This window comes from Blastomonas sp. 34TW (assembly GCF_059803595.1).
Genome location: NZ_JAPFGW010000008.1, coordinates 55,731 through 113,401 on the forward strand (window position 1 = coordinate 55,731; position 57,671 = coordinate 113,401).

Consider the following 57,671-nt stretch of genomic DNA (forward strand, 5'->3'; position numbering starts at 1 on the left):
GATACATGTAATTGGCGGAAATCGTCCAATTCTCGGTGATGTTGCCCGACGCACCGAACGAGATGCCCTGCACCCGCTGCCGCCCGTCGAGCCGCTGTTCGGGGAAGATCGGATCGTTCGAGTTGAGCCGGATGCTGTTGCGGTCGTTGCGGAACAGCGCGACGCTGACCAGCAGCTTCTTGTCGAACAGATCGGCCTTGGCCCCGATCTCGTAGTTCTTCGTGGTTTCGGGCGCGAGGTTGCAATTGTTGGCGGTACAAGCCCCGTCGACAGCCGCCTGCGAGGGATTTTTCGAATTGCCCGTCGCGATGTACAGGCTGGTATTCTCGCTCGGCTTGAACACCGCACCGATGCGATAGCTGAACAGATTGTCCTCGTTGACGAACGGACCCGTTGCCGCGCTGATCTGGCCCAGCGTCGCTCCCGAAGTGACATAGGAAAGTGTGGTGTTCGATCCGCGCGCATTCTCGTAGCGAAGGCCGCCATTGATCTCGAACATCTCGCCGAACTTGATTGTGTCGAACAGATAGCCCGCGATGACGCGGCGATCGCCGCGGTTGCGTGCCGTCAGGATGTAGTTGACGGGGCCGGTATAGATGTTGCTGCCATAGGTGAAGCCCGCAGGCCCCTGCACCACCTCGCCCGGATTGGCGATGTTGACCAGCGCGAAGGCCGGCGTGCTGCCATCCGGATTGCGCGGCAGGACGCCATTGGTCTGGCGATAGTCCTCCTGCAGATAGGATGCGCCGACGACCAGCGAATGTTCGATGCCGCCGGTGCTGAACGCGGCGCTGAAATCGAGCTGGTTGTAGAAGGTATCGTTGATGATGTGGCGCTGCACGCCGCGCCCGCCGGTGGGCAGATAATAGCCGCGCGGGACGTTGGCAGGGCACGCCGCCTGGATCGAGGGGACCGCAAAGCTGCCGGGCTGCAGCCCGGTCGAAGCGAGGCAGAAGGTGCCCGTCGGCTGGCTGGTGACGGTATCCTGATTGACCCGCTCGTAGCGCGTCAGGTTGCGGACGGAGACGCTATCCGAAAACTGGTGGCTGAAGATCGCCTGCAGCGCGTCGGTCTTGGCATTCTGCCGATCGAGATTGGCAAAGCCGTAATAGCCCGAGCGGTCGAAATCGTCGAGAAAGCCGCCAAGATTGGCGTAATAGCGCAGGCCATATTGCGGCATGCCCTTGTCGTCGAGATGCTCGGCCTGCAGCGTCAGGCTGGTCGGGCTGTCGATGCCGATGGTGATCGCGGGCGCGATCCCCCAGCGCTTGTAGAATTCGACATCGCGGCCCGGCACGTCATTCTCGTGATAGACCGCGTTGAGGCGCACCGCGATCAGGTCCGACAGCCGATGGTTCATGTCGACCGTCGCGCGATAGTAATTGTCGGTACCGATCCCGGCTTGGATCACGGTCTGGTCGGTGCCCAGCGGCTTCTTGGTGACGAGGTTGATGTTGCCCGCGACCGATCCGCCGCCGCTAAACACGCTGTTGGCGCCGTTGGTGACCTCGATCTGCTCGATATTATAGGTCTCGTTGCGGTTCTGGAAGGCGCTGCTGCGCACGCCATCGATGGTGACATCGTTCTTGGCATCCTGGCCGCGCAGGATGATGCGGTCGCCATAGCCGAAGCCGCCCTCGCCCGCGCCGAAGGTCACGCCGGGCACGTTCTGCAGCACCTCGCGCAGCGTCAGCAGATTCTGCTGCTGAATGCTCTTGGACGAGATCACGGTGATGGTCTGCGGCGTATCGAGCAGCGGCGCGGTGTATTTGGGAGAATCCGCCTTCTCGACCTTTACCTCGCTCTCCTCGATCGCACTGTCGGTCACCGTTATGCCGCCGAGTCGCTGGCCCTGCTGAGCATCCTGCGCCCAGGCAGGCCCGGCAAAGGCAATCGCGCCGACGCAGCTCAGCGCCAACAGGGGTGGAGTGGTTTTCGCAGAAGTCATCGGTTTCTCCCCCGAGAGAATGGAATGGAGCGTCGCCGCTATTGCGACTCGTTCGCAGAGTCAATCGACTTGTGGCGATTTGCGTCAAATTGTATCAATTGATTCTCATTCGCATTAAATGATTTGACACTGCAGGCCTGATTGCGCAGTTGCTGGAGTCGAAAGCCCGATCGGGGGGCTATCAACTTCGGGAAAGTTCAATGTCGTTGGGGACATCCGGTTCAGCGCCGCATGAGACAGCTGTCGAGCCGCAGGTTGGCGATGCTGCGACTGGACGATCAAAGCCGACTTCCGTGTCTGCTCCGCGTAATGGGCCCCTCCGCCCTGCCCCGCCTCGATCGAAGAGTGCGGCCAAGCCCAAAAAGGCAAAGCAGTTTTGGTTAAAGCAGCTGCACAGCTGGCACTGGATCAGTGCGGCCATATCGCTCTCTGGCATGTTCGTGTTCGCGATCACCGGTATCACGCTCAACCATGCATCGAGCATTGCAGCCGAGCCGATCGTCGTCACGCAATCCGCCCAGCTTCCAGGCTCGCTGATCGAGTATCTGCGCCGGGGTCCAGAAGCCGGCAGCGCGCCCCTGCCCGCAGCCGTGCGCGCCGAGCTGGAAGATGCCGTCGGCATCGATGCAGGAACCGCCGCCGCGGAATGGAGCGAGACCGAAGTCTATGTCGCGGTGCCCGGGCCAGGCAGCGACGCCTGGATCAGCATCGACAGGGCGAGCGGCAAAATAGAGGCCGAACGCACCGACCGCGGCTGGGTGTCGTTCTTCAACGATCTGCACAAGGGCCGCAACACCGGCACCGCCTGGTTCTGGCTGATCGACATCCTCGCGGTCGCCTGCGTGGTCTTCACCTTTACCGGACTTCTGCTGCTGCAGCTGCACGCGCGCCACCGCCCATCCACCTGGCCGCTGGTCGGGCTCGGCACCGCGATCCCGCTCATCATCATCCTGTTCTTCATGCACCTGTGACGCCCATCAAGAGAGACCCCAAGACATGAAACCCAGCATCGCCATCGCAGTCAGCATGGTCGCCGCCCCCGCCACCGCAGGAACGGTCACCGTGACCATCCCGCGCATCAATGTCGCCGAATATCACGTTCCCTATGTCGCGGTGTGGATCGAGCCCAAGACGGGCGGTCCGGCGCGGACACTGGCACTATGGTACGATGTCGACAAGCGCGGCGCCGAACCCGGCACCAAATGGCTTGCCGATCTGCGCACCTGGTGGCGCAAGGGCGGACGCAGCCTCAACCTGCCCGCAGATGGCATCAGCGGCGCCACCCGCGCCCCCGGTGCGCACCGCATCGCCATTCCCGCCAGCGTCAAACCCGGATCGTACACCCTGTTCGTCGAGGCGGCGCGCGAGGATGGCGGACGCGAACTGATATCGCTGCCGCTCGACATCCCCACACGCGCCGCCGCCAAGGCCTCGGGCAAGACCGAGCTCGGTGCCGTGGCCCTCTCTCCCCGCTGACCCTGTCTGGCAGAAAGGACCTTTGTCATGATCCGTAGATCCCTGTTGTTCACTGTCGCTTGCTGCGGGCTCAGCCTGCCCGCGTTCGCGCACAACGCTTGGCTTCTCCCCTCGACGACCGTGCTGTCGGACACGCAGCAGAGCGTGACGGTCGATGCCGGCACCTCGACCGCCCCGTTCGAACCGAATCACAATGCGATGAACATCGATGGCGTGAAGATCTGGGCACCCGATGGCAGCATGGGCACGCCAGAAAACCCGGCGAAAGGACGCTATCGCTCCACCTTCGACGTCAAGATCGACAAGCCGGGGACTTGGCGCATCGGCATGGAGAATGTCGGCATTTCAGGCAGCTTCAAGGTCGATGGCGAGCCCTGGATGGTGGGTCGTCGTCGCGGCCCGCCGCCGGGTGCGGGTGGTCCGGGTGCTGCAGCGCCGGGCGCGGGCGGGCCGCCGATGGGCGCTACGGGCGGACCGGGTGCAGGCGCTCCCGGTGGACGGCCACGGATCGATCCCAGCCATATCGTCGCCAGCGTGGACGAGATCCCGGCCAATGCGACCGATATCGACCTCACCGAAACCATGGGCCGCAACGAGTTTTTCGTGACTGCGGGCGAGCCGAGCGAAACGCTGTTCAAGCCGAGCGGCAAGGGCCTGGAATTCGTTCCCGTCACCCTGCCGACCGATCTCGTGTCGAATGAACCGGCGCAGTTCCGCTTTCTGGTCGATGGGCAGCCCGCCGCCGGGCTCGAAGTCGAGGTGATCCCGGGTGGTCGTCGGTACCGCGAAAGCGATGGCACGCAGAAGCTGGTCACCGATAGCGACGGCGTGCTGACCGTCACCTGGCCGATGGCCGGGATGTACTGGCTCAACACCAGCCTTACCGATGCGAAGCCGAGCAATCCGAAGGCAAGCAAGCGACGGATGAGCTATACTGCAACGCTCGAGGTGCTCGCCCCATGACACACATGCAACCGGCGCCGCGCATCGCGGTGCCGGCTGCCATCGATCCGGCGGCCCTGATCGGGTTCGATCCGCAAGCACCGGTGGTGCAGTTTGGCGGCACGACCATGGGCACGACGTGGCAGGTCCGCGCAGCGCTCCCGGTTGCGCTAGGGCTCGATACGGCCAGGCTGAGAATGCTCGTCCAGGCACGGCTCGATGGCATCATTCAGGACATGAGCCATTGGGAGCCGCAGTCCAACCTTTCGCGCTTCAATCAAGCTTATGCCGGGAGCGTCTGCGCCTTGTCTCGCGACATGGTGCGGGTGATGGAGACCGGATTGGCTGCCGCACGGGCGACGAACGGCGCTTTCGATCCCGCGATCGGCAGATTGACCGATCTGTGGGGCCTCGGACCAAAGCCGGTATCTGGCCCTCCGCCACCAGCAGCAATTGACCATGCATTGAAGGGAAGCGGCTGGACAAGACTGCACTTCGACCCCGTGCGCTGCACGCTTCGTCAACCCGGCGGGCTCTGGCTCGACCTGTCGGGCATCGCCAAGGGGTTCGCCGTCGATGCGGTTGTCGATCTCTTGCAGGGGAAAGGCGTGCAGCATTGTCTGGTGGAGATCGGCGGGGAATGTGCCGGGCGGGGGATGCGCCCCGACGGTGATCCCTGGTGGGTGGATGTCGAGAATCCGCCCGAACTCTCCCTGCCCGTGCTGCGCGTCGCCCTACACGGCCTCGCCATCGCGACCTCCGGCGATTATCTTCGCGGCGCGCACACGATCGATCCGCGCACCGGCTGTCCCGCCGTTCAGTCGACCACGGCGGTTACCGTCGTGCATCCGGACTGCATGTCGGCGGATGCCTGGGCCACTGCGTTGAGTGTGATGGACGCATCGGCAGCGCAGCGATGCGCAGAGCGCGAGGACATTGCCGTTCGCATCGTCTCTCGCGACGGCGGCGAGTGGATAAGCCCTGCACTCGCTGCCATGATGGACCTCGAGCCCGCCTGAGGCTTTCACGCCTCAAGCGGACTCGCAATCGATCATGCGCGCGGGTATTTGCCTGCGTGCTTCTTGTCCTGGTGACGCTTCACCAGATAACCGCCCGCGCCGAGCAGCAGCATCGATGGCAGGCTCATCCGCGAGAGGATGAACGGGATTGCGGAAGCGGCAATCGCGCCGGTGGTGGCACCGGCAGCGCTGTCCGCCTTGGGCGACTTGCCTGCAATCTTCGCGCCCAGATAGGCGCCGACAATATTCTTGATCATGATGTTGCTCCTTGTGTCCCCGATTACCGGGCACGGTCGATAAGGTTCCCTGCACATGGTCCGGGCCCACGAAAATCCGGAGCGGAACTCCCCTGATGTCGCGGCGTAAGCCCTGCCAGACGGGAGCAGGACGCCATGATCGACAGAATGACAAAGCTACAGACCTTCGCGCGGGCAGGTTGGTTCGCGCGCGGCGTGGTCTATTGCCTGCTTGGCGTGCTCGCCTTGAGCGGCACCGGCGCTTCGGATGCCAGCCCCCAGGGCGTTTTCCGGTCGGTGCAGGACATGCCCGGCGGGCCATGGCTGCTGGGCTTGCTCGCGCTGGGTCTGGCGCTTTACGGCGCCTACCGACTCTACAGCGCCGCGTTGGACAGCGAAGGCAAGGGGGACGACACCAAGGGCGCCGCGATCCGGGTCGGCTATGCCGCCAGCGGCCTGGCGCATTTCTTCCTGGCCTATGCCGCCGCGCGCCTTGCTCTCGGAAAGCCCTCAAGTGGCGACGGCGAGACCGAGCAGCGCGCAGCCGACATGGTGCTCGACATTCCCATGGGCGAAGCCCTGATCGGCGCACTCGGGCTGGCGTTCCTCGCTGCGGCTGCGCACCAGGCGATCAAGGCCTGGACCACCGAATTCATGGCAGACACCGGCCCCGGCGCACCACGCTGGGTCGTGCCGATCGGCCGTGCGGGACTGGCTGCGCGCGCGGTCGTGTTCGCAGTCATCGGCCTGTCACTGGTCAGCGCAGGCTGGTTCGGCTCTGCCGGCCAGGTCAAGGGGCTCGGCGATGCGCTGTCATCGCTCGCCGACCACCCGGAGCTCTATGCGCTGGTGGGCATCGGGCTGTTCCTGTTCGGCGTGCACAGCTTTGTCGACGCCCGCTGGCGCCGCGTTAGGAACGACGATGTCGTGAATGTGCTCAAGTCCAGAGCTCGGGCGCGCTGACGATATCGGTCAGTCGGCACCAGGCCCGTCATAGGTGATCGCCTGCGCTGCAGCGCCGGACATCACGAAGCCGATCGGGCGGTCGATTTCCTCCTGCAGATGGCCGATCAGGCTGGCGGTGCGCGCAAGCAGTGAAATGCCCTTGAGCGCGCCGACCGGGAAGCCGACATCCAGCATCACCGCCGGGATCGCACCGTTGACGTTGATCGGCAGTGCACGGCCCAGCGTTTCCGGCAGACAATCGCGCAGCGCGTAGAGCATGCCGATATGTTCGCCGACAATCCCGTGCTGTTCCGCCATGTCGAGCAGCAACAGCGCGCGAGGGTCTCCGGCGGAATGCTGCGGATGGCCAAAACCGGGAATCGCCTGTTTGCTGGCGCGCAGCGTGCGGACGCCCTCCGCGGCGATCGCGGCCTGCGCCCCTGCCCCGTCGCGGGCCCTGCCGACCAGATCGGCATAGAAGCGGCCAGCGACCTCGGCGCTGCCCAGCACCACCGATCCGCAGCCCAGCAGCCCCGCCGCAATGGCCCCGTGAAACGCTTCAGGGGCCGCAGCGTAGGTCATGCGGGCGGCGACGACGCTCGGCACCAGTCCATGCTCGGCAATCGCCGCGAGCACCGCGTTGGCGAAGAATTTCTGGACGTCGGTCGGCTCCTCACCGGTGACCAGCAGCCAGAAATAGCTGGTAAAGTCCATCTTGCCGATGATGTCGCCGCACAGGTCGCGCCCGCGCACGGTGATGCTGGTCGCATCCGAGGTGCAGATCGAAGTGAACGGGGCGTCCTGCTTGCCGATGCGCATATGGGCTCCTGTGCTGGCCAGGCGGGAGCGTAGACACCCGCCAGAATGTTTCGATTTACGAAGTTGATTTCGTATATCGAATTTTCTATGAGTGGCGATCAGGGAGATGTCAATATGGCCAAGCCGCTCGCCAATGTCACCGTGCTCGAAATGGGCACTTTCATCACCGGTCCTTGCGCCGGAATGATGCTCGCCGATCTGGGCGCTGACGTGATCAAGGTGGAAAGGCCCGATGGCGGCGATCCGTTCCGCGCCTTTCGCGGTGGTTTCTACAGCCCGCATTTCCAGACCTATAACCGCAACAAGCGCTCGATCACGCTCGACACGCGCGGCGGCCCCGATCTCGAGGCGTTCGATCGCATGATCGCTTCTGCCGATGTGTTCATCCAGAATTTCCGCCCCGGCGTCGCCGACAAGCTCAAGGTCGATCCCGAGCGGCTGCGCGCGATCAATCCGCGGCTCATCTACCTTTCGATCTCGGGCTTCGGCGCGACCGGGCCGGACCGCGATCGCCCCGCCTTCGACACCGTCGCCCAGGCGGCGAGCGGCTTTTTGCGGCTGCTGGTCAACCCGGCCAACCCGCGCGTCGTCGGCCCCGCGCTGGCGGATGCGATTACCGGCTTCTACGGCGCGCAGGGCGTGCTGGCCGCGCTGCACGAACGCGCAACGACCGGCAAGGGGCGGCTGGTCGAAGTCTCGATGTTCGAGGCGATGGCGCATTTCAATCTCGACGATTTCACCCATTATTTCTCCGACGATCAAGTGATGGGGCCGTATAGCCGGCCCAATGTCTCGCAATCCTATGTCTTCCAATGTCAGGGCGGCGAATGGATCGCGCTGCACATGTCCTCGCCGCCCAAATTCTGGGAGAATCTGGCGATCGCCGTGGGCCAGCCAGACATGCTGGAGCGTCCCGAATTCGCCAGTCGCGACGCCCGCATCGCCAATTACGAGAAGGTCGCCGCATTCCTGGCCCCGCTGTTCGCGGCGAAGCCCCGCGCCGAATGGTGCGCGACGCTCGAGCAGCTCGAGGTCCCGCATTCGCCGGTCTACAGCGCGCCCGAAGTGATCGAGACACCCCAGGCGCAGCATCTGGGGCTGGTGCTCGAGGACCCGCACGGACCGCACGGCCCCTTCCGCACCATCCGTTCGCCGCTGAGCTTCGATGGCGAGCGCGCCACTAGTGTCACAGCCCCACCGGTGCTGGGGCAGCATAATGACGAGCTTCTGGGCGCAGATACGGCGGCATCCGCCGCGGCGGAGTGAGCGCGCTTCGCCAATGGGGCGACATCACCTTGCCTGATACACGGCAACCGGCTAGCGCTCAGACCATGGACGAACCCGCCAAGCCCGGCAAGGACAGCGAATATCTCTCGACGCTCGAGCGCGGGCTCAAGGTGCTGCGCGCGTTCGACGCGACGCATCCTGAAATGCAGTTGAGCGAAGTGGCACAGGTTACCGGCCTCAGCCCGGCGGTCGCGCGGCGTTGCCTCAACACGCTGGTGCAACTCGGCTATATTGCGCAGTTCGGGCGTAAGTTCCTGCTGCGTCCCGAGGTGCTGAGCTTCGGCACCGCCTATCTCTCGTCGATGAATGTCGAGCAGGTGGTGCTGCCGCCGCTGCAGAAACTGCGCGACGATACCGGCGACAGCTCGTCGATGGCGGTTCTCTCGGGCACCGATATACTCTATGTCGCGCATGTCTCGACCAACCGGCGTATCCGGCTGGGCGCGAATGTCGGCACGCGCTTTCCCGTTCATGCAACGTCGCTGGGCAAGGTGCTGCTCGCCTTCCAGCCCGAGCCGGTGATCGCCCGCTACAAGGCGGCGGTCAGCCTGCAGCGTTTTACCGAGCGGACCGTGACGACGCCCGAGGGCCTGGAACAGCGCCTGCAGAGCGCGCGCGAGACCGGCTATGATTCCGCGCTCGACGAGCTCGATTACGGCATCGTCTCGGTCGCGGTGCCGGTGTTCGATGCGCAGCGCAACGCGATCGCCTCGATCAACTGTTCGACATCGACCACCCGGATTTCGCAGGACGAGCTCGTCCGCACGCGTCTGCCCATGCTGCGCGAAGCCGCCGCCGAGATCGGCAGCGCGCTTCAGCGCTGGCCGACGCTGATGCACTCGCTGCAGCAGAACTGATCTCCTGCCCGCAAGGGCACTCCTCTACCTTTCCCACCCCGCACCGTTGGCCTTGCAACCAACCCAGCGCGCTGCCCGCACGCCTGCTTCGCTTGTCGCATGCAAACTTCGCATATCGAACTTGACTTCGTTTTACGAACAATTTACCCGATGCATAACTCGCCCGCACAAGCCCCAAAGGCTCAAGAAAAAAAGCGGCGGGATCCACTGGATGAGGGGAGCAGGTGTAATGCCCGCGATTTGGAACAAGCTGCTGCTGACAGGTTCGGTTTCCGCGCTCGCGCTGCTGGGGGCGACACCCGTCTTCGCGCAGGATCAAGTGACCGAGGAGGCCGGTGAAGGCGAGATCGTGGTTACCGCGCTCCGCCGCGATTCAACGCTGCAGGACACACCGGCTGCCATCACTGCCTTCAATGCCGAGACCATCGAGACGGCCGGCATCGACAAGGCGGCCGATTTCATCGGCCTGACTTCCAACGTCCAGCTTATCGAGACGCAGAACGCGGGCAACGCGTTCGTCATCATTCGCGGGATCACGCAGAACCGCAATTCCGAGCCCTCGGTCGCCGTGGTGGTTGACGGAGTGCAGCAGGTCAATGCTGCCCAGTTCAGCCAGGAATTGTTCGATATCGAGCAGATCGAAATCCTGAAAGGACCCCAGGGCGGTCTGTACGGGCGCAACGCCATTGGCGGGGCGATCATCATCAACACCAAGCAGCCTAGCGACCAGTTCGAAGGCCGCGTGTTTGCCGGCATCGACAATGGCTTCGGCTACACGCTGCGCGCCGGAATTTCCGGGCCGATCAGCGACACGCTGAAATTCCGTCTGTCGGGCTCCTATCGCGATACTAACGGCTATATCCCCAACACCTTCCTCGGTGAGGATGCCGATCCGCTCGAGGATATCTCGCTGCGCGGCAAGCTGCTCTGGACGCCGACCGACCAGCTGACAGTCGATCTGCGCGCCTCGATGTCGCTGCTGCGCACCCAGGCGCTCTACTATAATATCGTCGCCGATGTGAACGACACCAGCCTGCCGGTGCGCGTCAACAATGCCGGGCAGAACGACCGCGACATCTACAACGTCTCGGCCAAGATCGACTACAAGGCGGACTGGGGTTCGATCACCTCGGTGACGTCCTATGACACGCTGTCCGAAATCCTCACGGGTGATGCGTTCAACTTCCTGCCGATCCAGGAGTCGCTGTTCTTCGCGCTGTTCGGCTTCGACCTCAACCAGAGCCAGTTTCTCGATGTCGAGGCGATCAGCCAGGACCTGCGTATCCAGTCGAACGACGACAATGCGTTCACCTGGTCGCTCGGCGGCTATTTCATCGATACCAACCGCTATATCTCGACCGGCAACATGGTCGATACCGGCCAGGGCGTGTTCCCGGTGTTCCGCACCCCCAGCACCGATCCGCGCAACCCGCAGGCGACCTTCCTGGCGGATTCGCAGAACAACTTCGCCTGGGCGGTCTATGCCAATATCGGCTATGAGTTTTCCGAGACCTTCCGCGTCGATGCCTCGCTGCGTTACGACAAGGATCGCCGTCGCAACCGCACCCTCACCCCGACCGCGTTCATCCCCGTTGTCCCCGGCTTCCCCACAGGACGCACCGGCGAAGTGCGCCGCGAAACGTTCGACGAATGGCAGCCCAAGGTCACGCTGACCTACAAGCCGGTCGATAACGTCACGATCTATGGCGGCTACAGCCGTGGCTTCCGTTCGGGCGGGTTCAACCAGACCGGCGTCGGCGCAGTCGCTGCGGGCACGGGCGTAGTCGGTGTCGCGGACATCTACGAGGCGGAAGTCGCCGATACGTTCGAGATCGGCGTCAAGACCAATCTGTTCGACCGGATGCTGACGCTCAACGCCAGCGCCTACACCACCAAGTCCGAAAACGGCTATTTCTTCGTCTTCCTCGCCGCCAACTCGACGCAAAATCTGGGCAATGTCCCCGAGGTGCGGCTCCAAGGCTTCGAGATCGATGGCACGCTGCGTCCGGCACGCGGATGGGACATCAATTTCGGGCTCGGCGTCACCTATAGCGAGATCAAGGAATTCCCCGATCCGACCGTGATCGGCAACGAAGCGCCGTTCATCTCGCGTTATACGATCAATCTGGGCACGCAATACGAGACCAATCTGGGTGACAGCGACCTCAAGGGCCGCATTCGCGTCGACTATAATCGCACCGGCAAGACCTGGTTCGACGTGCCGAACTCCACGGTTCGCCGCCCGGTCGACCTGGTCAACGCACGGCTCACGCTCGATGGCGGCGCATGGTCGCTGACGGCCTTTTCGGACAATCTGTTTAACGAGCGGTACAATGCCGAGTTCTCGCCCGGCGGCTTCGTATTCAAGGGCCGCCCGCGCGTCTTCGGCATCGAGGCGCTCTACAAGTTCTGACCTAGAAACGACGGGAAAGCATCCATGGCACGCATCCTCATCCTCTATTATTCGGGCTATGGGCATACCGAGATCATGGCAGGCGCCGTGGCCGATGGGGTGAATGCGGTCGAGGGCTGCGAGGCCGTCGTCAAGCGCGTGCCCGAACTGGTGCCCGACGAGGTGGCGGCAGGATCGGGCATGAAGGTCGATCAGGCTGCCCCGTTTGCAAGTCCCGAAGAACTGGCCGATTATGACGGCATCATCTTCGGCACGCCCAACCGCTTCGGCAACATGGCCGCGCAGATGCGCAACTTTCTCGACCAGACTGGGGGCTTGTGGGCCAGGGGCGCGCTGATCGGCAAGCCTGCCAGCGTGTTCGTCTCGACTGCCAGCCAGCATGGCGGACAGGAAACCACGATCACCTCGTTCCACACCACGTTGCTGCACCATGGCATGATCGTCATCGGCCTGCCCTATAGCTTTGCCGGCAACACGATCATGTCCGAGATCAGCGGCGGCACACCCTATGGTGCAAGCACGATCGCGGGGGGCGACGGGTCGCGCCTGCCTTCCGAAAACGAACTTGCAGGCGCCCGCTTTCAGGGCGAGCATGTCGCCCGCATCGCGCTGAAACTGACGGCCTGAGGGGGCTGCCGACCGGCGTGAACACAAGATGAGGAGGAAGCCATGAGCCAGCTAGTCAATCGCCTGCACCACACCGCCTATACCACCCGCGATCTCGAGGCGACGCGCGCTTTCTATGAGGACGTGCTAGGCTTTCCGCTGGTCGCGACCTATTGCGAGAAGGACGAGCTGTTCGGCAAGGAGCGCACCTATTGCCACTGCTTCTTCGCGATGAAGGACGGCAGCGCGCTCGCCTTCTTCCAGTTCGCCAACGCGGACGACCAGGCCGAATTCAGCCCGCCCATCCCGGAATCGCCCTTCCATCACATCGCGCTGCATGTCGATCCCGACGCGCAGGCCGAGCTGGAGCGCCGCATTGCCGCTGCCGGGATCGTCGAGCCGCAGACCTATATTCTCGAGCACGGCTATTGCCGGTCGGTCTATGTGAAGGACCCCAACGGCATGATCATCGAGTTCACCTGCGACGCGCCCGAGGCGCTGGCGATCGAGGATCAGGTCCGCGCCAAGGCTCGCAGCGAACTGGCGCGTTGGCTGGCCGGCGACCACAGCAACAACAACACCTTCCGCAGCGCCGAAGCGGCCTGATCGATGCACGGCCCGGTGTGCAGGCTGGGCCCGAGCCATGCCAAGACGCCGCCGGAACCAAGGCTGGGCGGCGAGACGCTATGGCTGCAGGTGGACGGCGGCACGCTGGCCGTCGAGAAGGTCGGCCAGGGTCCAACGGTCGTCCTGCTGCATGGCTGGACGCTCGACCGGCGGATGTGGACGATGCAGGCGCGCGCGCTGGCCAACCGCTTTACCCTGGTTGCGATCGATCGCCGCGGTTTCGGCCAGTCGACCGCTCCCCCGGACCGGGTGCGCGAAACCGAAGACATCGCTCGGCTCGCCGACCATCTGAGCCTGGCCGCATTCCACCTCGTCGGCATGTCGCAGGCGGGCGCGACGGCCATTACCTATGCCCAGCAGCATCGAGACCGGGTCATAACGCTGGTGCTGCAAGGGATTTCGCTCGCCGGAATCCCCGATCAGGCCAATGCGTCGGACCAGATACCGCTGTCGGAATATGCCGAACTGGTCAGGCAGGGCATGCTCGCATCGATGAAACGGCACTGGGCACAGCATCCACTCATGGCCGGGTTGTCCGGCGAGGCGGCCGAGATCGGTGCGGCCATGCTCGCCGATTATGACGGCCGCGACCTTGCTGCCGGTCCTGCCGGTCCGTCGGCTCGGCTCGATGCGATGGCAGCGCTGTGCATGCCGGTTCTTGGCATGACGGGATGTCAGGACACGCCCTGGCGCCGCGACGTGACCCGCGCCGTCGCCCGCGCCGCACCGCTGGGACAGGCGCGCTTCATCCGCGAGGCCGGGCACCTGTGCAACCTGTCGCATCCGATCGAATACAACACTGCGCTCGCGGCCTTCCTGAACCGGCCCCTGCAGCCGGTTCCCGATGCCATCAACGATTGATCTTCCGGAGTCCCCATCCATGACCGCACCCGACCGCTTTCTCACCACCCATGTCGGCAGCCTGCCCAGACCCGAAGCCCTGCTCGATCTGGTCTTCGCCCGCGAGGGCGGCGAGACGGTGTCCGAAGCCGATTTCGACGCCGCGGTCGAGCAGGCCACGGCCTATGTCATCAAGCGCCAGATCGAGGCGGGGGTCAGCATCGTCAACGACGGCGAGCAGTCCAAGCCCAGCTATGCCACCTATATCAAGCACCGGCTTTCGGGCTTTGGCGGCGAAGCGGGCCAATACGAGTTTGCCGATCTGGAGGCCTTCCCGGGCGCCAAGGCCCAGGTTTTCGGCAACAAGGGCCGCGCCAAGCGCTCTGCCCCCGCCTGCACCGGGCCGATCACGGTGATTGACATGGAAGCGCCGCGCATCGATGCCGAGCGGCTGCAGCGGCTCGCCAACGGTCACGCCACCTTCATGTCCGCAGCGTCGCCGGGCGTCACCGCGCTGTTCTTTCCCAACCAATTTTATGCCAGCGACGAGGACTATGTCTTCGCGCTCGCCGAAGGGCTACGCCACGAATATGAGACCATCGCCGCTGCCGGGATCACCCTGCAGGTCGATTGCCCCGACCTTGCCATGGGCCGCCATGTCCAGTTCACCCATCTGAGCCTCGAGGATTTCCGCAAGCGCATCGGGATGAATGTCGCAGCGCTCAACCATGCGCTGCAGAACATTCCGGCGGAGCAACTGCGCATGCATCTGTGCTGGGGCAATTATCCCGGGCCGCACCATTGCGACGTGGCGCTGGGCGAGATTGCCGACATCGTCTGGAGCGCGAAGCCGCAGACGGTGCTGCTCGAAGGCGCAAACCCGCGTCATGCGCACGAATTCGCCTTTTTCGAGGAGCACCCCCTGCCCGAGGGCAAGATCCTGTGCCCCGGCATGGTCGAGCCACAGAGCCCTTATATCGAGCACCCGGAGCTCATCGCGCAGCGCATCGGGCGCTATGCCGATCTGCTTGGCCGCGAGCGGGTGATGGCCGGGGTCGATTGCGGCTTTTCGGTCCATGCGGGGAGCAACAGCCTCGATCCCGAGATTGTCTGGGCCAAGCTGGCGGCATTGTCCGAGGGAGCCGCGATCGCGAGCCGGAAATACTGGTCGGCCTGAAGTCGACCGGGAAACCGACCAGCGCCAATAGCAATCAATTCCGCCATCGCAGGGAACCATCGCGGCGTTCGGGGCTTGGGATTTCGCAAGGAGTCCTGAATGCCCGATGAACTGATCGTCAACGGATCGCCCTACCCGTTGCCCGAAGACCCGCGTGTCACGCTGCTCGATTTTCTGCGCAACGATCTGGGGCTGACCGGCACCAAAAAGGGTTGCGACCACGGCCAGTGCGGCGCGTGCACGGTGATCGTCAACGGTCTGCGCATCAACAGCTGCCTGACACTTGCGGCGATGCACGAAGGCCATCAGGTCACCACCATCGAGGGCCTGGGCATTGCGGACGAGCCTTCGCCGCTGCAACGCGCCTTTGTCGAGCATGACGGCTTCCAGTGCGGTTATTGCACGCCGGGGCAGATCTGTTCGGCGACGGCCATGCTCGATGAGATCGCCAATGGCTGGCCGAGCGATGCCAGCAAGACGCTCGACGGCCCGTTCGAGCCGTGCGGCGAGGAAATTCGCGAGCGGATGAGCGGCAATCTGTGTCGATGCGGCGCATATGCGAACATCGTCGCCGCCATCCGCGACGTCGCCGCATCGGAGTCCGCCGCATGAGGCCGTTCCAGTACCAGCGCGCGCATTCGCTCAGCGATGCCTCCACAATCGCTGCGCTGCCCGAGGCGATGCTGATCGCGGGCGGCACCAACCTGCTCGACATGATGAAGCTGCAGGTGGCGACGCCTTCGCAGCTTGGCGATATCGGGCGGATCGGGCTCGACGGCATTCAGGATACGCCCGGTGGAGGCCTGCGCATCGGCGCGCTGGCGACCAACACCGCCACTGCCGTGCATCCGCGCGTCCGCGCCGATTATCCGGTGCTCGCGCGCGCGATCCTCGCTGGCGCGACCCAGCAGCTGCGCAACAAGGCGACGACCGGCGGCAATCTGTGCCAGCGCACCCGCTGCTATTATTTCATGAACATCGACCAGCCCTGCAACAAGCGCGATCCGGGCAGCGGCTGCGGCGCGATCGGCGGGGTGAACAAGCTGCACGCGGTGCTCGGCACCAGCGACGAGTGCATCGCGACCTATCCCGGCGATATGGCTGTCGCGATGACGGCCCTGGATGCCATGGTCGTGATCGCAACGGCCGACGGCGCGGAACGGACGGTCCCGGTGCGCGATTTCCACTGCCTGCCCGGCGACACTCCGTGGCGTGATAACGTGCTGGAGGCAGGTGAGGTGATCATCGCGGTCACCCTGCCCCCGCCGGTGGAAGCGAAGCAGCTTTATCGCAAGGTGCGCGAACGGTCGTCCTATGCCTTTGCGCTGGTGTCGATTGCCGCCGTGATCGCGATGGGCGGCGGCAAGTTCACGCGCGCCGATCTCGCCTTTGGTGGCCTTGCGCACAAGCCGTGGCACGACCCGCGCATCGGCGAACTGCTCGTCGGCGCGGCCCCCTCGCCCGAGCTGTTCGACCAGGCCGCCGATCTGCTGCTCGAAGGGGCAGAAGGCCACGGCGACAATGATTTCAAGATTCCGCTCGCCCGGCGCACGTTGCACGCGGTGCTGGCCGAAGCGGTGGAGAAGGCGGCATGAGCGTGCATGTGAAGCAGGACAAGCCCGCGACCGACAACCGGCTTGACACGATGCGCCAGGGCGTGATCGGCAAGCCCGTCTCGCGGATCGAGGGGCTGGCCAAGGTCACTGGCACCGCGCCTTATGCCGCGGAATATCCGGTCGAGGGCTGCGCCGAAGGCGTGCTCGTGACCGCGACCATTACCCGGGGCAGCGTCGTGCGGATCGACGCCGAAAGCGCGCTCGCCATGCCCGGCGTGATCGCGGTGATCGATGACGAGCGCCTCACCACCCGGCCCGCCCAGGGGACCGCCAACGAGGCACCGCAGCAGAAGCCGCGGACGATCTGCTATTGGGGTCAGCCGCTGGCCTTGGTCGTCGCAGAGAGCTTCGAGCAGGCGCGCGATGCGGCCAGGCATCTGGTCGTCGAATACAAGCCCGACGAGGCAGCGCCCGTCGAAGCCGACGCCAGCCTTGCCGAAGAACAGGAAGACGAGACCGTCCGCGAGGGCAATCTCGACAAGGCGATGTCCGAGGCCGCCTTCGCGGTCGATGTCACCTATACCACCAAGGGCCATGCCTCGGCGGCAATGGAACCGCATGCCGCAATCGCGCAATGGGACGGCGAACGCTTGACCGTGCATGCCTCGTTGCAGATGCTCAACTACAACATCACCGAATTGTCCGATGCGCTCGGCCTGCCCGAGGACAGGATCCGGCTGATCTCACGCTATGTCGGCGGCGGTTTCGGCTCGAAGCTCGGGATCAGCGAGGAAGTCGTCGCTGCATCGATTGCCGCGATGCAGATCGATCGTCCCGTGCGTGTCGTCATGTCGCGTCAGCAGGTCTTTCAGGGGATCATGCGGCGGTCGGAAACCACGCAACGGCTGCGCCTTGCCTGCGATAACGATGGTCGCCTCACCGGTTTCGGCCATGAGGCGCTGGTCTCCAACCTGCCCGGAGAGGAGTTTGCCGAGCCGGTGCTGCAATCCTCGCATTTCCTCTATCCGGGCGAGAATCGCGAGCTGATGCTGAAACTCGCGCGCGTCCACCGCATGACCGCAGGCTCGGTCCGCGCGCCGGGCGAGGCGGTGGGCATGCCCGCGCTCGAGGCGGCGATGGACGTACTCGCCGAGCGTGCCGGGATCGATCCGGTCGAGCTGCGCTTGCGCAACATTCCCGACAAGGACCCCGAACAGGGCCTGCCCTTCTCGTCGCACAAGCTGGCCGACTGCCTGCGCCAGGGTTCCGCGGCCTTTGGCTGGGACAGCGGTCCGCGCAAGCCCCGCCTGCGACGCGAGGGCGAATGGTGGATCGGCACCGGCATGGCGAGCGCCGCGCGCGTGCACAATGTCGCCGAAGCCAAGGCCCGCGTCACGCTCAAGGCCGATGGCACCGCGCTGGTCGAGACCGACATGACCGATATCGGCACCGGGACCTATACCATCGTCGCGCAGATCGCAGGCGAGATGCTGGGACTGCGACCCGACCAGGTGCTCGTTGACCTCGGCGACAGCAACCATCCGCGTGGCCCGGGTTCTGGCGGCAGTTGGGGGGCACCGTCGATAGGCTCTGCCGTCTATGTCGCGTGCATGGCGATCCGCGAGGCGCTGGCCGACACCCTCGGCATTGACGAGGCCGCTTTGGTGCTCGCCGATGCGAAAGCGGGCAACGGTACGCCGCTGACCGAACTGCTCGGCGGCAAGGATCTGGTGCGCGAAGGCCATTACGAGCCCGGCAAGATCACCGACGATTATCTTGCTTCGGGCTTCGGCGCGTTCTTTGCTGAAGTGCGGGTCAACCACTATACCGGCGAAACCCGGGTGAACCGGATGCTCGGCGCGTTCGGCTTCGGCCGGGTGCTCAACGCCAAGACCGCCCGCTCGCAATGCCTGGGCGGCATCACCTGGAGCATCGGCATGGCGCTGACCGAGGCGCTCGAATTCGATCCGCGCGACGGGCATCTCGTCAACCGCGATCTCGCCGAATATCATGTTCCGGTGCACCGCGATGTCCCGGATCTCGAGGTTTTGCTGGTCGAGGAGCGCGATGCCGCAGCCAGCATCATCCAGGCCAAGGGCATCGGCGAACTCGGCATGTGCGGCGGGGCGGCGGCGATCGCCAACGCGATCTATAACGCCTGCGGCGCGCGCGTGTTCGATTACCCGATGACGCCCGACCGGGTACTGGCGGCCATGCCGGACTGATCGCCACCCGCGTGCCTGCCGGGTGACGCTTTTGGACAAAGCAATTTCAATACGCTAGACCCTGGTCACTGCCTTTCCCTGCGAGACACCCTGCCGTCATGACCAACCGGAACGTTCCCCGCGCCAGTGGCCCCGCGAACCGCTGGGCGGTCGTCGGCCTGATCGCAGGCATCATCTTTTTCGTGCTCAGCGCGGGTATTGCCTATCTTAACATCGCCAACATGCGCGCGAGTGACAATGCGATCCGCAAGACGCATACGGTACTGAATGCGCTCGACGACATGCTGGCCGCGACGCTGGACGCCGAAACGGGGCAGCGCGGCTATCTGCTGACCGGTCGCGAGGCCTATCTCGAACCCTATGTCGAGGGCGCTGCGCTGGCACGTGCCAAGCTGGAAGTGCTGCCCGCCTTGATGCAGGGCGATCCCGTGCAGGAAGAGAATATTGCTCAGCTCGAGCTGAACGTCGAGCAGAAGCTGCGCGAACTTGATGCGACGATCCGGCTGCGGCGCGACCAGGGCCTGGATGCAGCGCTGGCTGCGCTGGATTCGGACCGTGGCAAGGCAGCGATGGACGCCATTCGTGCACAAATCGCCAGCATGTCGCGCGAAGAGTTGCGCAAGCGCCAATCCAATATCGATCAGATGGCCGCTGCCTCGAACACCGCCATTGTCAGCGCGGTGGTGACGAGCGCGACCGGCATTGCGCTGACCATCGCCATCTTCCTGCTGATGGCACACAGCATGCGGCAGCGCGCACGCCAGCAATGGCTGCAACAGGCGCAGGTCGACCTCTCCGCCGCGATGATGGGGGACAAGTCGATCGAGGACCTGGCCGCAGCCATTCTCGCCTTTCTTTCCGACAAGACCGGAAGCAGGGCGGCCGCGCTGTTCAAGGGCGAAGGCGGGAGCTTCAATCGCGCCAGCATGCTCGGCGTCGCACAGGGAGCGGATGTTCCTGTCAGCTTTGCGTTGAACGAGGGCCTGCTCGGCAAGGCGGCGGTCGATGGTCAGCTGATCGTGCTGAACGATATTCCGCAGGGCTATCTCTCGATCGGTTCGGCACTTGGCAGCGACGTGCCGCGCCATCTCGTGATCGCCCCGACCAAGGCCGACGACCGCGTCAACGGCGTCATCGAACTCGGCTTTTTCGAGCCCGTGGACGAACTGGTGCTCGAGCTGCTCGAACAGTCGAGCGGATCGATCGGTATTGCCCTGCGCTCCGCCCGGTTCCGCACCCGGTTGCAGGATGCGCTGGAGGAGACTCAACGCCAGGCGGGCGAGCTGCAGGCGCAGAGCGAGGAGCTGCGCGTTTCGAACGAGGAGCTCGAGGAACAGGGCAATGCGCTGCGCGAAACGCAGGCGCGGCTCGAATTGCAGCAGGTCGAGCTCGAACAGACCAACAGCCAGCTCGAGGAACAGGCGCAGGCGCTGGAAACGCAGCGCGACGACCTCGAACGCGCCTCGGCGGCGCTGCAGTTGAAGGCGCGCGAGCTCGAACAGGCAAGCCAGTACAAGTCCGATTTCCTCGCGAACATGAGCCACGAGCTGCGCACGCCGCTCAACTCGCTGCTGATCCTGTCGAAGCTGCTCGCCGACAATCCCGACGGGCGTCTGTCCGAGGAACAGGTCAAGTTCGCGCGCACCATCTATTCGGCGGGCAACGACCTGCTGGTGCTGATCAACGACATTCTAGACCTGTCGAAGATCGAGGCAGGCCATATCGAGATCCAGCCTGCGTCCGTGCTGACCGAGCGGCTGGCGAACGACATGCAGAAGGTCTTCCAGCCCATTGCCGACGAGCGGGGTCTGGCGCTCGAGATCGAGCGCGATGCGAATTGCCCTGTGACGATCGAGACCGACCGGATGCGGCTCGAGCAGGTGATCAAGAACCTGCTGTCGAACGCGCTGAAGTTCACCGAGCGCGGCAGCGTGCGGCTGAGCTTCTCCCCCGTGGGCGAGGACCGGTTGGCGATCAAGGTCGCCGATACCGGCATCGGTATCGCCAAGGAGCAGCAGGCCAGCATTTTCGAGGCCTTCCAGCAGGCCGATGGCACGATCAGCCGCAAATATGGCGGCACCGGGCTGGGTCTCTCCATTTCGCGCGAGCTGGCGCGGTTGCTCGGCGGCAAGATCAGCCTGGAAAGCAAGGTCGGCGAAGGCAGCTGCTTCACGCTCACCATTCCCGTCATCTACGACGCCGCGATGGTGCCCGCGCGACAGCTCGCACCCGTCGCAGCGCCCGCCCTGCCCTCGCCCGCCCCTGCTCCGAAGCCGCGCGCAGCAAGGCCCGCCGCCGCAGTCCCGAGCGTCGCTGCCGATGACCGCGCTGCGCTGACCGAAGGCAAACAGCTGCTGCTGGTGATCGAGGACGACGCGACCTTTGCCGGCATCGTTTGCGACCTCTCGCGCGAAATGGGCTTCCAGTGCATCGTCGCCAGCACCGCGCAGGAGGCGATCGCGCTTGCTGGCGAGTACCGCCCGCACGCGATCGTGCTCGATATCGGCCTGCCCGACCAGTCGGGCCTCACCGTGCTCGACCAGCTCAAGCACAGGGACGAGACGCGGCACATCCCGATCCACGTCATCTCGGGCGCCGATCAGGGCCCGACGGCACTGGCGCTCGGCGCCGTCGGTTTTCTGGGCAAGCCGGCGCGGCGCGACCAGCTGGCCGAAGTGCTGGCGACGCTTCAGGCCAAGCTTGCCTCGCGCATGCGCCGCGTGCTGATTGTCGAGGACGACGCCGTGCAGCGCGAAGCGGTCGGCCAGCTGCTCAAGTCGCAGGATGTCGAGACCGTGGGCGTCGGCACCGCCGCCGATTGCCTCGAGCGGTTGCGCAACGAGACGTTCGACTGCGTCGTGCTCGACCTGTCGCTGCCCGATGCCTCAGGCTTTGCCGTGCTCGAGGAACTGAGCGCCGACGAGGCCCATGCCTTCCCGCCGGTGATCGTCTATACCGGGCGCGAGCTGACGGCAGACGAGGAGCAGCGGCTGCGGCGCTATTCGAGCTCGATCATCATCAAGGGCGCCAAGTCCCCCGAGCGCCTGCTCGACGAGGTGTCGCTGTTCCTGCACCAGGTGGTCGCCGATCTGCCGCCAGAACAGCGCAAGATGATCGAGAAGGCCCGCCATCGCGATGCCGCGCTCGAGGGTCGTCGCATCCTCATCGTCGAGGATGACGTGCGCAACGTCTATTCGCTGACCAGCGTACTCGAGCCGCGGGGCGTCGTGACGCAGATCGCGCGCAACGGCCAGGAGGCGATCACCGCGCTGGAAGCGGCGGGCGAGGATCCCGACAAGGCGATCGACCTGGTGCTGATGGATGTGATGATGCCGGTAATGGACGGGCTGACCGCCGCGCGCACGATCCGCAGCGAAGCGAAATGGGCGAAGCTGCCGATCATCATGCTCACCGCCAAGGCCATGCCGGACGATCAGCAGAACTGCCTGGATGCCGGCGCAAACGATTATATGGCCAAGCCCATCGATGTCGACAAGCTGCTGTCTCTGGTGCGCGTGTGGATGCCGCGCTGATGGCCGAGAATATCGAGGATATCGAGATCGAGCTGCTGCTCGAGGCGGTATACCAGCACTATCATTACGACTTCCGCAATTATGCGCGCGCCTCACTGAAGCGGCGGCTGCTGCATGCGCGCAAGCAATTGGGCTATGACAGCATATCGGCGATGCAGTCGGATGTGCTGCATGACCGCACCATGCTGCCACGCCTGCTGAACTATCTCACGGTGCAGGTCAGCGAGATGTTCCGCGACCCCTCCTATTTCCGTGCGCTGCGCGAAAAGGTGATCCCGCATCTGCGCACCTATGCTTCGCTCAAGGTCTGGGTGGCCGGATGCAGCAATGGCGAGGAGCTGTATTCGCTGTCGATCCTGTTTCGCGAGGAAGGTCTCGCGCACAAGACGATGTTCTACGCGACCGACATCAACCCCAATGCGTTGAAGGCCGCCGAGGCCGGGGTCTATCCGCTCGAGCAGATCCGGCTGTTCACCGAAAACCACCAGAAGGCGGGCGGCCTGACCTCGCTGTCCGAATATTATACCGCCGATTATGGCCGCGCGGTGTTCGACAAGTCGCTGCGCAATCAGGTCGTGTTTTCCGACCACAGCCTGGTCACCGACAGCGTGTTCGGCGAGATGCACCTGATTTCGTGCCGCAACGTGCTGATCTATTTCAACCGCGAGTTGCAGAACCGGGCGATCGGCCTGTTCAAGGACTCGCTTGCGCGGCGCGGATTTCTCGGGTTGGGCTCGAAGGAGAGCCTGCGCTTCAGCGAGCATGCTGGTGCGTTCGGCGAGTTCGTCGCTGAAGAGAAAATCTACCAGCGGAGCCTGGCATGACCGGCAAGGCGGTGGTGATCGGTGCATCGGCGGGCGGCGTGCAGGCGCTGTCGCAGATTCTTCCGGCCTTGCCGGGAAACTTTCCCTGCCCCATTTTCGTTGTCGTTCATGTCCCGCCGCGCCGGGACAATGCCCTGGTCCAGCTGCTGGCCGCCAAATGCGCACTTCAGGTCAAGGAAGCCGAGGACAAGGAACAGGCGATGGGGGGCACGATCTATTTTGCACCTGCGGATTACCACCTGCTGGTCGAGGAGGGCGGAACGCTCGCGCTGTCGTCGGAAGAACCGGTCAACCATTCGCGCCCGGCGATCGACGTCCTGTTCGAATCCGCCGCCGATGCCTATGGCCCGTCGCTGACCGGCATCGTGCTGACCGGCGCGAACCATGACGGTGCCGATGGCCTGAGGGCGGTGGGCGCAGCGGGCGGGATCGCGCTGGTCGAGGACCCGGCCACTGCCGAGGTTTCGACCATGCCGTCCGCCGCGCTCGCCGCCTGCCCGACGGCTCAGGCGATGCATTTTGCCCATATCGTCCGCCAGTTGCGCGATTGGGCTGCGGCATGAACACCAGCAACGATCCCGTCAAATGCCTGCTGGTCGACGACCTGCCGGAAAATCTTGTCGCGCTCGAAGCGTTGCTCAAATCCGATAGTCTGGAGTGCCACAAGGCATCGAGCGGCGAAGAGGCGCTCGAACTGCTGCTGGTCCACGACTATGCGCTGGCGCTGCTCGACGTGCAGATGCCGGGCATGGACGGGTTCGAGCTGGCCGAGTTGATGCGCGGCAGCGAGCGTTCGCGCCATGTGCCGATCATCTTCGTCACCGCCGGCAGCGGCGACACCGCGCGGCGGTTCCGCGGCTATGAGGCGGGCGCGGTCGACTTCATCCAGAAGCCGATTGAGCCCGATATCCTGCGCTCCAAGGCCAACGTCTTCTTTGAGCTCTACAATCAACGGCGCCAGATCGCAAAGCAGCGCGACAGCCTTGCTGCGATGGGGCTCGAACTGCAGGCGGCCGACGCACAGAAAAACCGCTTTCTCGCGGTGCTCGCGCACGAGCTGCGCAACCCGATCATGGCGCTGGTCGCGGGGCTGAGGCTGCTCGAGCGGCGCGAAGGCACCGACGCGGTTCCCGAAATCCGCAGCGCGATGAACCGCAGCCTCGGCCACATGACCCGGCTGGTCGAGGATCTGCTCGATATCTCGCGCATCGAGCAGGGCAAGATCTCGCTGCGGCACGAAGAGCTGCTGCTGCAGGACGTCATCGGCTTTGCCATCGAAACGGTACAGCCGATCATCGATTCGGCGGAGCACCGCCTGCACCTTGCACTGCCCGATGACCCGGTCAGGCTGCGCGGCGACCACGCGCGCGTCACCCAGATCGTGGGCAACCTCATCAGCAACGCCGCGCGCTACACCCCCAATGGCGGTGATATTCGCGTCAGCCTGAGGTCAGAGGATCGTTGGGCCAAGATCGAGATCGCCGATAACGGTATCGGCATCGCTCCGGAACAGCAGGGACGGATTTTCGACATTTTCGCGCAGGTCGCCCCCGATGGCCGGATGAACCAGGAAGGCCTCGGGATCGGCCTGGCGCTCGTCAAGCAGCTCGTCGAACTCCATGGCGGGCGCATCCTGCTCACGCGCAGCGCGCCGGGCGAAGGCAGCAGCTTCGAGGTCTGGCTGCCGCTGGCCTGAGCAGGACGCGGTGCGTCAGCGCATCGTCCGGACCTCGTCGTCACGGCCCGTCATCTCCCAGCGGATCAGCGAGATCGGGATCGATCCCGCAGCGCGGAAACGGTCGTGAAACGCCTTGATGTCGAAGGCCTCGCCCTGCTGCATCGCAACCTCGGCGAGCAGCTTTTCCAGCTCCACCTTGCCCATGTAATAGCCGATGCCATAGCCGGGCTGGCGCAAGTACAGCTCGATATCGAACTGCGCAACCGCATCGCCCGGCTTCATCCATTTCGGCGTGCGCGCGATCAGCGATTCATTCGCCTGTTTCCAGGTCCATTCATTGGCCTGCATGCGGATTTCAGGAACCACGCGCGCCGCGCGCTTGGCGCCCAGGATATAGTCGATTTCGCGCGTCTTGGGCCGATCCTCGAGCATGCCCGCCTGCAGGATCATCTCTTCCAGATAGAAGGCCCAGCCCTCGTTGCGCAGCCCGTTGACGAAGAACAGTCGCGGCTTGCCGCGTACGGGACGCGTATCCCGCGCGGCTTGCAAACCATCGAACATGTGCCCCGGCAGATTGTGCGCCCGCAGCGGCAGGCCATCGCGAAATTCGGCCTGGAAGAAGAAATGCAGGTTGAGCGGCGGGTCGAACAGGCCGGGCTTGGAAGGATCGCGCTCGAACGGGAACACATAGGGCCCCTCTTCGGGATCGTGCTGCACATAATCGGGGATCGTCACCCACTGGCCGTCGCGCAACTGCTTGAGCAGATGCTCATCCTCGGCCTTGCGCTTGGCATCGAACGCGGCGCGCGTCGTCACCGGTTCGGGCATCGGGATGGCGCGGTTGCGATGCTCCTCGATCTTGAGGAACGCGACCTGGCGCTGATATTCGCGTTCGCCGATCGTCTCGACCTCTTCAGGCGTATAGGGGAGCAGCAGGACGTTCTTGAGATACCAGGCGTAATTTTCCTTGCCGACCCCGCCATGCGCCGGAAGCCCCGCCTCGATCGATTCGAGCCAGGCCTTGAACTCCGCTGCCGCCGCCTGCGCCCGCTTCGCCGGTGGCACCAGCTCGGGCTGCACCTTGGCCGCCCGCGCGGCAAGCTCTGCGAACACGTTGATCTCGACCTGTTTCTGCACGATCCCTAGCCGGGCGAGGTCGCCGCGCGGATCGGTCAGGTTGATGCGCGCCTGGCGGAGCGCCGCAGGCACCGCCTCGAGGCTGGCCCTGAACCGCGCCAGTGCGTCGCCGTTGAGCGGAAGCTCGGGAATGCCGAACGCCCCGTGCATCTTCGGGCCGAAACCCAGATTGGTCGTGCTGTAAAAGGCCGGATCGCGCCTCCACGGCTGCATGACGCGGTGCTGGAATTCCATACCGCGCATTTCCGCGAGCACGACCATGTAATCGACCCGCTCGGCGATGGGCCAGGTGCTGTCATCGATGGCGCGCAGCCGCTGCTGCAAGCCCGCCAGGCGCTCGGCCTGGCGCTGCATCGCAGCGGGTGTATAGTCGGGCACGCCGCGCGTCATTTCGGGCACCGTCAGCGCGCGAAATTCGTCGTAGAGCGCCAGCAGCGCGGCATAGCCTGATGCGGGCTGCTCGGTCTGCGCGGCGACCGGCTGCGCGACAACCGGAGCCAGAAGCGGGAGCGCCAGCAGCGCAGCCCAGTGACGCCAGTTCCGCTTCATCCTGTCTCTCCCTGTTATGACGATGACTTAAAGTGCGTTGAAGAAGCGCCCCAGGCGCTCCATCGCCTCGACGATGCGTGCCTCGGATTCGGACCCGAAACAGACGCGCAGATGGCCTTCCCCGCCGGGTCCGTAAAAGCTTCCCGCCTCGACCACGACATGCGCTTCCTGCAGGATCGCCATCGCGATATCCTGCGAGCTGCGGCCCGTGCCGGTGATATCGGGAAAGGCGTAGATGGTGGCCTCAGGCGCGGCGCAGGTAACGCCGGGCATCTGGTTCAGCGCCTGCACGACGATTTCGCGCTTGCGCCGATCGGCCTCGACCATCGCCAGCATCGGCTCCTGCGGCCCTTCGATAGCTGCGCGCGCACCTTCCTGCACGAACACGTTGACATGGGTGACGTCGGTCATCGCGATGGTCAGAATCGCGGGCATCAGCCGCGCATCGGCGGTCACATAGCCCACGCGCCAGCCATCCATCGAATAGGCCTTGGTGAAAGCGAAGCAGGTAATTGTCCGCTCGCGCATGCCCGGCAGGCTGGCGATGCTGATATGCTCCGCCCCGTCATAGGTGATGTATTCGTACACCTCGTCCGAAAGCACGAGCAGGTCATGCTCGATCGCCAGATCGGCGACATGCTGAAGCTCTTCGCGCGTATAGACGCGCCCCGTAGGATTGGCCGGGTTGATCAGCACGATCATCCGCGTCCTGCCGGTAATCTTGGCGGCGATCGCCTCTTTCGTAATGGCAAAGCCGTTGGCCTTGTCGAGATGCGCGATCACCACCTTGCCGCCTGCAAGCTGGGTCTTGCCGATATGCTGCGGATAATAGGGATCGAGCAGGATCACCTCGTCGCCCGGATCGATCGCGGCCATGAACGCTGCAAACGAGGCATGGGTGAGCCCGTTGGTCACCAGCACCTCATCGACGCCGTAATCGAGCTTGTTGAAATCGCGCAGTTTCTTCACCAGCGCCTGGCGGAAGGAGAGCGTGCCGCGAAAATCGCCATAATGGACTATGCCAGCGTCGAGCGCGGCCTTGGTCGCCTGCTTGATATGGTCGGGCGTATCGGCATGCGGCCGCCCGAATTCCAGATGGATGAGATCAACCCCCGCAGCGTCGAGTTTCGCAGCCTCGTCGTACATGCCGAAGCTCTTCTTCGATCCCGATGCGAGGCGCTGTGCCGGCCATTTCATTCTTGCTCTCCGCTGCTGTGCAGACATATGCATAATTGCGTGATATGTAACATTTCAAGCTTTAACTTCGCCCGAAGCGATATTCCGGTCCGGCGGTTCGCAAGCGGCCCGCGGCTGCGCACGCAGAACGGCGGTGGGCACGTCGTCGCAAAAGCCCCGTGCGCGCGGTCGCTTCACTTGATCAACAGGATGCGATTGTTCGGCGGCGCCGTCCATTCGAAGCCGCGCTCGGTCACCATGCCATTGTCCTCGAGCGGAATCTTGATCTTGCGCGTGCCCCATTCGGGTACGGGCGTGTAGAGAAACAGCTCGATCGACAGGAAATTGCCGGGCCGCAGCGCATAGGTCATCCGCAGCGGATTGAATTCGGCCATCGACGGGCCCGATCCGTGCCCCAGATCGCCCACCGAATGGCTGCCAATCACCACATCGGACACCTTGGGATCGGCCACTGGATCGTCATATTTGCCCAGCGCGAGGCCGGGGGTCTCGGCCACGCGCCGGTTGACCGCTGCCAGCGCATCGCCTGCGGTGACGCCGGGGCGGATCACCTCGAGGATCATCTGGCGGACCTCGCGCGCCTTGTCGAAGGCGCGCTGGACGCCGGGGGGCGGCGCATTCTCGCCGGGCTTCAGCACATAGGCCATGCGCTTCATGTCGGTATAGGCGGTCAGGAAATTCACCCCCCAGTCCATCGTGATCAGGTCGCCATGCTGGATGACATGATCACCCGACACGGGTCCGCGCGGACCGGGGCCAAGAATGTAGATGCTGGGGATGCCGAAGCTGTTGCCCAGGCCCTGCTTGTGCAGTTCCTCCATCATCCACCAGGCGACCTCGCCCGTGGTGGTCTTGCCCGGCGTTATCACCTCGTTCGAGAGCGCGCGCTCGGCAATGGTGCGCGAGAATTCGCCCGCGCGGGCAAAGGCCGCGATTTCGCTGGCGGCATGGCGCGAGCGGAAATCGGACACGAGCTTTTCCGCCGGGACGAGCCGCTGCGCCAGTTCCGGCCCCAGCGTTTCGACGAGCTTCTGGTGAAGCGAATGGCTGAGGCCGTCGGCCGTACCGATTTCGGAGGCGATATTGACGCCGATCCGCGTCGGATTGCGCTCGGCGATGAATGCCTTGAGGTCCGCGGGCGACTTGCGCAGATCATAAAGCGGACACTGATCGAAGGCCGCACCGCCGATGCCGAACGCGGTCCGCTCGATCCGCCCCTCGCCGTGATCGGTGAACACATAATAGCCGATATCGCCAACATAGCCGCCACCCAGCAGCATCGCATTGGGATCGTCATGCCCTTCGCGCGAGGCGACGATCCACATGTCGATTCGGTTTTCGCGCATCGCTTCGGGCAGAATCAGGTCGAGCTTGTCCTTGCGAATCTGGCACAGCTGTTCCCAGCGCTGGCGGGCTTCCTGCGCGGTTGCAGGCGTCGCCACAGCCAGCAGCACCGCTGCAGCGCCAAAACCCAGTCCCCACCGTCCGAACGCCATGCGCATCTCCTCCAGCCTGCTGGGTCAGAACCTGTCGCCTGCCCCACCCGTCACCACAGATATATTCAACTTCACACGATTTTTGTCAATTTTATTGCGCGGACTCGTCCCGCTGACACCGACCGAGGATGCAGCGGTTCACGATCGCTCCGGCCCAAGGGGCGTGAACGGCTTGCAGCATTGGGGCTGCAGCCGCCCTGCCAGCAACAAAACTATTGGCAGCGACAGGCATTTTCTTCCACACGGCTGTCATAACTCAGTGCAAATACACATGTATTCGGCTAGTTCGATCCCCTTGGCGGTCCGTTGCGATGGAACCGCTTGATCAATCGAGGCTTTTGAGAAAACATGAACGCAAGCTCGGCAGCAGCAACGGTACGTCAGGAAGGGGAGCAGGTGGAAAATCGCGGCGAATATGACCCGAGCAACCCGACATTCCGCCTGGAAAACTCGCCCTTCTATCTGATGGCGCATGCCGATTTCAAATATCACGAAGACATGGACAAGGTGCTGCACAAGCATGGCGTGTCCAAGCCTATCTATCGCGTGATGACAGTATTGCGCGAACAGCAGCCCGCCAGCATCGGGGCGATTGCCGAGGCGGCGCTCACCAAAAGATCGACGATCAGCCGGATCATCGATCGCATGGTCGAGCAGGGGCTCGTCTCGACCGAGCCCAATCCCGAAGACAACCGGATCACCGAAGTCACGCTGACCCCCGCCGGCCAGCAGACGCTGCGCAAGCTGACCCCGATCGTAGGACGCCAATTCTCGCGCGCGATGGTGGGCATCAGCAACCGCGACATCGCGCACCTGCTTCGGACACTCAAGAAGATCAGCGATAATCTCAGCAAGCTGCCGATCGAATAGCCACCGCTCGGTTCGGCCGCGACCCTGGCCGACCGAATCATGTGCATTTGCATGTGATTCTTGCTGTGAAGCCGTTGACCGGTGCAATCAAAGCTGCTGTTCCTGCTCGCACGACCCGAGATGCCAGGGCAAGCAGCGGCGGAAACGAGTTTGCAACAGACACGATCATCGCGTGCCGACCCTAATGCGCTCGCGCGGGCCATGGCATCGGCGCGGTCCGGCAGGCTCGAAGAGGCACAGGCCCTGCTCGAGCATCTGCGCACGACAGCGCCTCGCGATCCCGACGTGCTGCAACTGCTCGGCATGCTGGCGCGCCAGCGGGGCGACCAGCCTGCGGCAATCGCCTTGTTCCGGCAATCGCTGGCCATCGAGCCGCGCCAGCCCCATGTTCTCAACAATCTGGGCAATGCCTGTGCGGCGGCGGGCCAGCAGGAAGCGGCGCTGGAGGCCTATGGCAAGGCGCTCGCGCTCGAGCCCGATTATGCCGATGCCGATATTAACCGTGCGCTCGCGCTGATCGCGCTCGGCAGGGCATCGCAAGCGGCGGGGCATATGGCGGCCCTGTTGCGCGCGCAGCCTGGCTCGGCCCGCGCTTGGGCCGTGCTGGGCCAGGCACTTGCTGCGATGGGCGATCAGGCGCAGGCGGTCATGGCCTATGGCAGCGCCCTGGCGCTTCGGCCGGATCACGGCCCTTGGTTGCACAATCTGGCCGTCGCGCTGCGGCTCGTGGGGCGCCCCGAAGAAGCTCTGCCGCTGTTCGATCGCAGCGCCGCACTATCCCCCGATGATCCGCGCATTCATTATAACCGCGGCCATTGCCTGCAGGATCTGGGACGGGTGGCAGACGCGGCCGCCGCCTATCGGTGCGCCATCGCGCTGACCCCCAGCGATGCCGATCTGCACGATTCGCTCAGCCGCCTGCTCTGGCAGCAAGGCGATCACGTCGGTCATGTTGCCAGCTACCGCGATGCATTGGTGGAGGCCCCGGACGACGCTGGATTGCTGTGCGGGCTGGCGGAGCGTCTGACACTGGCGGGAGAGGCTCGGGCAGCGGCAGCACTGCTGGCCGATCCGGCGGCGCGAGGCATCGGGGGGGCCGACCTGCGCTTTCGGCTCGGCCAGGCATGCTGGTCTTGCGGCGAACCCGATCGCGCCTTTGCGGCTTTCGACGCTGCTCTGCAAATCGAGCCGCGCCACCCGCCCACCCTGCGCGAATCGGGGCGCTGCCTGATCATCACTGACCGGATCGGCGAGGCGATGCAGCGCATCGCGACCCGGCTCGACGATGAGGCGCACGACCAGCAGGCGCTGGCGCTGCAAGGCCTGAGCTGGCGGCTGACCGGAGACGCGCGATTCCACTGGCTGATCGATCTCGGGCTGATCGGCACCGCGATGCTGACGCCGCCCGGTGGCGATGCCCCCGCCTTCAACCGCGCGCTCGATGCGGCGCTGGGCACGCTGCACAAGGCCCGCTCCGCGCCGCTCGAACAGACGCTGCGCGGCGGCACGCAGACCACCGACGACCTTTTCGCGCGCGAACTGCCCGAGATCGTGACGGTGCGCGCAATGATCCGCCAGGCGGTGGAGCGCCATATCGCCGCGCTGCCCGACGACCCCAGCCATCCGTTCCTCGCCCGCAAATCCGGCGGCTTTGCCTTTTCAGGCTCCTGGTCGGTGCGGCTGTCGAGCGGCGGTCATCACAGCAACCATATCCATCCCGAAGGCTGGATCAGCGCGGTCTATTATGTCGCGGTGCCGCCTGCGGTCGGCGACGGGCAGAGCGGCTGGCTCAAGTTCGGCGAGACCGGACTGAACCTGGGCGACCGCGAGCAGATCCTCCACATGGTCCGCCCCGAGCCTAGCCTGCTGGTATTGTTTCCGTCCTATTTCTATCACGGCACCGTGCCCTTTGAGGACACGCAGCACCGCACCACCATCGCCTTCGATATCGTCCCGTCCAGCTGAGGGCGGATCAGCGCCCTACGGCCTGCTGAGCGATCCAGCGATCGACCGTCTGTTCGAGCAGGGTCATCGGCAACTGGCCCTGCGCGAGAATGAGGTCATGGAACGCGCGGATGTCGAACCGCGCCCCCAGCGCCTTTTCCGCCCGCGCGCGCATCGCGATGATGCGCAATTCCCCGACCTTGTAGGCGACCGCCCCGGCGGGCGCACCGATATAGCGCGCGAGCTCGCTGTCGATATTGATGTCGGCGAGCGCGGTATTCTCCTCGAAGCATCGGCGCGCGCGGGCATAGTCCCAACCCATGACATGGATGCCGGTATCGACCACCATCCGGCAGGCGCGCCACATCTCGGTCGACAGGCTGCCGAACGCCTCATAGCCGTCGCGATATACCCCCATTTCGTGCCCCAGGCGCTCGGCATAGAGCGCCCAGCCCTCGCGAAAGGCGAGCAGATCGCGCGCGCGGCGGAACGAGGGCAGCGCCGCGTTCTCGTTGGTCAGCGCGCCATGGGTGTGATGGCCAGGGGCCGCCTCGTGCAGGCTGAGCGCCGGGACCTCGTAGAGCGGGCGCTGGTCGAGATGCGAGGTGTTGACGACGAACGTTCCGGCAAAGCCCTTGGCGAAATCGCCGCCGCCACCGCCGCGCGCGGTGGTATAACCCTCTTCGAGCTCTGGCGGGACCGGCACGATGGTGAATGGCTGTCGCGGCAGGACCGAGAAATAGCGCGGCAGCACGCCATCGATCCGTTTGGAAGCCGCCGCATATTTCTCGATCAGCCCCTCGCGACTGGTCGCATAAAAGCGCGGATCGGTGCGCAGGAAGCGCAGCCACTCGGCAAAGCTCCCGGTAAAACCGGTCGCGGCGATGACCTTGTCCATCTCGCCGCGAATGCGCTCGACCTCGGCCAGCCCAAGCGCGTGGATCTCTTCGGCCGAAAGATCGGTCGTCGTGTAATAGCGCAGCAGGAAATCATAATAGGCCCGCCCGCCCGGCACCGCTGCGATGCCCAGCTCCTTGCGTGCCGCCGTCCGATAGGGTCCGTCGATATAGGCGAGCATTGCAATCTGTGCCGGACGGATGTCGCTGCCGATCAGCGCCTGCGCCTCGGCGAGGAGCGCGGGATAGGCCTTGAGCGGGCCGAGCATCGGATCGTCGGCGATCGGCACCGCGATCTGCTTGCGCAATATGGCGACCGCGACGTCGATCACCGGGGCCGGATTGGTCCAGCCCGTGGCCACGCCGCGCTCGAGATTGGCGCGCTGCTCGGCAAAATAGCGGGTGATGCCGCGCATCCGCTGCACCCAAGCGCGTGCATCGGCTTGCGACCGGATGTCGAGCCCGCGTGCCACGGCATAGGGCGTGTTGTAGAAGCCTTCGTGCGCGACAAAGGCAAAGCGGCGCTCGCCAAAATCGATGCCCTCGATCCGCCACCCGATCAGCGCTCGCAGATAGCGACGGTCGGTCCGCTCTGCCTCGGTGAGCGCGGCGTCATCCAGCCTGTCGAGTTGCTCGGCCAGGTCCAGCAGCGCAGCCCGCCGCCGGGCCATGCCCTCGAGAGTCTCGTCGGGCCAGCCTTCGCGCGCGCGCAGGGTCGGATCGCCCGGCCTCCATCGGATGATCGGCGGAAAAGCGTTCGTACTGTGCAACGATATCGGCGAATGCCGGCTGTGCCGACACCGATCCGCAGGCCAGCCAGGCGGCGCCTGCGATGGCCAGGGCGCGGGCCAATCGACCTGCCCGCGCCCCGACCGGCCATGGCCTTCCATCAAGGGAGGGTGAAAGGCGCATGGAACTCAATTGGTAAGATAGGCCATCGACATCAGCAACCTGGGCAGCAGCGATGCACCGGCATGGAACCGCACCGGCACCGGCGCGCGCGGACGAACCGACAGCGCACCCGCGTCACCGGTCGCAAGCATGGTCGCAACTTCCGATCCGATTACCGTGTTGGTCGCGAGGCCGCGCCCATTGCAGGCCTGGATCGCGATGGCATCGTCACCCAGATCGTAGATTTCGGGCAGAAACGAGGTGTTCACCCAGGCAAGGCCGTGCCAGAGATAATCGATCTGCGGATCGGGCATGGCGGGAAAATACTGTTTCAGCCGCCGCTTGGCCTCGCGATACAAGGCCTTCTCGCCATTGACCGCGAACGACATCGGGAAGGCGGAAACGAGATGGCCGAGCCCGTCGAGCCGGGCCGTGAAGAGATAGGGCATCTTGTCGGTAAACGCCCCGCCGCGCGGCAGGATCACCTGGCGCTGCGCGGGATCGAGCGGCATCGAGGCAAACTGGAAGACATTGAGCGGCAGCGAGGTCCGGCGCATCGCCGGATGCAGCGCGGCATTGCCGCCATTGGCCGCCAGCACCACGCGCCGCGCACGCATCGTGCCGCTGGCGGTATAGCATAGCCACTGCCCCTGCTTGCGTTCGAGCTGCCGCACGGGGCTGTTCGCATAGAGCTTGGCGCCGCGCCGGATCGCGACATGCGCGAGCCCGCGCACGAATGCCAGGGGGTTGAGCCCGCCGCCATCCTCGAAGCGCAGCGCCCCGCAATAGCGATCGGTGCCGAACAGGGCCCGGGTCTGGCTGCCGTCGACAAAGCTGACCCGGTGGCCGCGCGCCTGCCACTGCCGAGCCATGTCACGCTGCTGCTGGGCCAGCGCCTCGGTATGCGCAGGCGTGTAGAACCCGTCCTGATGCATGTCGCATTCGATCTCGTTCTGCCGAATCAGATCGAAGACATGCGCACCCGATCGGCCGATCATGTCGGTCAGCCGCTCGCCTGCCGCCTCGCCCAGCACCTCGCGGATCGTCTCGGGTGTATGTCGGATATAATCGGGCGCGATGATGCCGCCGCTCTGCCCGGTGGCGCCATCGCCGAACTGTCCCGCCTCGATCAGCGCGACATCGACATCGTGCTCGGCCAGATGCAGTGCCGTCGTCATTCCGGCAATGCCGCCGCCGATGACCAGCACATCGACATCGTGGACGCCGACCAGGCTGTCGACCTGCGGCGCAGGCGCAGCATTGGCGGTCCAGACAGCGCTGGTCAGGCCTTTCGGGCGTCGGCGTGGGGAAATGGGCTGATATTGCATCACAGCCGTTCCGACAGCTTGGCGGCAGAGTGGATCACGGCAGGCGCGGACAAGCGAATGTCCCGCTTCAAGCCTGCCGATGGGATCAGGTTCATGGTGGCAACTATCCTGTTCGCCCAGTCGAGGGCGGTGAAAAGGTCGAAACGGTCAGACGGTGGCAGGTTGTCGTTCGGGCCCGGGGCCGACACGCCGCGCGACGGCGACAAAGGCGAGCACGACGCACAGCGCGACCGGTGTGTTCATGATCATCGGCAGCGACATCTCGTTATTGCCGACGATCGACACGGCGATGAAGATCGCGGTGCCTTCCTGCCGCATCAGATGCTCGATGCCGATCGCGACGTTCTCACGATGGGTGAAGCCGGCAAAGCGCACGATGGTCATCACCACCGCGACCATCAACACGTTGAGCGCGACGGTGATCCAGAACAGCGCCCCCAGATTTTCGCGCAGCACCGGCACCTGGTCGTAAAGGATCACCGCAAACGAGCTGAACAGCACGATCGTGGCGATATTCTTCAGATAGCGCTTGAACCACAGGGCAAAGCCGGGCTGCCATGCGCGCACCGCAAAGCCGGTGGCAGCCGGCAGCACGGTGATCGAGAAAATATCCCAGAAGAACGAAGCGAGCGGCACGTTCACATCGGCTTCGAGCCCCATGAAGTGCAGCAGCGCGAAATGCGCATAGAAGGGCACGACGAAGATGTAGATCATGCTGAGGATCAGCGTCATCGACATCGAGAGGGCCAGATCGCCCTTGGCCATGTCGGTGAACAGGTTCGACAGCATGCCCCCCGGCGTGGTCGCCAGCAGCACGAAGCCGACCGCGAGCGCGGCCGTCGGCGCGACGGTCAGTGCAAGCGTGAGGCCGATCGCCGGTGGCACGATCAGCATCGAGCACACACCGAAGATCAGCGCGCGGCGGTTGCGGAACACCTGGCGGAAATCGTCTGCCGTCAGCGACAGGCCCATCGAGGCCATGATCGCGATCAGCGATCCGGGAAGCAGCCAGTTGCCCAGCAGGGCCATGAGATCGGCATAGGTCATGGGCGCGCTGTCCTCAGGCGGTTTCGAGCGACAGCGTGCACGCGCCGTTGCGGCGGATGGCACGGCAATCGGCCTGCGCCTTGGCGAGATCCTCGTCGAGGATGCGCGCGCAGACATTGGCCTGGATCCAGCCAAAGGGCATCAGCAGGCGGCCGCCGGAACCGTAGAACAGGCCGATGTCATAGAAATCGCCCGGCGGCAGTCCCTTGGTGCTGCCGGCGGCAAGATAGGCCAGGACGATGTCGCCTGCCTCCGGATAGGAAGTGGCGTTCTCCGCTGGGATGGCGGGCTGCGCCATGCCCTGCGGCAGGGTGCTCGCTGGCATCGGCACCGAGATTTCGGGCCCGGTCCAGATCGCGTGCATCGCCTCGAACCCGGCCTTGCGCTCGGCCAAGTCCCACAGGAACGCCGCCGAAACCGGCGCGGCGTCATCGAGCAACCGGCAGCGGGCGGACAGGCCCGATTGCGGCTCGACCAGTTTGATGATGCGCATATCGCTCCCCTATTTCCCTGCGACCATGGCCAGATATTCTTCCTTCTGCAGCGCGATCGGCACATTGCCGTTCAGCCACAGAAAGTCGTGAAACCGCTTGAGATCGAACGCCTTGCCCTCGCGCACCCGCGCCTCGGCGAGGAACTCGGCCGTCTGGATCTTGCCGATCTGATAGCTGATCGCCTGGCCGGGCGCGGCGGCGAAGAAGGTCGCTTCCTCTTCGGCGGTTTCGCGGTCCATCGGCACCATCGCCTGCAGATAGTCTGCGGCCTGGTCGATAGTGAATTCCCCGGTGGCGAGCTTTACGTCGACCTCGACGCGCAGCGCGCGCAGGCGGGCAAAATTGTAGATGATCTCGCGTGTCTTGGGCGCATTGTCCCAGAGCCCTGCCTGCAGCATCATCTCTTCGGCATAGAAGCCCGTCCCCTCGTTGGCCCCGCTGTCATAATAATGACGGCGCAACGGATTGGGGTGCTTCCACCCCAAGGTGAGCTGGAAGAAATGCCCCGGCACACCTTCATGCACGATGATCGGCCTGGGATCGCGCGCGATCGAAAGGTTGAAATAGCCGAGATTGGGCGACGGATCGGGCAGATAGACCGTCGCGTTCTGCCCCACACGCGTACGGTCGGTGAGATCGAAGGTGCGCCCCAACCACCCGATCGGCGCAAGATAGGCCGGAAACGGCAGCGCGTTGTAATGCCCGGCCCAGTCGGGGACGGTCAGCAGCCGCTTGTCCTTGAGGAACGCACGAATATCGCTCTCGTCCGAAGCAAGCTTGGTCACCACGGCATCGATCGAAGCGCCGATCGGCAGCTCTGCCATGCCCGCATTGCGGTTGCGCTCGAGCTCCTCGAACAGCACCGAACGGGTCCATTCCTGTCGCCCCATCTGGGCAAGCTGTTCGGGCGTATAGGGGTAGAGAGCTACGTTGCTCAGGAAAAAGCGATAGCTCTCTCCCCCCACCGCCGTCTGGCTGGGCAATGCCTCGCGACGATTTTTGAGAAAGGTTTCGAATGCGGCGAACGCCTTGATCGACTTGGCCACGGCGGCGTCGAGCCGCTTGCGCTGCCCGGCATTTGCGTGAGGCGCAAGGCCGCTCGCCATGCCTTTCAGGCTGTCCGGGACGATCGCGATCTGCGCCAGCGCCGCATCGACAAAGGGCCCCCGCATGTCGTCGAGATTGGCCTGGCCCGCTGCCAGCACCGCAGGCGCGTTGTCGAGCAGCCGGATGACCTGTTCGACCCGTGCGGCTTCCACCGGCGGCGGCGGCAGCAGTATCTCGAACACCGGACCCAGCGCCTGTGCAACATAGAAATGCGGCTGGCGCCGCCACGCGGCAACATGGTCGAGCTCCCAGTGGACGCGCGACAGCGCCGAACCGACAAGCCGGTAATCGACCTTCTCGCTGACGGTCTGCGGTTTGTCCGCCAGTGCCTTCCACTTGGCCTCGAAATTCGCGAGCGCCTTGCGCTGCTCTGCCACGGCGCGGGGCGACCAATCGGGTGTCCAGCCTTCGGGCCGCACGATGCGCGGAATATCGTCGCTGGTGGCCGGCTGGGTCGTGGCGCGCCAGGCCCAGAAATCGGCCCCCAGCTGCTGCACCTCGGCCTGCGCCAGCGCTGCCGGAGCCGCTGCCAGCATCACACCCGTCAGAACCGCAGAAACGAACGTCTTCAGCATCTTATTTCCTGTTCCTGACATTGCGGTCAAAGAACTCGGCCATCTTCTTGAACGCAAAGCGCGCCTGGCGAAGATTGTCGCTGGCCCAGGCATGGTTGCCGCCGGGCAGCGTCACCAGCTCGAACATCTGCTCGCGGTCGATCATCTGCTCGGCAAGCGCAATCGTGTCCGAATAGAGAACCACCGGATCGCGCGTGCCGTGAATGATCATCAGCGGATCCTTGATCCCCTTGGCCTGATAGAGCGCGGATTGCGCCTCGTAGCGCGCGGGCATGTCAGGACCGTCGGGCGGCCCCATGATCCACATCTGCGCAGGGTATGCATGCCAGACATTGGTCGCAGGCGCACCCGCAATTCCCGCCGCATAGACGCCCGGCTTCTTGGACAGCGACATGATCGTCATCAGCCCGCCATAGCTGGACCCCCACAGGCCGATACGCTTCGGGTCAGCATAGCCCTTCTCGATCAGGAAGCGGACGCCGCTTTCCAGATCGTTGATATCGGTCTCGCCATAGCTGTGCAGCTGGGTCTGGTTGTGGTCGCGCCCCTGCCCCCATGACCCACGCACGTTGACGTTGAGCACGATATAGCCCTGCGAGACGAAATACTGGTCCAGACCCCAGGTCGGGTGCGCGCGCCTGCCGCCCCATTGGTTGCGCACCGCATCCGAATAGACCGAGCCGACGATGACCGGATATTTCTTCGCGGGATCGTAATTGGCCGGCAGACTGACCCGCGCGACGAGGTTCACCCCGTCGACATGGCTGGGGAACTCGGCATAGCCGATATTCGCCCAGGTCTGTTTGTAGAATTCGGGCTGGGGCGACTTGGTCACCTGGACGGGTTTGGCGGGCTTTGCAGTATCGATGACGAACAGCTCGGGCGGCGTGCTGTCATTGCTGTACCAGTCGGCGATATGGCGGAAGCCAGGGCCATAGACCGGCTCGTGCGTTCCCGCCGCTGCGCCGCTCACCTGCTGGATTGCGCCGCCGGCCACCGGCACGCGATAGATCTGGCGGTCGGACAGATAGGATTTGTTGGCGGTGAAATAGATCTGACCACGCGCCGCATCGACCTCAAAATTGGCGATTTCCCATTTGCCGCTGGTGATCTGACGCGGGGCCTGTCCGGCGGCCAGCTGATGATAGAGATGCAGCCAGCCATCGCGATCGGTGAGGATGATCAGGCCATCATCGCCCGGCGCCCAGGTCACCTGCCAGTCGGGGCGCAGATGCTTGTCCTCGCGCAGCTGGTAGAAGGTCTCGCGCGCACCTGTCGCCACGTCATAGACATAGATGGTGTGCTCCTTGGCCTCCATGTCCGAACCGCTGACGAACAGCCTCTTTCCATTCCCGGACAGGCCGAAGCCCCAGATATGGTGCTTCGCATCAGGGCGCTCGAACATGCGGATCTGGCCCGATGCCAGATCGACATGGCCGACGCTCGCTTTGGTCGTCTCGTCGCCGGGAAAGGCGCGGATGACGCGATTGTTCTGCTGCTCGCCCTTGGCGTGGTAGAAGATGTCACGCTCGGGCATCGCGCGGTCATCGGCCTGCTGGAAGGCGATCGCCTTGCCGTCCTCGGACCAGTGATAGTCCTCGATATAGACTTTCGGATCGTCCGACCCGGCGACGCGGCGTGCGGCCTTGTCCTCGGTTGCGGCACTCGGGCGCACCCAGAGGACCCCTCCGATGGTGACGCGGTTGCGCGCGTCGGAAGGATTGCCCGCGATAAAGGCCAGGCTCCTGCCATCGGGCGAGAGGACGAGCTTGCGGATCGCCTGCTTGTCGCTTTCGACTTTCGTGATGGTGCCGTCGGCGGACCGGATATGCAGCTGTCCGCCCATCGTGAAGGCAACGCGGCCATCGTCGAGCATCACCGCCTGGGCAATGCCCCTGGCTTCGGCCTCGGGCTTGCTGTCACGGCCCAGAAAGGTCAGCCGCGTCTTCTTGCCGCTGCGCGGCGAATAGGACCAGATGTCACGGAAGCTGTAGCCCTCGTCGTTCCACAGGAACAGAACGGTGCCGCCATCGCGCGACCAGCTATAGCCTTCGGGCGAGGTACCGATCAGGCTCTTCGGCTGATAGAGCTCGTCGATCGACAGCGAGGTTCCGGCGACTTCCGCCCCACCATGCACCGGAGCATGCGGCCAGGGCCGATCCTGCGCCATTGCCGTCGACGCCATCAGCAAGGCCGCCATTGCCATGGCCGACCGCAACGCACCCATCCGCTTCATCAACCCAACCCCAGTCTGGATCTGCCGCCGAACAAGGCGGCCCATAGGCCGCAGCGACATGATGCCGCTGCGGCCCTTGCGCTAGCAATCAGAAGTTGGCGGTGAAGCCAACCGTGAAACGCCGTCCGATCGCATCGAACGTCTCGCGCTCGAACAGATAGAAAGGCGGATCGCGATCGAGCAGATTGTCGATCGAGGCGTAGAAGCGGAACTTCTCGGTCACGTTGAGATTGGCGCTGAGGTCGAAATAATGGACGTCGCCCGTCTCGGGCCGCGCCAGCAGCGGAGCCGGCGTGCCCGACGCAATCGCCCCGGCAATGCGCCCATCCTTGGTCGACTGCAGGAAGCGGTGACGCAGCGAAATCTGGAAATTGTCCACATCCCAGGTCAGACGCTGCGTGATGCGCCAGGTCGGGTTGGCCGTGGTGCAGCTGCCGCCGCCGATATAGCCGGCGCAGTCGACCGGTGCGGCCACCGGGCTGCCCTGCGTGATCGCCTCGATCAGATAGCTGCCCGCAATGAAATAGTTGAGGCTGCTGCCTTCCCGCAGCTGATAGCGATAGTCGAGACGGAAATCGACGCCCGAGGTCTCGAGCTTGGCGATATTGGCGTTGAGCAGCGGCACGTCGATCAGCTGGCCGTCAGGCGTGCGGTTGCGCAGCGGCTGGCAGAAGATGTTGGTCAGCGAAAGGTTGGCGTTGCACGCGTTGATCACCGACTGCAGGCCGCCACCGAACGATCCGATCGCGTCGTCGATCTTGATGTTGTAATAATCGATCGTGAGCTGGAGGCCGGGGATGAATTCGGGGCGGATGACCGCGCCGACCGACCAGGTGTCCGACGTTTCTTCCTGCAGGTTCGGGTTGCCGCCGGTGACAGCGCGGATCTGCTGGTTTTCCTGCTGGAAGACGTTGATCACGCTGGCCGGAACGCCGAGCGAATTGACGCAGAAGTCGCGCTCCGCCTGGGTGCGTCCCGCATCCGCGTTACAGAAGTCGACCGCCTGCGGCGCGGTGTTGGTCGCGCCCGAGAACAATTCGACCACGTTCGGCGCACGCACTGCACGCTGGTAGAGACCGCGGAACTTGAGGCCCCGGAACGGCGACCATTCACCGCCCATCTTGTACGAATAGACCTTGCCCGCGGTCGAATAGTCGGAGAAGCGCGCGCCGCCTTCGAACGCCAGCAGCTCGAAGCCGGGGGTGTCGGCCAGGATCGGCACATAGACTTCGCCGTACAGCTCGGCGACGTCGAACGAGCCGCCGGTCGGGCTGAGACCTGCCGAACGCGACAGCGCCTTGCCCTGGACATAAAGCTGGTCGGGATCGAACTGCGAGCTTTCCTTGCGATATTCCGCGCCGACCGAGATGCCGACATCACCCGCCGGCAGCGAGAACAGTGTGCCGGTAACGCTACCACCGATCTGCCTCTGCTTGAGGTTGGTGATATTGGTCAGGTCGGTCGAGATATAGGCCAGCATCTCGGGCGTCAGCGACCCGAAGCCGAACGGATTGATGGTGACGCAGCGCGGATCGGCAACGGCGCAATCGAAGGGATTGGCCGGGTTGGTCAGGAAGCTGTTGGCGAAATTGTCGATCAGCACGCCCCCGCCCTGCTTGTCGACGATCTTGTTCTCGCCCTGGTTGTAGAAGACTTCCCAGTTGAGGCGATCGGTCAGCGCGCCCTTCAGGCCCAGCACGATGCGATAGAAGTCGCGGGTCTGGTCGCTGGTGCGGTTGCCGCCATCGAGCAGGCGGCGGTTGATGTTGACCGGCACCAGGTTGTTGCCGTCCTGATCGAGGTTCACCCGCAGGAATTCGCGCAGGCTGGGATCGAGATAGGGGTTGCGCAGATCGAGCTGGAAGCCGGGGATGAAGCCCGAGCTGCTCATCGGCACCGCACCCAGGGTCGAGTTGATCTTGTTCTGGACGTACGAGCCTTCCCAGAACGCGGTGACAGAATCGTTGATGTCGTAATGGCCCAGAACCGACGCCTGCAAGCGCTTCATCGGCATCTGCAGGTTGGTGAACACGCGGTCGTTGAAGCCGTCCGACGTGCGATAGGCGCGCCAGCCTTCGGGCGCGAAGAAGATGCCTGCGGTGCCGATCGCCGTGCCCGCGCGGTCGCGCAGACCCACCAGCTGCGGCGAGAAGATCGTGCCCTGCGGTGTCACGCCATTGCCCGCCGGCACCAGCGTCGGCTGGCCGTTGACGATCGCGTCGGCCAGAAACACGATGGCATGGTCGCGCTTGGCACCAACCAGCTGCGCGCGATCGAAATAGCTGCCGTGGAAGACGATATTGCCCCGGCCATCGGCGAAGTTGCCGCCGGCGGTGAATTCCAGATTGTAGCGCGCGGCATCGCCTTCATCGCTGATGCCGTAGAAGCCGCCGACCTCGAAGCCCTCGAAATCATCCTTCATCACGAAGTTGACGACACCGGCCATCGCGTCCGAACCATAGACCGCCGAAGCGCCGCCGGTCACCACCTCGACCCGCGACACCAGCGAGGGCGGGATCAGGTTCAAGTCGACCACGCCGTCCTGCGACGCACCGACGATGCGGCGGCCGTTCTGCAGCACCAGCGTGCGCACGGCGCCCAGACCGCGCAGGTTGACGGTTGCCGAAAGGTTGCCCGAGTTCGACTGCGCACCCTGTCCGGCCACGGCCTGCGGCAGCGCGTTGAGCAGCTGCTCGCTTTCGACGGTGACCGAAAGCTTGATTTCCTCTTCGCCGATGACGTTGACCGGGCTGTTCGATTCGACATCGGGGCGCGGAATGCGCGAACCGGTGACGACGATCGAATCGGTCGCCTCGCCATCGGCCTGCTCCTGATCCGCCGCCTGATCCTGCGCGAAAGCCGCGCTCGTCGCTGCCAGAGTGAGCATCAGTGCCGATCCGCACTTCAATGCCGCCCGATGAATTCCAACCCGCTTCATGACCATTTTGAACTCCCTGATATGAACGCTCGCCTGCGAACGTCACGACCGCCGATCTGATGATCGATCATTCCCGTGAACAGTTGCGTGATTTTGAGCATATTGCCGCAAAGCCGTCAATCGCCCTGGAAGAAAAATATCTTTCAGGGCCGGTTTGCATAATTTTCGGTTGCGAGCCCCTCCCGCTCCGAAGCTCGCAGCGCTGTGCGGTTCAATCAGCATGATATTGTTAAAAGTGGGATTTTCTTCGACGAACGGCCTTGCTGCAGTGGATCGCAAGCGAATCCGGTGACTTGCGCTCCCTGTTGCGCCAGACCCGTTCTACCGTTGCCCCGAAAGCATCAATTCAGCGCTTGACGAGGCCGAGCGACCGCCACACTATATCCATATTCACGCTTTTTTCGTTTTAAGCGATCGATGCTGCGCAACGGCTGGAACGCCGTGCCGGCAATGGGGAAAGGAGACGGTCCCATGCGCCTGACATCTCTTACGACTCTGGCAATCCTGCTTGCCGCGCCCGGCGGAGTCGCGCTGGCCCAGACAGCGCCTGCCGCAGTGGCAACGCAACCTGCAGGTCCGCCCAATGGCACCGGATCCTATGCCGATTTCGAAACGCTTTTCGCACGCTTCAACGCGTGGAAAACGCCCAAGGCGGTGAACGGCATCGTCGATTACAGCCCTGAAACCGTCGCCAAGCGCCGCGCCGAACTGGCTGCGTTCCAGGCCCAGTTGCCCGGCTTTGCGGTCGCCCGCTGGGATCGGCACCAGCAGGTCGATTATCTTGCCGTTCGCGCGCAGATGGACCTTGCCGATTTCACGCTGAACATCACCAAGCCCTGGGCGCGCGATCCGGGCATGTATGTCGATGAACTGCAGCGGCTGGCTTATACCGATCTGCCGCTCAAGCCCGACCAGAGCGAGGCGTTCAAGGCGCGTATCCGCGCGATCCCGGCCTATCTGGCCCAGGCGAGGATCAACCTCGATTCGGTCGCGGCGGATTATGCCGATCTTGCCATCCACAGCCTTTCGAACGGCGACGGGGTCGGCCATGGCATGCCCTATCGCGCGGTCGAGCCGGCAGGGCTGATCGGCTGGTTTGCCGATCTGCGCGCGCGCGCCGCGACGCAGCAGCCCGATCTGCTGCCCGATATCGATGCGGCCCAGGCTGCGATCGCGGGCTTTCGCGACTGGCTAGTGGCAGGCCGCCCCCGGATGACCGCCGCCGCAGGAGTCGGCAAGCCAGCCTATGACTGGTTCCTCCACCATGTCAGGCTGATGCCCTATGATTCGGACGAGATCGTCACCCTGGCCGAACGCGAACTCGAGCGGCACTGGTCCAATTATGCGACCGAGCGTCATCGCAACCGCAAGCTGCCCGAGCTCCAGCTGCCGACCAGCGGCGAGGAATATGAGGCCCAGCTCGCGGGCACCGACGCCAAGATTCGCGCCTGGTTGCGCGATGAAGAGATCATCACGATTCCCGATTACATTCCAGGCACCTATCAGGAGGTCGGCTTCAATGCTCCCTGGGTCGTGCGACCCAAGGGCCCGATGTTCTGGGAGCAGGTGCAGTTTCGTGATGCGTCGCCCGACCATCTGCACGCGACCTTTCCCGGCCATCGTTTCGACGGGATGACCGGCGCACGGGTGACGCATCCCATCCGCAAGCATATCAGCGACAGCGGGCGCACCGAAGGCTGGGGCTTCTATCTGGAGGAACAGGCGCTGCAACTGGGGCTGTTCGACGACCGCCCGCGCACCCGCGAGCTGATCTACATTTTCGGCCTGTTCCGCGCCGCGCGCACGATCGGCGATGTGAAGATGCAGCGCAACGAGATGACGGTCGGTGAGGCCATGGCCTTCTGGAAGGAGTGGACGCCCTATCTCGACGACGATGTCGCGCGCGTCGATGCGGGCATCTATATCCGCCGCCCGCCCGGCTATGGCATGACCTACACGATTGGCGCGATGCAGCTGCAGAAAATGCTGGTCGACCGGCGTCGGCAGCTGGGCGATGCGTTCCGGATCAAGGACTTTCACGATTATCTGATGAACACGGGCCGCCTTCCGGTATCGCTGCTGCGCTATGACCTGACCGGGCTGGACGACGAGGTCGGCAAATTGTGGGCCCATGTTCCGCTCGCCAAGGCCATGGCCGCTAACGGCAGCGGGGGTACGGCTCGTTCTGCGCGCTGACGAGCGGGATCAGGCATAGGCGACGCGCGCGGGGATCTGCAGTTCGACCACCGTGCCGAAGCCGTTCGCGCTCTCGACGATCAGCTTGCCGCCGATCGCCTCGATCCGCTCCTTCATGCCGAGCAGCCCGAAATGGCCCGGGCGCCCGCCATCGGAGATGATCGTTCCGTGCATGCCGATGCCGTTGTCGCGGACATAGGCACCGAAGGTCCATCGACCGAAGCGCACGCCGAGTTCGATCCGGCTGGCCTGCGAATGCGCGACGGCATTGTTGAGCGCCTCGCCCAGCACCGCCAGCAGGTCGTCGATGATCTCTGGCGCGATCGGACGCGGCGTCTGGGTCAGCTGGATCGGCGCGATCCGGTCCTGCGGATACATGCCGTTGCCCAGCAGTCGGGCCAACTCCTCGCAAAAGTCACGCACCCGCGGTGTGCGCAGCCCCGTGACGCGATCGCGGCCTTCGACCAGCACCTCTTCGGCCCGTTCCAGCGCGGGCTGCAGGATCGCCTGGGCCTCGGGATCATGTGCAAAACGGTCCGCAACTGCCTGAAAACGCAAGATCAGCCCCTGCACGCCCTGAATCATCGTATCGTGCAGCTCGCGCGCGATCCGTTCGCGCTCGCTGGTGCGCACCAGCATCCGCACGCGCACCCGGCTGCTGACCTGCTGTAGGCGCAGGGTGTAGAGCAGATAGAGTAGGCCCAGAAGCGCGAGCAGCGCGAGCGAGCGGAACCACCAGGTCTGGTGGATGGCATGCGCGATGGTGAATTCGAGCACCGCAGGTTTGCGGCTCCACACCCCATCCTCGTTGGCGGCCATGAGTTCGAAGCGATAGTTGCCAGGTCCTAGGTCCGCAAAGGTTACCGTCCGGCGCGACCCGGCATCGATCCATTGATCCTGCTGTCCGATCAGCCGGTAGCGGAAGCGCGCACGGTCGGGCGCGGCGAGAACGGTGGCGGTATATTCGATGGCGAGCGCGGTGACATTGGCGTCGAGGCGGATGCCTGGCTGCGCCATCACCGTCTGCTGGCCAACCGTCAGCGCGCGGATCATCTTGTCGGGCGGGCGGGCATTGCGGACGAAAGCCGCTGGGTCGATGGTTTCGATCGTATCGCGGGTGGCAAACCAGATGCGTCCGTCTCGCCCCGCGACGATCTGTGCCCCGGACGATTTCTGGGCGAAGCTGCCCAGGCCCTCGCGAAAGTCGAACAGCCGATAGGGAACCGTGGCACCGGGCAGGGACAATGCGCGCTCGAGATCGGCCGTCTTCAGGCGCACCACGCCCAGATCGCCGATCGTCCAGGTGTCCCCCGCCTCCGTCTGGACCATGCCGTTGATCGAACTTGCCCAGGGATAGCGGCTGGAGGCAAGCAGCGGTTTGCCCCGCAGCAGCGGTGCAGCCAGCCCTGCCGCACCGCTGGTATAGAGGGTGCGTCTGCCGGGCAGCAGCCCTTCGATACCATCGCTGGCCACTGCCCTGTCGTCCAGCGCGACAAACGGCAACGCGCTCCTTTCCCGCGGTGCGTCGCCCCGGAAATGAATGGCAGCGCGCCCATCGGCCATGATCGCGACATTGCCGGGAATATGCGTCTTGCCGACCACCCCCGGCCATGCGCGCGCCTTTTCCCGTTCGAGCACGAACAGCCCCTTTTGCAGCGCGGGCAGCCAAAGCCGTCCTTCAGCATCCTCGCCGCAGGAATTGGCGGCGAAGCTGTCAGGCAGCGGCGAGACCGAGCCGACCCTCCCCCCGAGCCAGCGCATGGCCTTGCCGCGCAGCACGATCCAGATGCCCTCGCCCCGCGCCCCACAGATCGCCTCGATCACGGTCGGCGAGGTGAAAATCGCGCTGGCCTGCTCGCCGGGGCGGATCTCGAACAGCGTCGTGTCGTTGGCGGCATAGACTTGGCCGGCGCTGTCCGTGGCCAGCATGCGGTTGGTCGCAGGGTCGCTCGGCACGCCCAGAGCCGGGCTGATCGGCACCTTGCGGACCATGTTCAGCCCCATCTCGCCGCCGATCCAGACATTGCCCTCGCGATCCTCGAACACCGCCCGCACGGGGTCCGACAGCAGGCCGTTGCGCGTCGTGAGATGCGCCACGGTTCGGGTCGATCTGGCGGGCGTGCGGACCCGAAACACGCCGTCGCTCCAGGTGGCAATCCACAGATCGCCCTGTCGGTCGAACACGGTGCGGATGCCGAAGGGAATGGCAAAGCCAGCGCTGTCGCGGATCAGCTGGCCGTTCCTGGCAATCGGGCGCGTGCGCGTCTTTTCGGTCAGCCAGATCGTGCCATCGGGTGCCTCGGCCAGGGTGGCGCGGGGTTCGGTAACGATGCCCGTCGGCACGAACCGATCGGCGTTCGCGACCTTGCGATAGACCGCATCCTCTATCGTCAGCCACAGCGTCCCGTCGCGCGCGAACAACGGGTGCCAGGCCGGCTTTTCGGGCAGGCCTGAACGCACATCGAATTCGGTCCAGCGCCCTTTATGCCAGCGCGCGAGCGACTGGGTCCCGCGCCCGCCGCGGGTGACCCAGATCGCCCCATCTGGCCCTTGCGCAATATCGCTGACTTCGCGCGACGGGTTGGGCATGCCCGCATCAGCGAGCCTGCCGCCCCGCCATACCATCATGCCCTTGCGGCGCGCGAGGCCGATCCATAGCGTCCCTTCGCGCGCCGCCAGCAGCCGGGCGACCACGATGCGGTCGGGATCGGTCGGGCGCGGGCCAATGCGTTCGAAGCGGATGCCGTCGAACCGGAACAGCCCGTCGACCCCGCCGATCCACAGAAAGCCGTCGCGCGACTGAGTGATCGCATTGATCCGGCTGGGCGAGCCTTCCTCGAGTGACCAATGGTGCAGCTTGTAGCCGGGCAGCGGCATGACGGTTTCGCTTTGCGCCGCGATCGGTTGCGCTCCGCATAGCGGCGCAAGCACGCCACCCAGCATCAACGCCAGCGCAGCGCGCAGCGCCTTCTGCCGTGCACCATCAAAGCTCAATCATGCCCCGCTTGGCCGCCGTGGTGACCGCATGGGTGCGATCGCGGACCTGAAGCTTGCCGAAGATGCTCTTGATGTTCGACTTGACGGTTTCCTCGGCCAGGCCGAGCTTCCAGGCGATCTGCTTGTTGGGATGCCCGCCCGCGATCAGCTGCAGCACCTCGATCTCGCGCGGGGTGAGTGGTTCCTGGATGGCATGCAGCGCGATATCCTGCGCCACATCGGGGTGCAGATGCCGCTGCCCGCGATGCACCGATCGGATCGCGCCGAGCAGTTCGCGGCGCAGGCTGCTCTTGAGCAGGAAACCGGCAGCGCCAGCACGCAGCGCCGCCATCGCCATGGCATCGCCCGAATAGGTGGTCAGCACCAGGATACGCGCATCGGGCCTGATCGCGCGGATGGCCTGCATCGCCTCGACCCCGCCCATTTCGGGCATGCGCAGGTCCATCAGCACCACATCGGGCAGCAGCGCCTTGAACTGTTCGATCGCGCCTGCGCCGCTGGTCGCTTCGCCCGCGACCTCGAGATCGGGCTGCGGCTCGATGATCGCGCGCACCCCTTCGCGCAGGATCGGGTGATCGTCGACGATCAGGATGCGGATCGGGGCTGCTGCAGCAGCGGTCATCGGAGAAATCCTGCCTCGGTCGCTGGGTCTGAGCGCGCTGCGGCGCCGGAATCCCTCCCTATCATGGCAGGGTGCCGTTTCGAAGCACCCAAAATCGGGGCGAGACTTCACCCGATCGGGTGTATCGGCGCGCGCCGGTTCCGATCATCCTCCTGGACGCATCAAGGGGACATGGCATGACCGGAAATCCGATCCATCTCGACCGCCGCCAGTTCATTGCCGCAGGCTCCGCCATGACGGCCCTCGGCGCTGCCCCTTCGCTCGCAATTTCCCCCCGCACCCCGGCTTCAGGAGAACGCAACATGGGTACGATCACCACCAAGGACGGCACCTCGATCTTCTACAAGGACTGGGGGCCGAAGGACGCGCAGGCCATCGTCTTCCACCACGGCTGGCCGCTCAGCGCAGACGACTGGGACAACCAGATGATGCATTTCCTGCTCAAGGGCTATCGCGTCATCGCGCATGACCGGCGCGGACACGGGCGCTCCAGCCAGACCGATAGCGGCAACGAGATGGACACCTATGCCGCCGATGTCGCCGCGCTCACCGATCATCTCGACCTCAAGGGCGCGGTGCATATCGGTCATTCGACCGGCGGCGGCGAGGTCGCCCGCTATGTCGCGCGTGCGCGTCCAGGCCGTGTCTCCAAGGCGGTACTGATCGGCGCGGTCCCCCCGATCATGCTCAAGACAGAGGCCTATCCCGGCGGCCTGCCGATGGAGGTGTTCGACGGCTTTCGCGCCGCACTGCTCGCCAACCGCGCGCAGTTCTTCCGCGACGTCCCGAGTGGCCCGTTCTACGGCTTCAACCGCCCCGGCGCGGCCGTCAGCCAGGGGCTGATCGACAACTGGTGGCGTCAGGGGATGATGGGCGGCGCCAAGGCGCATTACGACTGCATCAAGGCCTTTTCGGAAACCGACTTTACCGAGGACTTGAAGGCCATCGAGGTGCCGGTGCTGATCCTGCACGGCGAGGACGACCAGATCGTGCCGATCGCCAATTCGGCCGAGCTGGCGGTGAAGCTGGTCAAGCGCGGCACGCTGATCACCTATCCCGGCCTGCCGCACGGCATGGCCTCGACCCATGCCGACGTGATCAACGCCGATCTGCTCAAGTTCATCAAGGGCTGATGCGATGACCTATACAAGCCGCATCGACCTTTCCGACCATGTGCGCAAGCAGGCGAGCGCACTGTTGCAGGCGCGCCTGTCCGACGCGCTCGACCTGGAGGCGCAGGCCAAGCAGGCGCACTGGAACGTCAAGGGCCCGCATTTCCTGCAGCTGCACCAGCTGTTCGACGCCGTGCATGACGAGATCGAGCAGTTTGTCGACCTGCTCGCCGAGCGCATCACCACGCTCGGCCATGTCGCGGACGGACGGGTGACGACCACCGCATCGGCCACCACGCTCTATGGCTATCCGCTCGAGGCCGCAGGCGGCGAAGCGCATCTCAAAGCGCTGGCCGGCAGCCTGGGCGCGTTCGGCAAGGCGGTGCGCGATGGCATCGATCAGGCTGGGGGCATCGGCGATGCCGACACCGCCGACCTGTTCACCCAGATCTCGCGCGAGACCGACAAGCAGCTCTGGTTCCTCGAAGCGCATCTCCAGGCGCATTGAACCCCATCCCCCAAGGAGAAACCCCCATGACCTTCCGTTCGCAAAAGCTGATCAACGCTGATGACACGCTGTTCATCTTCATCGACCATCAGCCGCAAATGGCCTTTGGCGTCACCAGCATCGACCGCCAGCTGCTCAAGAACAACACCGTGGCGCTGGCCAAGGCGGCGAAGCTGTTCGGCGTGCCGATCATCCTGACCGCGGTCGAGACCGAGTCCTTTTCCGGCTATATCTGGCCCGAACTGCTCGACGTGGTGCAGCAGAAGCCGATCGAGCGCACCTCGATGAACTCGTGGGATTCGGACGAGCTGGTCGCGATGGTCAAGGCGAGCGGCCGCAAGAAGCTCGTCATCTGCGCGCTGTGGACCGAGGCGTGCCTGCTCTTCCCGACGCTTTGTGCGATCGAGGAAGGCTTCGAGGTCTATTTCGTCGGCGATGCCTCGGGCGGGACCTCGCTCGAAGCGCACGAGGCGGCCATCCGCCGGATGGAGCAGGCTGGCGCGCATCCGCTGACCACGATCAACGCGATGCTCGAGCTCCAGCGCGACTGGGCGAACCGCGATACCTATGACGGCATCATGGCCATCGTGCGCGAGCATATGGGCGCCTACGGCATGGGCGTCGATTATGCCTATACCATGGTGCACAAGGCCCCGCAGCGCGGCAGCTTCGCGCACGAAGCGCCGCATCCCGAAGGTCACTGACCGTCGCCCCTGATCCCGACCTCGAAGACGGGAGCTCCTGCCCCATGAAACCCTATCTCGTCGCGCTTGGCATCGGTCTTCTGGTCGGCGCACTGTACAGTCTGCTCGGCACGCGATCGCCCGCCCCTCCGGCGATCGCGCTGCTGGGATTGCTCGGCATGCTGCTGGGCGAACAGGCGGTGCCGCTGGCGAGACAGGTGCTCAAGGGGCAGGAGGTCATCGCCTTCTGGAAGGCGAACTGCGCTGCCCGCGTCACCGGGGTACCGCCAGCGTCGAAGGACCCGTCATGACCGCGACGCGCCGCGAGACGCTGACCGGAGCGCTCGCCGCTTCCGCCCTGTCGCTGCTTCCGGGCACCGCCGCTGCCCGATCGACCGGAAGGCCCGTAGCCATGCCCGAAGACCTGATCATCGTGAATGCACTTGTGACGACGCTCGACCGCGACAACCCACGCGCACAGGCTGTGGCAATCCGCGACGGACGCTTTCTCGCGGTCGGATCGGAAGCCGAGATTCGCGCCGCGGCACCTGAAGCCAGGGTGATCGATGCCGGCGGGCGGCGGCTTATCCCCGGGCTTATCGACAGCCATATGCACATCATCCGCGGCGGGCTGAACTATAACATGGAGCTGCGCTGGGACGGCGTGCCGACGCTGGCCGATGCGATGGCGATGCTCAAGCGCCAGGTCGATCGCACGCCAGCGCCGCAATGGGTCCGCGTCGTCGGCGGCTTTACCGAGCACCAGTTCGCCGAGAAGCGCCTGCCGACGCTCGAAGAGGTCAACGCCATCGCGCCCGACACGCCGGTGTTCATCCTGCACCTTTATGATCGCGCGCTGCTCAACGCGGCGGCGCTGCGCGTCGTCGGCTATGGCAAGGACACGCCCGACCCGCCCGGCGGTGAGATCGCGCGCGATGCGCACGGCAACCCCACCGGCCTGCTGCTCGCCCAGCCCAATGCGACGATCCTCTATTCGACCCTCGCCAAGGGGCCCAAGCTGCCCGAGGATTACCAGATCAACTCGACCCGCCATTTCATGCGCGAGGTCAATTCGCTCGGCGTGACCAGCGTGATCGACGCAGGCGGCGGCTTCCAGAACTATCCCGACGATTATCGCGTGATCGAGAAGCTGCATGCCGACGGGCAGCTGACCGTGCGGATCAGCTACAATCTGTTCACACAAAAGCCGAAAGAGGAGCTCGCCGACTTTGCCGGATGGGTGAAGCAGGTGAAGCCCGGTCAGGGCGACGACAGCTATCGCCACAATGGTGCGGGCGAGATGCTGGTCTATTCGGCCGCCGATTTCGAGGATTTCCGCGTCGCCCGACCCGACATGCCGCCGTCGATGGAAGGCGATCTGGAGCCGGTGATCCGCCTGCTCGCCGAGCATCGCTGGCCCTGGCGGCTGCACGCGACCTATGACGAGACGATCGGCCGCGCTTTGGCCGTGTTCGAGAAGGTGAACCGCGACATTCCGCTGACTGGCATCCCCTGGTTCTTCGACCATGCCGAAACGATCAGCGAGCGCAATATCGACCGGATTGCGGCGCTGGGCGGTGGGATCGCGGTACAGCACCGCATGGCATTCCAGGGCGAATATTTCGTCGAACGCTATGGCGCGGCTGCCGCCGAACGCACCCCGCCAATCGCGCGAATGATCGCGGCGGGTATCCCCGTCGGCGCGGGCACCGATGCGACGCGCGTGGCGAGCTACAATCCCTGGGTCTCGCTGTCCTGGCTGGTCACTGGGCGCACCGTCGGCGGCCTCGCGCTCTATCCCGATGCCAACCGCGTCGCCCGAGAAAAGGCGCTGGCGATGTGGACACACGAAAATACCTGGTTTTCCAGCGAGACCGGCAAGAAGGGGCAGATCAGGGCTGGTCAGCTCGCCGATTGCGCCTTGCTCTCGGCAGACTTCTTCGCAGTGCCGGAGCCCGAGATCGCGCATATCCGATCGGTGCTGACGCTGCTAGGCGGGGCGGTGGTGCATGGCGAGGGCGACTTTGCCCCGCTCGCCCCTGACCTTCCCCCGGCGATGCCCGATTGGTCGCCCGTCCGAGTGTTCGGCGGCCATTATCGTCCCCCCGCCGAGACCGCTGCACTGGCGAGCGCGTGCGGCTGCGCATCCTCCTGCCAGATCCACGGGCACGACCATGCAGCCGCCCTGGGCGCTGATATTCCCGCGAGCGACGTCCAGAGCTTCTGGGGCACGCTCGGCTGCGGCTGCTGGGCGGTCTGAACGATGCACGCGCCCCTGTCCTCCACGTTTGCCTCGATTATTTGGTCACCGGTGACCGGCCTGCTTGCCCGGTTGTTGCTGGTCAGCGCCTATCTGATCGGCGGCTTCACCAAGCTGGCCGACTGGCCTGGGGCGGTGGCCGAGCAGGTGCATTTCGGGATGAGCCCCCCGGCCTTATGGGCCACTGCGACCATTGCGGTCGAACTCATCGGCGCGGCGCTGATCCTTTCCGGGCGGCTGATCTGGCTGGGCGCGGGCATGCTCGGAGTCTTCACCCTGCTCGCAGCGCTGGTCGCCAATGATTTCTGGACGATGCAGGGCGAGGCGCGTTTTCACGCGACCAATGCTTTTTTCGAGCATCTCGGTCTGGTCGGGGCGTTCGCCCTCGTGGCCAGGCTGTCATGGACCGCCGCGCCACAATCTCAGGATCCGTAAGTTGCGACGATCCGACACCCCTTCCGAAAGCGCGATGCCATGAACCAGTCCCTGCCCCTCCAGACGCCGTCGCCCCTGGTCCGGCTGCTGCTGGTCCTGTCCGCCACCACCGGAATGGTCGATGCCGCGAGCATCCTGGGGATGGACAAGGTGTTTACCGCCAACATGACGGGCAATGTCGTCTTTGCCGGTTTCGCCGCGGTCGGGGCGCAGGGCTTTCACGCCCCCTACTATATCGTCGCGCTGGCAGCGTTCATGGCAGGCGCGGTGATCGCCGGACGGATATGGCGGATGCGCGCCAGGGGCCGGCTGAGCCGCTGGTTGGTGATCGCGGCCATGGTCGAAAGCACGATGCTGGTCCTGGCAGGCGGACTTGCCCTGCTGTTCGAGCGGACCGCCGCCACCACGCCCGCCACGCTTTCGGTGCTGATCGCACTGACCGCCGGAGCGATGGGGTTCCGCAACGCGGTGGTGCGGCAGTTGAAGGTGCCCGATCTGTCGACCACGGTGCTGACGCTGACGATAACCGGCCTCGCATCGGATTCGCGGCTGGCCGCGGGCGACGGCGCGAACCAGCGGACACGGCTGGCGGCGGTCGCCATGATCTTTGCCGGAGCCGTGCTGGGGGCACTGGTGGTGCTCAACTGGGGGCTTGGCCCCTCCCTGATGCTTGCAGGCGGTATCGTCCTGGGCAGCACGCTGGTCTTCGCCCGCCACCCACAGATGGCCGAGCTCGACCGGGGATGAGCCCCAGCCGCTTGCTGCGGCGGGCCGCGACGGCGCTGGTGGCCTGGATGGCGGCAGCCACCCCCTTTCCTGCTCTCGCGCAAGATGGGCCGCAAGCGGTTTCGACCAGCATCACCGGCGAAGCGAGGCTGCGCCATGAGGCCTATGCCGATCCGGAATGGGGCAAGGCGCCCGATGACGGCTATCTCTGGTTGCGCGTCATCCCGATGGTCAAGGCCGAGGCGGGACCGGTGGGTGTCGTCGTGCAGCCGATCCTCGCCTATGCCCGAGGTGTCGCGGGAGGCGCGGGGCCGGTCGATCGCACCGGCATCGATCTGGTGCAGGCCTATGCCGATCTCACCCTGCCGCTGGACGACCGGACGAACTTCGGCGTGCGGGGCGGTCGCGCGCTGATCGCGCTTGGATCGGAGCGCCTGGTCGGCAAGCGTTACGGCCCCAACGTTCCCCAGCCTTTTGACGGCCTGCAGGTGAACCTCGCGCGCGGAGCCGCGCGGCTCGACCTCCTTCATGTCTGGGCGACCGAGATCGGGCCGGGCGATTTCGACGACGGCTCGGTCCGCCGCCGCCGGTTGCGCAGCGCCTATCTGACCATGGAGCCCGCACCGGACGTGCATTTCGACCTCTACTGGATCGGCTACACGGACCGCACCGCGCGCTTCGGCGATATCAGCGGGCGGGAGGAGCGCGATACCTTCGGGCTCAGGCTGTTCGGCCAGCGTGGAAGGCTGGCCTGGAACTGGGAGACGATGATCCAGCGCGGCCACTTCGCCGGCCAGGCCATCCGCGCCTGGTCGCAGGCCACCGAAACCTCGGTCCGCTTTCCGCTAGTCCCACTTTCGCCGCTGCTGCGGCTGCGCGCCAATATCGCCAGCGGCGACCGCTCGCCGACCGACCGCCGTCTGGGATCGTTCAACGCGATGTTTCCCAAGGGCCGCTATTTCGGCGAACTCACCCCGCTCGGCCCGCGCAACATCGTCAACGTCAATCCCGGTATCGTCCTCGATCCCGGCAGCGGCGTTGCAGTCGAGATCAACCTTGCCGCGTTCTGGCGCGCATCGCGCTTCGAAGGGATTTACGATCTGTCTGGCCGCGAACTGCGTGAGCCCGGGACGGCACGCGCCCGGCATATCGGTAACCTGGCCGAAATCGGCCTTTCCGTCGATCTTCCGCGCGGGCTGACTCTCGCCGCTTCGGCGGGAGCGTTCACCGCTGGCCCTTTCATCGAACAGACCGGAAGCTCCGGCACCATCTGGATGGCCGGAGCCGAAATGACCTGGCAGTTCTGAGCCGCACGAACACTTGCCCTTCCGTGCAACTAATGACGCTGGCCGAGCCGACCGTCATAGCGCTCGAACTTGCCCAGCCCGACAAAGCGCACGCTTGCCCCCGTCAGCCCATCGAGCAGATAGACGATATCCCCTGCGCACAGCATCGAACCGCTTGTGCGGACATGCATGATCTGACCTTCCTGCAGCATATCGGCGTTGCCGCGAACGCGGTTGATGAACTGGCGGCGGCTGGAGATCTGGTAGACGATACCCGTGCCGGCGATGATCCGGGTCGCGCGCACCTGCGCGAGCGCGAGGCATTCGGCTGTCGCGGGAAGGCTGACCGGCTGATCCTCCGGCACGGGCGGCACGAAAATCAGGTCTGCGCTGGGGACAAGGTCCGCGCCTGCCTGTCCAGGCATCACGGCCTGGAGTGCAGCAGCGATCAGGATCAGCACGCGCGACAACAGGGCACTCCAACCTCCCGCCCCAGCAGGGAAATGCACCTTGAGGGAACGGCTAGCACAACGCTTCCCTCAAGGTGCACCAGGTCCAGGGGGCATTTGGACCGCGTCAAGCCAGCCGGGGGTTATGGCCGCTTGCAGGGGGAAGACGTCACCCACCGCGCGATCCCGCATCGATTTTCCGTTCGCCGAATAAAAATGGCATCTCGCTTACGGTTTGGTATCGGGCGTGACGTCTGCCAGCATGTGCGCCACCCCAAATGTCAGCCTAGCCTTGCCTGAATCCGGAACATCGCCGCCCTCGCAGGGTCTTCAAGCTTTGCTGCTGGCAGAGCGGGAGGGCTTTCTGCGCTTTTTGCGGGCGCGCGGCGCGGGCGATGCCGCCGAGGACATCTTCCAGGATACCTGGCTGCGGCTGGCGGCAGCGCAGACCAGCCCGATCGCCGAGCCACGCAATTATCTGTTCCGCGCGCTCAACAATGTGATGCACGATCGCTATCGCTCGGCGCAGCGCGCGCGCAGACGCGATGGCGAATGGATCGAGATCAACAGCAGCGATGCCGAAGCCTCGGACGCGCCGCTGCCCGACCGCGCGCTCGCGGCGCGACAGGCGCTGGCCGAGGCCGAGGCGGTGCTGCGCGCCGAGGGCGAGCGGGTGCTCGACAT

The 57,671-nt window shown here is 64.7% G+C and carries 47 protein-coding genes (2 of these 47 cut by a window edge); 31 read left to right on the forward strand and 16 right to left on the reverse strand.

Features of this window, described 5'->3' with window-relative positions:
• Positions 1-1,948, reverse strand: the 5' portion of a protein-coding gene (locus OPU69_RS11500; protein ID WP_498511158.1) for a TonB-dependent receptor. 452 nt of this gene lie to the left of the window's left edge; the window shows 1,948 of its 2,400 coding nt (coding positions 1-1,948); the start codon lies at positions 1,946-1,948; its stop codon lies beyond the left edge, outside the window.
• Positions 1,949-2,148: 200 nt separating this feature from the next.
• Here OPU69_RS11500 and OPU69_RS11505 point away from each other — a divergent pair, with 200 nt between their 5' ends.
• From OPU69_RS11505 to OPU69_RS11520, 4 genes are read left to right on the forward strand one after another with little or no spacing between them, the layout of a single operon-like run.
• Positions 2,149-2,919, forward strand: a complete 771-nt coding sequence (locus OPU69_RS11505; RefSeq protein WP_082730758.1) for a PepSY-associated TM helix domain-containing protein — start codon at positions 2,149-2,151, stop codon at positions 2,917-2,919.
• A 25-nt stretch (positions 2,920-2,944) separates the two neighbouring features.
• Entirely contained in the window at positions 2,945-3,424 is a 480-nt protein-coding gene (locus tag OPU69_RS11510) for a DUF2271 domain-containing protein (protein WP_498511160.1), read from the forward strand.
• A gap of 27 nt (positions 3,425-3,451) precedes the next feature.
• Positions 3,452-4,387 (forward strand): DUF4198 domain-containing protein, encoded by a 936-nt coding sequence (locus OPU69_RS11515; RefSeq protein WP_498511162.1) that lies wholly within the window; start codon positions 3,452-3,454, stop codon positions 4,385-4,387.
• Positions 4,384-5,385, forward strand: coding sequence for an FAD:protein FMN transferase (locus OPU69_RS11520; RefSeq protein WP_498511164.1), 1,002 nt, complete (start codon positions 4,384-4,386; stop codon positions 5,383-5,385). Before OPU69_RS11515 ends, OPU69_RS11520 begins: the two co-directional genes overlap by 4 nt.
• 32 nt (positions 5,386-5,417) lie before the next feature.
• On the opposite strand, the gene OPU69_RS11525 is transcribed toward OPU69_RS11520, so the two are convergent.
• Positions 5,418-5,642, reverse strand: coding sequence for a hypothetical protein (locus tag OPU69_RS11525; protein ID WP_060980102.1), 225 nt, complete (start codon positions 5,640-5,642; stop codon positions 5,418-5,420).
• A gap of 147 nt (positions 5,643-5,789) precedes the next feature.
• Here OPU69_RS11525 and OPU69_RS11530 point away from each other — a divergent pair, with 147 nt between their 5' ends.
• Entirely contained in the window at positions 5,790-6,584 is a 795-nt protein-coding gene (locus tag OPU69_RS11530) for a DUF1206 domain-containing protein (RefSeq protein ID WP_498511166.1), read from the forward strand.
• A gap of 9 nt (positions 6,585-6,593) precedes the next feature.
• Here OPU69_RS11530 and OPU69_RS11535 read toward each other — a convergent pair whose 3' ends face one another.
• Positions 6,594-7,385, reverse strand: a complete 792-nt coding sequence (locus tag OPU69_RS11535; protein ID WP_498511168.1) for a citryl-CoA lyase — start codon at positions 7,383-7,385, stop codon at positions 6,594-6,596.
• 114 nt (positions 7,386-7,499) lie between these two features.
• Between OPU69_RS11535 and OPU69_RS11540 the strand changes: the two genes are divergently transcribed.
• The 14 genes from OPU69_RS11540 (at position 7,500) to OPU69_RS11605 (ending at position 25,026) form a co-directional block, all read left to right on the forward strand.
• Positions 7,500-8,651 (forward strand): CaiB/BaiF CoA transferase family protein, encoded by a 1,152-nt coding sequence (locus OPU69_RS11540; protein ID WP_498511170.1) that lies wholly within the window; start codon positions 7,500-7,502, stop codon positions 8,649-8,651.
• A 65-nt stretch (positions 8,652-8,716) separates the two neighbouring features.
• Positions 8,717-9,529, forward strand: coding sequence for an IclR family transcriptional regulator (locus tag OPU69_RS11545; protein ID WP_060978367.1), 813 nt, complete (start codon positions 8,717-8,719; stop codon positions 9,527-9,529).
• A gap of 229 nt (positions 9,530-9,758) precedes the next feature.
• Entirely contained in the window at positions 9,759-11,942 is a 2,184-nt protein-coding gene (locus OPU69_RS11550; RefSeq protein ID WP_060978366.1) for a TonB-dependent receptor, read from the forward strand.
• Between the two features lie 24 nt (positions 11,943-11,966).
• Complete coding sequence (gene wrbA, locus OPU69_RS11555; RefSeq protein WP_498511173.1) at positions 11,967-12,569, forward strand: NAD(P)H:quinone oxidoreductase; 603 nt, start codon at positions 11,967-11,969, stop codon at positions 12,567-12,569.
• 42 nt (positions 12,570-12,611) lie between these two features.
• Positions 12,612-13,154, forward strand: a complete 543-nt coding sequence (locus OPU69_RS11560) for a VOC family protein (RefSeq protein ID WP_060978364.1) — start codon at positions 12,612-12,614, stop codon at positions 13,152-13,154.
• A 3-nt stretch (positions 13,155-13,157) separates the two neighbouring features.
• Positions 13,158-14,036 carry an alpha/beta fold hydrolase gene (locus OPU69_RS11565; protein WP_498511175.1) on the forward strand — a complete coding sequence of 293 codons (879 nt, stop codon included), beginning with the start codon at positions 13,158-13,160 and terminating at the stop codon, positions 14,034-14,036.
• A gap of 19 nt (positions 14,037-14,055) precedes the next feature.
• Positions 14,056-15,192, forward strand: coding sequence for a cobalamin-independent methionine synthase II family protein (locus tag OPU69_RS11570; protein WP_498511177.1), 1,137 nt, complete (start codon positions 14,056-14,058; stop codon positions 15,190-15,192).
• Positions 15,193-15,291: 99 nt separating this feature from the next.
• Entirely contained in the window at positions 15,292-15,804 is a 513-nt protein-coding gene (locus OPU69_RS11575) for a (2Fe-2S)-binding protein (RefSeq protein ID WP_498511179.1), read from the forward strand.
• The gene (locus OPU69_RS11580) at positions 15,801-16,787 is read left to right on the forward strand and encodes an FAD binding domain-containing protein (protein ID WP_060978360.1); all 987 of its coding nucleotides are present in this window, start codon (positions 15,801-15,803) and stop codon (positions 16,785-16,787) included. The genes OPU69_RS11575 and OPU69_RS11580 overlap by 4 nt, the downstream gene beginning before the upstream one ends.
• Positions 16,784-18,973, forward strand: a complete 2,190-nt coding sequence (locus OPU69_RS11585; protein WP_498511181.1) for a xanthine dehydrogenase family protein molybdopterin-binding subunit — start codon at positions 16,784-16,786, stop codon at positions 18,971-18,973. Before OPU69_RS11580 ends, OPU69_RS11585 begins: the two co-directional genes overlap by 4 nt.
• Before the next feature lie 98 nt (positions 18,974-19,071).
• A complete protein-coding gene (locus tag OPU69_RS11590) occupies positions 19,072-22,506 on the forward strand; it encodes a response regulator (RefSeq protein WP_498511183.1) in 3,435 nt (1,144 codons plus the stop codon).
• Positions 22,506-23,330: a CheR family methyltransferase gene (locus OPU69_RS11595; RefSeq protein ID WP_060978379.1), complete on the forward strand. Its 825-nt coding sequence runs from the start codon at positions 22,506-22,508 to the stop codon at positions 23,328-23,330. The genes OPU69_RS11590 and OPU69_RS11595 overlap by 1 nt, the downstream gene beginning before the upstream one ends.
• Complete coding sequence (locus tag OPU69_RS11600) at positions 23,327-23,893, forward strand: chemotaxis protein CheB (protein ID WP_498511185.1); 567 nt, start codon at positions 23,327-23,329, stop codon at positions 23,891-23,893. Before OPU69_RS11595 ends, OPU69_RS11600 begins: the two co-directional genes overlap by 4 nt.
• A complete protein-coding gene (locus tag OPU69_RS11605; RefSeq protein WP_498511187.1) occupies positions 23,890-25,026 on the forward strand; it encodes a hybrid sensor histidine kinase/response regulator in 1,137 nt (378 codons plus the stop codon). The genes OPU69_RS11600 and OPU69_RS11605 overlap by 4 nt, the downstream gene beginning before the upstream one ends.
• 15 nt (positions 25,027-25,041) lie before the next feature.
• Here the strand turns inward: OPU69_RS11605 and OPU69_RS11610 are convergent, their stop codons facing one another.
• The 3 genes from OPU69_RS11610 to OPU69_RS11620 form a co-directional block, all read right to left on the reverse strand.
• On the reverse strand, positions 25,042-26,694 hold the full coding sequence (locus tag OPU69_RS11610; protein WP_498511189.1) for a DUF885 family protein: 1,653 nt from the start codon (positions 26,692-26,694) through the stop codon (positions 25,042-25,044).
• 27 nt (positions 26,695-26,721) lie between these two features.
• Positions 26,722-27,891, reverse strand: a complete 1,170-nt coding sequence (locus OPU69_RS11615) for a pyridoxal phosphate-dependent aminotransferase (protein WP_060978355.1) — start codon at positions 27,889-27,891, stop codon at positions 26,722-26,724.
• Positions 27,892-28,064: 173 nt separating this feature from the next.
• Positions 28,065-29,387 (reverse strand): M24 family metallopeptidase, encoded by a 1,323-nt coding sequence (locus OPU69_RS11620; protein ID WP_498511191.1) that lies wholly within the window; start codon positions 29,385-29,387, stop codon positions 28,065-28,067.
• A 348-nt stretch (positions 29,388-29,735) separates the two neighbouring features.
• Between OPU69_RS11620 and OPU69_RS11625 the strand changes: the two genes are divergently transcribed.
• Positions 29,736-30,257, forward strand: a complete 522-nt coding sequence (locus OPU69_RS11625) for a MarR family winged helix-turn-helix transcriptional regulator (RefSeq protein WP_060978354.1) — start codon at positions 29,736-29,738, stop codon at positions 30,255-30,257.
• Positions 30,258-30,458: 201 nt separating this feature from the next.
• On the forward strand, positions 30,459-32,222 hold the full coding sequence (locus tag OPU69_RS11630; protein WP_498511194.1) for a tetratricopeptide repeat protein: 1,764 nt from the start codon (positions 30,459-30,461) through the stop codon (positions 32,220-32,222).
• Positions 32,223-32,229: 7 nt separating this feature from the next.
• Here the strand turns inward: OPU69_RS11630 and OPU69_RS11635 are convergent, their stop codons facing one another.
• From OPU69_RS11635 to OPU69_RS11665, 7 genes are all read right to left on the reverse strand, one after another.
• Positions 32,230-33,867: a DUF885 domain-containing protein gene (locus OPU69_RS11635; protein ID WP_498511196.1), complete on the reverse strand. Its 1,638-nt coding sequence runs from the start codon at positions 33,865-33,867 to the stop codon at positions 32,230-32,232.
• Positions 33,868-34,014: 147 nt separating this feature from the next.
• Positions 34,015-35,316, reverse strand: a complete 1,302-nt coding sequence (locus tag OPU69_RS11640; protein WP_498511198.1) for an NAD(P)/FAD-dependent oxidoreductase — start codon at positions 35,314-35,316, stop codon at positions 34,015-34,017.
• 147 nt (positions 35,317-35,463) lie between these two features.
• Positions 35,464-36,363, reverse strand: coding sequence for a bile acid:sodium symporter family protein (locus OPU69_RS11645; RefSeq protein ID WP_498511200.1), 900 nt, complete (start codon positions 36,361-36,363; stop codon positions 35,464-35,466).
• 13 nt (positions 36,364-36,376) lie between these two features.
• On the reverse strand, positions 36,377-36,856 hold the full coding sequence (locus OPU69_RS11650; RefSeq protein ID WP_498511202.1) for a DUF3830 family protein: 480 nt from the start codon (positions 36,854-36,856) through the stop codon (positions 36,377-36,379).
• 9 nt (positions 36,857-36,865) lie between these two features.
• Positions 36,866-38,539 carry a DUF885 family protein gene (locus OPU69_RS11655; protein WP_498511204.1) on the reverse strand — a complete coding sequence of 558 codons (1,674 nt, stop codon included), beginning with the start codon at positions 38,537-38,539 and terminating at the stop codon, positions 36,866-36,868.
• A gap of 1 nt (position 38,540) precedes the next feature.
• Positions 38,541-40,724: a S9 family peptidase gene (locus tag OPU69_RS11660; RefSeq protein WP_498511206.1), complete on the reverse strand. Its 2,184-nt coding sequence runs from the start codon at positions 40,722-40,724 to the stop codon at positions 38,541-38,543.
• A 139-nt stretch (positions 40,725-40,863) separates the two neighbouring features.
• A complete protein-coding gene (locus OPU69_RS11665) occupies positions 40,864-43,713 on the reverse strand; it encodes a TonB-dependent receptor plug domain-containing protein (RefSeq protein ID WP_197421677.1) in 2,850 nt (949 codons plus the stop codon).
• 471 nt (positions 43,714-44,184) lie between these two features.
• Here OPU69_RS11665 and OPU69_RS11670 point away from each other — a divergent pair, with 471 nt between their 5' ends.
• A complete protein-coding gene (locus tag OPU69_RS11670; RefSeq protein WP_498511208.1) occupies positions 44,185-45,909 on the forward strand; it encodes a DUF885 family protein in 1,725 nt (574 codons plus the stop codon).
• A gap of 9 nt (positions 45,910-45,918) precedes the next feature.
• Here the strand turns inward: OPU69_RS11670 and OPU69_RS11675 are convergent, their stop codons facing one another.
• Positions 45,919-48,903, reverse strand: a complete 2,985-nt coding sequence (locus OPU69_RS11675) for a sensor histidine kinase (RefSeq protein ID WP_498511210.1) — start codon at positions 48,901-48,903, stop codon at positions 45,919-45,921.
• Entirely contained in the window at positions 48,893-49,528 is a 636-nt protein-coding gene (locus OPU69_RS11680; RefSeq protein WP_498511212.1) for a response regulator, read from the reverse strand. Before OPU69_RS11680 ends, OPU69_RS11675 begins: the two co-directional genes overlap by 11 nt.
• Positions 49,529-49,830: 302 nt before the next feature.
• On the opposite strand from OPU69_RS11680, the gene OPU69_RS11685 reads away from it, so the two are divergent.
• The 8 genes from OPU69_RS11685 to OPU69_RS11720 all read left to right on the forward strand — a co-directional run bounded on the left by OPU69_RS11685 (position 49,831) and on the right by OPU69_RS11720 (position 56,559).
• Complete coding sequence (locus OPU69_RS11685; RefSeq protein ID WP_060978376.1) at positions 49,831-50,661, forward strand: alpha/beta fold hydrolase; 831 nt, start codon at positions 49,831-49,833, stop codon at positions 50,659-50,661.
• A gap of 4 nt (positions 50,662-50,665) precedes the next feature.
• Complete coding sequence (gene dps / locus OPU69_RS11690; protein ID WP_498511214.1) at positions 50,666-51,148, forward strand: DNA starvation/stationary phase protection protein Dps; 483 nt, start codon at positions 50,666-50,668, stop codon at positions 51,146-51,148.
• A gap of 26 nt (positions 51,149-51,174) precedes the next feature.
• Positions 51,175-51,852 (forward strand): hydrolase, encoded by a 678-nt coding sequence (locus OPU69_RS11695; protein ID WP_498511216.1) that lies wholly within the window; start codon positions 51,175-51,177, stop codon positions 51,850-51,852.
• A gap of 44 nt (positions 51,853-51,896) precedes the next feature.
• Complete coding sequence (locus OPU69_RS11700) at positions 51,897-52,142, forward strand: DUF1427 family protein (RefSeq protein WP_060978340.1); 246 nt, start codon at positions 51,897-51,899, stop codon at positions 52,140-52,142.
• A gap of 101 nt (positions 52,143-52,243) precedes the next feature.
• On the forward strand, positions 52,244-54,091 hold the full coding sequence (locus OPU69_RS11705) for an amidohydrolase (RefSeq protein WP_498511353.1): 1,848 nt from the start codon (positions 52,244-52,246) through the stop codon (positions 54,089-54,091).
• Positions 54,092-54,094: 3 nt separating this feature from the next.
• A complete protein-coding gene (locus OPU69_RS11710) occupies positions 54,095-54,526 on the forward strand; it encodes a DoxX family protein (RefSeq protein WP_498511218.1) in 432 nt (143 codons plus the stop codon).
• 39 nt (positions 54,527-54,565) lie between these two features.
• Complete coding sequence (locus tag OPU69_RS11715) at positions 54,566-55,273, forward strand: YoaK family protein (protein ID WP_498511220.1); 708 nt, start codon at positions 54,566-54,568, stop codon at positions 55,271-55,273.
• A 47-nt stretch (positions 55,274-55,320) separates the two neighbouring features.
• The gene (locus OPU69_RS11720) at positions 55,321-56,559 is read left to right on the forward strand and encodes an alginate export family protein (RefSeq protein ID WP_498511222.1); all 1,239 of its coding nucleotides are present in this window, start codon (positions 55,321-55,323) and stop codon (positions 56,557-56,559) included.
• Between the two features lie 29 nt (positions 56,560-56,588).
• On the opposite strand, the gene OPU69_RS11725 is transcribed toward OPU69_RS11720, so the two are convergent.
• The gene (locus OPU69_RS11725; RefSeq protein ID WP_060978337.1) at positions 56,589-57,008 is read right to left on the reverse strand and encodes a hypothetical protein; all 420 of its coding nucleotides are present in this window, start codon (positions 57,006-57,008) and stop codon (positions 56,589-56,591) included.
• Between the two features lie 271 nt (positions 57,009-57,279).
• On the opposite strand from OPU69_RS11725, the gene OPU69_RS11730 reads away from it, so the two are divergent.
• Positions 57,280-57,671, forward strand: the 5' portion of a protein-coding gene (locus OPU69_RS11730; RefSeq protein WP_498511224.1) for an RNA polymerase sigma factor. 142 nt of this gene lie beyond the right edge of the window; only the first 392 of its 534 coding nucleotides appear in the window; the start codon lies at positions 57,280-57,282; its stop codon lies off the right edge, out of view.

Coding starts and splice junctions, on each gene's coding strand:
- OPU69_RS11510 (WP_498511160.1), top strand. CDS start 2,945: ATGAAACCCAGCATCGCCATCGCAGTCAGCATGGTCGCCGCCCCCGCC.
- wrbA (WP_498511173.1), top strand. CDS start 11,967: ATGGCACGCATCCTCATCCTCTATTATTCGGGCTATGGGCATACCGAG.
- OPU69_RS11545 (WP_060978367.1), top strand. CDS start 8,717: ATGGACGAACCCGCCAAGCCCGGCAAGGACAGCGAATATCTCTCGACG.
- OPU69_RS11605 (WP_498511187.1), top strand. CDS start 23,890: ATGAACACCAGCAACGATCCCGTCAAATGCCTGCTGGTCGACGACCTG.
- OPU69_RS11565 (WP_498511175.1), top strand. CDS start 13,158: ATGCACGGCCCGGTGTGCAGGCTGGGCCCGAGCCATGCCAAGACGCCG.
- OPU69_RS11700 (WP_060978340.1), top strand. CDS start 51,897: ATGAAACCCTATCTCGTCGCGCTTGGCATCGGTCTTCTGGTCGGCGCA.
- OPU69_RS11560 (WP_060978364.1), top strand. CDS start 12,612: ATGAGCCAGCTAGTCAATCGCCTGCACCACACCGCCTATACCACCCGC.
- OPU69_RS11640 (WP_498511198.1), bottom strand. CDS start 35,316: ATGCAATATCAGCCCATTTCCCCACGCCGACGCCCGAAAGGCCTGACC.
- OPU69_RS11710 (WP_498511218.1), top strand. CDS start 54,095: ATGCACGCGCCCCTGTCCTCCACGTTTGCCTCGATTATTTGGTCACCG.
- OPU69_RS11625 (WP_060978354.1), top strand. CDS start 29,736: ATGAACGCAAGCTCGGCAGCAGCAACGGTACGTCAGGAAGGGGAGCAG.
- OPU69_RS11525 (WP_060980102.1), bottom strand. CDS start 5,642: ATGATCAAGAATATTGTCGGCGCCTATCTGGGCGCGAAGATTGCAGGC.
- OPU69_RS11575 (WP_498511179.1), top strand. CDS start 15,292: ATGCCCGATGAACTGATCGTCAACGGATCGCCCTACCCGTTGCCCGAA.
- OPU69_RS11570 (WP_498511177.1), top strand. CDS start 14,056: ATGACCGCACCCGACCGCTTTCTCACCACCCATGTCGGCAGCCTGCCC.
- OPU69_RS11645 (WP_498511200.1), bottom strand. CDS start 36,363: ATGACCTATGCCGATCTCATGGCCCTGCTGGGCAACTGGCTGCTTCCC.
- OPU69_RS11650 (WP_498511202.1), bottom strand. CDS start 36,856: ATGCGCATCATCAAACTGGTCGAGCCGCAATCGGGCCTGTCCGCCCGC.
- OPU69_RS11505 (WP_082730758.1), top strand. CDS start 2,149: ATGTCGTTGGGGACATCCGGTTCAGCGCCGCATGAGACAGCTGTCGAG.
- OPU69_RS11720 (WP_498511222.1), top strand. CDS start 55,321: ATGGCGGCAGCCACCCCCTTTCCTGCTCTCGCGCAAGATGGGCCGCAA.
- OPU69_RS11655 (WP_498511204.1), bottom strand. CDS start 38,539: ATGCTGAAGACGTTCGTTTCTGCGGTTCTGACGGGTGTGATGCTGGCA.
- OPU69_RS11685 (WP_060978376.1), top strand. CDS start 49,831: ATGGGTACGATCACCACCAAGGACGGCACCTCGATCTTCTACAAGGAC.
- OPU69_RS11705 (WP_498511353.1), top strand. CDS start 52,244: ATGCCCGAAGACCTGATCATCGTGAATGCACTTGTGACGACGCTCGAC.
- OPU69_RS11550 (WP_060978366.1), top strand. CDS start 9,759: ATGCCCGCGATTTGGAACAAGCTGCTGCTGACAGGTTCGGTTTCCGCG.
- OPU69_RS11535 (WP_498511168.1), bottom strand. CDS start 7,385: ATGCGCATCGGCAAGCAGGACGCCCCGTTCACTTCGATCTGCACCTCG.
- OPU69_RS11585 (WP_498511181.1), top strand. CDS start 16,784: ATGAGCGTGCATGTGAAGCAGGACAAGCCCGCGACCGACAACCGGCTT.
- OPU69_RS11660 (WP_498511206.1), bottom strand. CDS start 40,724: ATGGCGTCGACGGCAATGGCGCAGGATCGGCCCTGGCCGCATGCTCCG.
- OPU69_RS11515 (WP_498511162.1), top strand. CDS start 3,452: ATGATCCGTAGATCCCTGTTGTTCACTGTCGCTTGCTGCGGGCTCAGC.
- OPU69_RS11665 (WP_197421677.1), bottom strand. CDS start 43,713: ATGAAGCGGGTTGGAATTCATCGGGCGGCATTGAAGTGCGGATCGGCA.
- OPU69_RS11630 (WP_498511194.1), top strand. CDS start 30,459: ATGGCATCGGCGCGGTCCGGCAGGCTCGAAGAGGCACAGGCCCTGCTC.
- OPU69_RS11670 (WP_498511208.1), top strand. CDS start 44,185: ATGCGCCTGACATCTCTTACGACTCTGGCAATCCTGCTTGCCGCGCCC.
- OPU69_RS11595 (WP_060978379.1), top strand. CDS start 22,506: ATGGCCGAGAATATCGAGGATATCGAGATCGAGCTGCTGCTCGAGGCG.
- OPU69_RS11590 (WP_498511183.1), top strand. CDS start 19,072: ATGACCAACCGGAACGTTCCCCGCGCCAGTGGCCCCGCGAACCGCTGG.
- OPU69_RS11695 (WP_498511216.1), top strand. CDS start 51,175: ATGACCTTCCGTTCGCAAAAGCTGATCAACGCTGATGACACGCTGTTC.
- OPU69_RS11715 (WP_498511220.1), top strand. CDS start 54,566: ATGAACCAGTCCCTGCCCCTCCAGACGCCGTCGCCCCTGGTCCGGCTG.
- OPU69_RS11610 (WP_498511189.1), bottom strand. CDS start 26,694: ATGAAGCGGAACTGGCGTCACTGGGCTGCGCTGCTGGCGCTCCCGCTT.
- OPU69_RS11530 (WP_498511166.1), top strand. CDS start 5,790: ATGACAAAGCTACAGACCTTCGCGCGGGCAGGTTGGTTCGCGCGCGGC.
- OPU69_RS11680 (WP_498511212.1), bottom strand. CDS start 49,528: ATGACCGCTGCTGCAGCAGCCCCGATCCGCATCCTGATCGTCGACGAT.
- dps (WP_498511214.1), top strand. CDS start 50,666: ATGACCTATACAAGCCGCATCGACCTTTCCGACCATGTGCGCAAGCAG.
- OPU69_RS11540 (WP_498511170.1), top strand. CDS start 7,500: ATGGCCAAGCCGCTCGCCAATGTCACCGTGCTCGAAATGGGCACTTTC.
- OPU69_RS11615 (WP_060978355.1), bottom strand. CDS start 27,891: ATGAAATGGCCGGCACAGCGCCTCGCATCGGGATCGAAGAAGAGCTTC.
- OPU69_RS11600 (WP_498511185.1), top strand. CDS start 23,327: ATGACCGGCAAGGCGGTGGTGATCGGTGCATCGGCGGGCGGCGTGCAG.
- OPU69_RS11520 (WP_498511164.1), top strand. CDS start 4,384: ATGACACACATGCAACCGGCGCCGCGCATCGCGGTGCCGGCTGCCATC.
- OPU69_RS11580 (WP_060978360.1), top strand. CDS start 15,801: ATGAGGCCGTTCCAGTACCAGCGCGCGCATTCGCTCAGCGATGCCTCC.
- OPU69_RS11620 (WP_498511191.1), bottom strand. CDS start 29,387: ATGGCGTTCGGACGGTGGGGACTGGGTTTTGGCGCTGCAGCGGTGCTG.